We start from the raw sequence: 54,352 nt of genomic DNA on the forward strand, positions 1-54,352 counted from the left end.
TCAAGATGAGGGATGAGAGTCCGAAAGCGCTTACGATATTAATTCCTGAAAATGGTTCGCTAACTAGTGATTGACAACGCCCGTAGTGAACCGAAAAAATGTTCTCCACAAAGTCTTGACTGACTCTGCAGACCGTGCGCCAGTTGCGTGCCGTGCCTGGCACGCCGAGCGCCTTCTCGATGCTCGCAAAGAGCCTGGATCTCCCCACACCGTTGGGGGCGTGGAGGTAGAAGGTCTTCCCTCTGAGGGGAAATGCTCGCCAGCCCGTCGGAGGCGTTCGAGCTTGATCAAGTCCGGGTGCTCGGGGACGGAGCTCAGGAAGGTCAGGTGTAGCGTCGTGGGTGCTGTCTCGGCCTCGGGATATGGGTTGGAGGCCACCGCTTCCCTGAGCTCTGCTGGTGTCAGGATGATCACCCGGGGCGCAAAGCCGTATCGCTCGTTGATGGCGCTGCTCATCTCCTCGGCGATCTCACCGGTGGGGGCTCTATCGCTCCGGAAGATGGCGTTGCCGCTCTGGATGTGGGTCCTTCGTCCCGCAGCCCCAGCTCCAGCATGATCTCTACCAACCCCTGCATCGGTAGGGTGTACTTCCCACCGAGCCCTCTCAGAAGTGCGATGTACGTGTGCGTGGGTTGATGCTCCTTATTCTCCATCGACCGTCTTGGTGTGTGGGTCCACCTGTAACCGCATGACATGGCGACGTGTACCAGCGCGTCCCACCTCTTGGAATCCCGCCGCCTTGAATACCGACACGAATCCCATGAAGCGGTAGCTTGGGGAGTCAGGGTCCACAGGATAAGCCTCCACGATCGAGGCCCCGTGTGCACGAGCGTGCTCGACGGCTGCCTCGATCATCCGGTGCGTGATGCCTCGGCCGCGCAATCGCCTGACAGCGAAGAAGCAAGTGATGGACCATATACCCTCGTCCGGGTCGCCATCGCCAACCAGTCCGCGGAAGGTTGATCTGGGGGCTACCGAGCACCAAGCCACTGGTTCACCATCCAGGTAACCCAACAAGCCCACAGGCACGCCAGATGCCACTAGTTGGGCCATCGCCGCCTTGCGGCTCGGGCCCTCGATGCGCCGGGCTTGGCTGCGATTCGCCCTCCAGACCATGCACCAGCAGTATTTGGGGCCTCCAAGGCTCTCGAACAAGCGCTCGAAGTCACCCCACCGGCTGGCATCCACCTCATAAAACTCGATGCTGGCTATTTCATCTCTGTCGCTCATCGCTCTCCACAGGGCTTAGCGGACCCGCCTCGTTATATGGGTGAAATTATACTCTCCAGGACTGTAAATGCATAGCCTCCCAGGCCTGCCAGCATGGTCACCGCGAAGCTGTCTTCCGGCTCCATCCCCAACGCTCTCTTGGTTGTAGTGCGCTGGCGCGTGGGTGGACATCCCGTAGGGCTGTGCACGCACGCCGAACTTGTCTGTCACCATTCCGTACAGTGGCACCTCCGCCTTACCGCCCTCCTGCAGCTTCCCGAATACCTCCCTGGCTGTCTGGGCATCGCTCACGCTGATGACTACGGTTACCTGTGATCCGAGCTGGTACGGCATACCTGGGAAGTTATCGGAGAGCATGAGATCCGAGTTGCCGACTCTCAGGTGGGCGTGCAGCAGGCGGTCTTTCGCGTCCTCAGGCTCTCGATACGCTGGGTTTTCAGGTTCAGGCATATCTCCGAAGTTTGAAACGCTAACGACCTTCGCCCCAGCGCGTCTTTGTAGAATTCCACAGCCTCGTGTCCGTTACCGTTCAGAAACCAGATAGGGGTTGATGTAATGGATCACGGCAGATGCCCCCTGTGCGTTTTTTGACCCCTGATCACACCTGATAGGTGAGAACGACCACTCCTGAGCTAAAGCTCTTGACGTCCTTGAGCTTCAGGGTCTTAGTACCGCTTCCGCCCTGGAAGAGCTGTTCCCCGCTTCCTATGACGATCGGAAAGACCATCAGCCGGTACTCATCGATGAGGTCATGCTGCATCAGCGTGCGCACGAGCTCGCCACTGCCGTAGATCAGCACATCCTGCCCAGGCTGCTGCTTCAGCTTCTGCACCTCTTCCAATATGTTCTCCCTGATCAGCCTGGAGTTGTTCCACTCGAGTGGTTCCTCCAGGGTCGTCGAGACGACGTACTTGGGCAGGCTGTTCATCCTATCAGCGAAGCCAGCCTCATCGGTCATAGATGGCCAGGCGGCCGCGAATCCCTGATAGGTCACCCTGCCCAGCAGGAGGGCATCGCTCGAGAACAGCTCATCCAGCTTGAATTTTGCCGACTCCTCGCTCCAGAACTGGAAGGACCATTTATCTGGGGATTCCATGACTCCATCCAGCGTCAGGTACATCGATGCTATCACTCTTCTCATCATTACCTCCAGTTTTTTGAGCCTTGGTCAAGCGACACCCAACGAGTTATCCCCGCTATATGGTCTTCCCATCGCCGCGCTCATACCATCTAGCGTCGCTAACAGAAGCTCTTTTGTTCGAGCGCTTTGATCTTGCCACTCATGAGCGGTCAAGTGGATCTATCCTAGCATGTCGATGTGTCGGTATGCCGGATATCTCCATGGCTGGCTGTTTGGGATGTGCACGCCGAGGAGTGATCCGTTCCCCTACCTATCTCAGCCCATCATCCAGCATCTGATGAGAGATAGGGGGCGCGCTGCACAGCAGGGGATAACCTTAGTGGTCCTCAGGTGATCCCTGCTCTGTGCTTCGAGACTGGGTCGCAGGGTCGAGTTCGGAGCAGCTTGTTGGCCACCGAGCGGCTTCTCAGCTGCTGGGAGGCGCTAGCCGATGGATGTCATCAAGTTAGCCATTTCCAGGGCTGACACCGCTGCCTCGTAGCCTTTGTTCCCTGCCTTGCCGCCGGCCCTATCCAGTGCCTGCTCAAGGGTGTCCGTGGTGAGCACGCCGAATATGACCGGTAAGCCAGAGTCCAGCGCCGCCCTCGACACACCTGCGGTCACGGCTGACACCACTGCGTCATAGTGGCCCGTCTCGCCGCGTATGACCGCCCCAAGGCATATCACCGCCGCGAACTCCCCCGTGCGCGCGAGCCTGTTCGCGACGAGCGGGATCTCGAAGGAGCCCGGCACCCAGGCCACGCTTATCCTCTTGTCCTCCACGCCGTGCTGGCGAAGGGCGTCCAGGGCGCCCTCCAGCAGCCTCCGGGTCACCAGCTCGTTGAATCTGGAGACGACTATGGCGAACCTGTGGCCCTTGTCGACCCTGTGCGACTTGTAGCTGTGGATCATCTTTGTTCTCCTGTGGGGGTATGTATCTGCAGCCAGTGTCCGAGCTTCAGCTTCTTCGTCTGCAGGTACCTCAGGTTGTGCTTGCGAGGTGGTATCTCCAAGGGTACCCTCTCAAGCACCTCGATGCCATTGGCGCGCAGGCCCTCTATCTTGCGAGGGTTGTTCGTTAGCAACCTAACGGTGCTTACTCCTAGGTCTCGGAGGATCTCAGCCGCCACGGCGTAGTCTCGCTCGTCGGGCTGGAATCCCAGGTGCTCGTTGGCCTCCACCGTATCCAGTCCCTCGTCCTGTAGAGCGTAGGCCCTCAGCTTGTTCAGCAGCCCTATGCCCCGCCCTTCCTGTCGCAGGTAGATCAGGATGCCTCCCTGGGAGGCTATCATCTGCAGTGCTCGCTCGAGCTGTGGGCCGCAGTCGCACCTCTCGGAACCCAGCACATCGCCCGTGAAGCACTCGGAGTGCAGGCGCACCAGGGGGGCGCTTCCGAGCTCGCCGTGGATGAGCGCCAGGTGGGGCTCCCTTGAATCCGGCGCGGTGTAGGCCACGAGCGTGAACTCACCATTAGCCGTGGGCAGCCTCACCGGCCGTGCTTTTCCCATCCTACACTCGCTCTCGACCGCACGAGCATCGACCACCTCCTGCATCGTCACGACATGCAGGAGGTGCCGACGGGCAAACTCCTCCAGCTCTTCTCCCCAGGCCATCCTGCCGCTAGGGGACATGATCTCGCAGATCACTGCCACCGGCTGCAGCCCTGCCATAACCATAAGGTCCACGGCAGCCTCGGTGTGTCCCCGTCGCTCCAGCACTCCATCCTCCCTCGCTCTCAGGGGGAACACATGCCCCGGCATGATGAAGTCGCTGGGGGTGGAGCTGGGATCGGCCAGGAGCCTAATGGTGCGTGCCCGGTCGTAGGCCGAGATGCCGGTGGTGATGCCGCTGGCGGCGTCCACGGGCACGCCGAAGGCGGTGCCGTGTGCCGAGGTGTTGCGCTCTGTCGAGACCATCGGGGGGATGCCCAGCCGGTCCATGCGCTGGCCGCGCATGGCCACGCATATCAGTCCGCACGCCTCACGGGCCATGAAGTTTATTGCCTCGGGAGTTGCGTGCTCCGCCGCGAGCACCAGGTCGGCCTCGCGCTCGCGCGACTCATCGTCCACCACTATCACGAACCTGCCGGCCCGCAGGTCCTCCAATGCTTGCTGGATCCTGCTTGCCGTCATGCCCCCACCTCCGTCTGATGGAACCGCAGCAGGCGCTCGACGTACTTGCCGAGCATGTCCACCTCGAGGTTGACCAGCTCGCCCACCTGCTTGCGGGCGAGCGTGACCTTATGCTGGGTGTGATACACGAGCGAGACCGTGAAGGCATCTTCCAGCGCGTCTACCACCGTTAGGCTGATGCCGTCTACTGCTATGCACCCCTTGGGTACCACATAGCGGGCCAGCTCCCTCGGCAGACCTATCTTCAGCCAGAGTGCGCCCTCCTCTGGCCAGCGCTCCAAAATTGTGCCGGTGGCGTCGATGTGTCCCTGGACGAAGTGGCCTCCCACCCTGCTGTCGAAGCGGAGCGAGCGCTCTAGGTTGACCTCGTCGCCCGCTCGCAAGCTGCCTAGGTTGGTGCGCCGCAGCGTCTCGGGCATGATCCCCACCGTGAAGGAGTGCTCATCCAGGGCGTCGACGGTTAGGCAGACGCCGTTGACCGCGATGCTGTCCCCCAGCTGGGTCCCCTCCAGCACTCGCCGACATGATATACGCATCCAGCGAGGCTCATCTAGGTAGAGTTCCTCGACCTTACCGGTTTCCTCCACTATGCCTGAGAACATCTTTGCCTCCTAGTGTTTGGCCTGTGGGCATAGGGAATCATAAAAAGATGTCCCGAGAACCCGATGGCTCCCGGGGCATGGATATGCGACTCAGACCCTTGCGGGATGATAAGTCGGACCTTCTCCCATCCGGACTCTTACCGTCGGCCCTGGAATCTCACCAGGTCCACCCCTGTTGCAGGGGGTCGCGGGCTCTACCGCCGGTCGGGAATTGCACCCTGCCCCGAAGGCCTTATTTTTTCTGTATTATAGATGAAAGTTATTGTGGATGCCTAATCGCTGCACCTAATGCTAGTGATTAGGAGTGATGTTGTATCTTTCGCTTGGTCCCCCTAATGAGGGAATATGTTCCCAGCGCTAGCTTAGAGCTGAATAGCTTAGACGCTGAACTGCCAAAGTCTTAGAGGATACCTTTAGCACCAGTAGGATTGGGTGCTTCAAGCCGAAGCTGGACGGTGCTGGGCAGAGCCTGGTGGGGCTAATTGTATAGCTCCAAAGCTCGGAGAGTTACCCTTTCTAAGATACATTTACACGCTCCTGCAGGTGTGGTGTCCTCTGGCTACGTCTAACGTAGAGCCCAAATCCTGCCAAAACTTATGATTGTGTTCATTTCCTGTACGGCTCAGAATGAGTCATAGGTCCGGGACCAAGTGTAGTCCCGGGCCCATGTTCTGCATGGATGTGACTTAATAAGCTTTCATAATAAGTCCATGCAAATTAATCTTCCTGTTATCTGGAGCTTCTATAATGAACTCACTAAACATAAGGAGGACGCGTTTATGTCAGGTCGAGTGTACATGTGGCTTAGGGGGTTGGTGATAACCTTTTTGCTTCTGGCGCCTCTGTTCGGAGCTGGTCACGCTCACGCGGTGGATTCGGATCCCGACCATGATGGGCTGACGACGGCGCAGGAGAAGCTCACCCGGACCAATCCTTATCGGAGGGATACGGACGGGGACGGCGTGCCCGATGGCAGGGAGGATCCCGACCATGATGGGCTGGTTAATTGGCAGGAGTTCAGGGCTAGGACCAACCCGCTGGATCCAGACTCGAACGACAACGGCATCAAGGACGGACAGGAGGACTACGATCACGACGGGGTGGACAATGGTGATGAAGCTCGGATGCGCACCCGCATAGACGATGCCGACACCGATGATGACGGCATCAAGGACGGGGACGAGGACTACGATCACGACGGGGTAGATAACGAGGACGAGGACGACGGCGAGCTCAAAGCGGATGCCTCGGATAGGGACTACGATCAGGATGGATTGGATAACGAGGACGAGGACGAGCACGGCACCTCTCCACGAGATGCCGATAGCGACGACGACGGCATCAAGGACGGGGACGAGGATTCGGACCACGATGGTGTGGATGATGGGGATGAGGACGACCAGGGGGAGGACTCCAGTCAGCTGGAGGTGGTAGCTGTGAAGACCCCTTCTGGCATAAAGTACGTGGCTTTCCCCTCTCCATCCAGCGCGCGGAGGGCCTAAGGATCAACAGTGGTAACTGGAGAGTCAGCACCACCTATGATGCTGACTCTCCAGTCGATTGAGAAATGCACTCTGCCCCTTTCCTACAAGCTCAACTACCTGCCTACCATGCCTCCCGTCTGCGGCATATTGGGCAGCTGCTCGCCGTTGGGTGATCCGAAGCTGTAACACGCGCTGAACAGGGGGTTGTCGCCAGGCAGTCGCTTGCCCTTGTAGAAGAACTGGGCATTGCCCGGAGGCTTTATGCGCGCGAACCCAAAGCTGACCGGGGTGTCGGCCTCCAGCTTGTGCCTGGCCACGTAGACTGTGCCGTTGCCCTTACAAGGCTGCGCAGACCCTCCGCTCCCCCACAGCCCGGAGCCCCCTCTGGGCTCTACTTTGCCGCAGAGCAGGATTTCCAGCGACTCGCCGAAGCCAAACCCGTAGCTCACGTAGAAAGCCTCACCCGGGGGCACTCTGTCGTACAGCGTCAGCTTGAACGTCATGGGCACCAGGGAGAACTCGTACTCAGCCCCTATGGTGACGTCATTGTTGATGGTTTGGGCGCCGGTGTGAAAGGTGTAGATCCCCCCACCGGGCAATATGCGCTGGAAGCTGAAGCCAATCCTTGAGCCGGCTGGGACCGTAAGGCCGACCCGGTAGCTAGCACCACCCTCGCACGTATCGGCCCTCCTCCGGTTGTAGCTGCCCAGAGCATCAGCGTGCGGGTTATCTGGGGGCGTGATCCCCTTACGAGCACGGGAAAGCCTCGTGCTCCCGGTCCATAAACCTGCCATGTATGGTGAGTTGGAAGGTGACTTCGGCTTCCCCCTGGGTCTGGGCGCGTGTCGTGATCCGGGGAGCGAGCAACGTCCCCAGCACTATGGCCATCAGGCAGATCGTTGCCAGCATGAATTTAGACATAAGCTCCTCCTAATGATCTTTATGGAGAAAACGTCTTATGGCCACGATGGTTACAGCTGACGATGCGTGCCAGCTCTTGGAAGTGCTCCGCCTGCTCTGGCCCTATGAGCACTCCACCTATCGGGGGCGTGACGAAGGCCGGGAGCGCCTGGGGCTTCTCAGGTAGATGAGGGGGAATGTCCGCCTCCCGGGAGCTTGGGCGGCAAGCATGGCTGGATTGTGCCGGTGGACTCTTGCCGGAGATGAAGGGCAGCTCTAGACCTGCTAGGGGCCGGATGAGGTCTGGTGGGCGGGAGTTGGGAGGCTCCCGCCCGGGTACGAGGGGATGTGGGGTAAAGGGAGGTTGGTATTCTTGGTTAGAACCTTCCGGACTGGACGAACGGGATGATGCCGCCGGCGCGCACGATCTCTAGCACGAACTCCGGCAGCGGCTCCACCTGGAAGGTGCGTCCGTCCGCAAGGGTGATCTGTCCGGTGGCGAGGTCTACATCTATCTCGTCACCGTCCTCCACGGCCCCATGTAGCTCGTCGCACACGAGTATGGGGAGGCCGATGTTGATAGCGTTGCGGAAGAAGATGCGGGCAAAGGACCGCGCGATCACCGCCTTGGCACCGGATGCCTGGATGGCGATGGGGGCGTGCTCGCGAGAGGATCCCATCCCGAAGTTTTTGCCGGCGACTATCACGTCGCCGGGACGAACGTTCTCCGCGTAGTCCGGCCTGTACTCGATGAACGCGGCCTTCGCCAGCTGCTGGCGGTCGGTCGTCACGTTGTACCTGCCGGGGATGATCTCATCTGTGGATACGTTGTCGCCTACTTTCCATACTCTGCTCATCAGTCCAGGCTCCTTGGGTCGGTGATGTAGCCGGTGATGGCGGATGCCGCCGCTGTCGCGGGGCTCGCCAGGTAGATCTCGGCGGTGGGGTCGCCCATCCTGCCGGGGAAGTTGCGGTTCTGAGTCGTGATGGCTCGCTCGCCCGCGGCCAGCACCCCTTGGTGGCGGCCTATGCAGGGTCCACAGCCGGTGTTGGTGACCACGGCCCCGGCCTCGATCAGCGTCTGGATGTAGCCCTTGGCCATGGCCTCCAGGGCCACTCTGGTGGAGGCGGGAGTGACAACCATGCGGGTGCTCGGGTGGATCTTCCTGCCCTTGAGGATGCGAGCGGCTATCTCGATGTCGTCCAGCCTGCCGTTGGTGCAGGTACCTATGAACACCTGGTCGATCTTCACCCTGCGCATCTCGGCTGCAGGCGCAAGGTGCTCCGGATCTGGTGGCACGGCCACCATCGGCTCTATGGAGGAGGCATCTATCTCCACCACGCGGCTGTATACGGGGTCGCGTGGGGTGATGCGCTCGTAAGGATCTCGCGCGCGATCTCGCAGGTATTCATCCACCGTGTCATCGGGCTCGACGAGGCCGGTCTTGCCACCCATCTCCACCGCCATGTTGGCCAGCGTCATGCGCTCGGAGATGCTCATCCGGCGCACCGCAGGGCCGCCGTACTCCACGGCCATGTAGGTGGCACCGTCCACGCCTATTGTGCCCACCATAGCGAGCGCCAGGTCCTTGGCGTAGACGTGGTGACCTAGCTCGCCTTTGACCTCGAAGCGGATCGTTTCGGGTACTCGCAGCCAGGTCTTGCCGGTCGCCAGGGCCACGGCGATATCGGTGGAGCCCATGCCGGTGCCGAAAGCGCCCAACGCTCCGTAGGTGCAGGTATGGGAGTCGGCGCCCACGATCACAGCTCCAGGAGTGACGAACCCGCGCTCGACCATCACCTGGTGGCAGATGCCCTCCTGCAGGAAGTTGGTGATGCCCTGCTCGCGCACCCACTCGCGGATCATCTTCTGGAGGGTGGCGGCCTGCACGGTGGCCGCTGGGATGATGTGGTCGAACACGATCACTGTACGGTTGGGATCGAATAGCGGCCGGCCGATCTTGCGGAAGCTCTCGATTGCCAGTGGGGCCGTCTGGTCGTGCGCCAGCACGTAGTCCACCGGCACGATGACTATCTCGCCGGCGCGCACCTGCCTACCGACCTTGCGGCTGAGGATCTCTTCGCTTAGAGTGCCCATGCACGTACACCTCCCTGGTTAGTTGCACAGGAGCGCGAGCGCTCTGCCCACTCGCGCAGTATCTGGTCCACTTGCTCGGTCGTCAGCGGGGCTTCGTCCGCCAGCCTCTTGATCTCCCTCGTGGCGGCCCTCAGCTCTGCTTCGGAGAGGGACAATCCCAGGGTGCGAGCTCTGTGCGCTATGGCGTTCCAGCCTGTGAGCCTGTGCCCCAGCTCCACACGGCGGGTGAGGCCGAAGTCCTCGGGGTTGATCGCCTCGTAGGATGAGGGGTTGGAGAGGACGGCCTTGGTGTGTATGCCCGCCTTGTGAGCGAAAGCCGTCTCGCCTGTCAGGTAGTTGTTGAACGGGATCTGTACACCCGTGTACTGGGAGATGAGGCTGTCTAGCTGAGGCAGCATGCGCAGGTTGTACCTGCTGACCAGGCCGCGATCGGTGGCGTACAGCCTGGCTATGAAGCCTCCCAGCGGGGTGATGCCGTTGCGCTCGCCTATACCCAGCACGGTAGTGTCTATGTGTGTAGCGCCTGCTTGGAGAGCTGCGTAGGCGTTGGCGATCGCGCAGCCGGAGTCGTTGTGCCCATGAAACTCGATGTCCGCGCTCACGACGCTGCGCACTCTGCTTACCAACTCGTGCACGCCCAGCGGATCCGCCACCCCGACGGTGTCGGCGATGCCCACACGATCGACGCCCATGGCGTCCACAGCGGCGTACACCCTCAGTAGGATGTCGATGGGGGTGCGGAAGGCATCCTCGCAGGAGAAGCGTACCTCCAGGCCGTGATCTTGCAGGAAGGAGATCACGTCTCTTGCCGACTCGATGATCTCCTCGATGGACTTGCCATGGGAGTAGGTCCTGAGCTGCTCGGAGGTCGCAAACAGCAGGTTGACCCCGTCCACTCCGGTCTCGACGGCCTGCTGAACGTCTGACATGGTGCAGCGGCAATGGACCAATATGCGGGCCCGCAAGCCCAGGCTGGCGATCCTGCGAGCGTCCTCGAAGGACGCTGGCGAGGCCGCGGGGTTGGTGAGCTCTATGTACTCCACGCCGAAGGCGTCGAGAGCGCGTGCTATCTCGATCTTCTGCTCGGTGGTGAAGTGGGCGTGCACGAACTGCTCGCCCTCGCGTAGCGTCGAATCTACTATGTAGAAGTTGTCCAACGGCATCTGTCTGCCTCCTTCCTCAGTACCTGACTCGTACGCGGGGACGAGGCCTATAAAAAATCTCCCGTCCCCGACGTATCTGCCGGGGACGGGAGATCATTGCTTCCCGTGGTACCACCCCTGTTCGTCGCCACCTCACGATGACGACCTCACGAAGTACTCTGCCCGCTCGGTGCTGCCGATGAAGGCTTCATACTCCCAGCCTGGTAACGGTGGCTGACACCGGCTCGGCCTACTGACGCCTGGGCTGTGAGCCCATCGAGGTTCAGCCTGCAGCTCCGGGGGCTTTTTCACCGAGGTTCGAGCACCGCATCCCAGCAACGCGGCTCTCTGTAGCCCTACATCTCGGCTACTCGTCCCCATCGACGCTTTTAGGGTCGATGCGTTTGTTGACTTGAATATATCAAGACTTGGAGAAGAAGTCAAGCCCCAAAACGCAAATTCGTGAAGAAAAATCCTTAATTGCTTGCGGTTTTGGGCCGACAGCTGCGGCTTTGCGAGCGCCTAGCGAGCTCTGTGCTTTTGGTCTATATTGTAAGCATGAGTATGCGTAATCCAGTTGATGATGGCCGACCTGGTAGGCCTCGCCCTCCGCTTGCTAGGATATGGGAGGACTGGACCTGCCTAATGTGGATGGTGTTCTTCAGCTTGCTAATAATCATCATCCTGACGATCAACGATTACTGCACGCGCAGGGAGTTGGATAACCTGTTGCCTGCGCCACAGACGCCTACGAGCCAGGGAGCTTCTTGGATGCCCGCAGTGCTTGATTACTCATAACCTGTTTGGAGGAAGACATGGATAGAACTTGCGAGCGTTGTCAGACCAATCTACACAAGGTGCTGCTCAGAGTTGGGGGTATCTATCCGTTCGTGGAAGCTCCAACGCAGGGAGACCTCAAGCCTGGTGCTAGGTCGGATTTGTCTGCCTACCTCTGTACTAGTTGTGGCCAAATATACCTGTACGCGGAAGATCCTGGGGTGTTCGTGCAGGAGAGCTGATGTCTGTGTTTTGACATAATATTTCAGTGCGAGGTGCGCTATGTGGGGGGACCCGGATGCCTATGAGCTGTACATGGGCAGGTGGAGCAGGCAGCTGGCTAGGGAGTTCGTGTGCTGGCTGGGTGCTCCCCATGGCTCTAGCTGGTTGGATGTGGGCTGCGGGACCGGGGCGCTGTGCGATGCCATCTTAAAGCTAGCTGCACCCGCTCATGTAACTGGGGTCGACCCATCTAAGAAGTTTTTGGAGTATGCTCGGGCCAGCATCCCGAGTGTGGATTTCATGCTGGGCTCTGCTGATGCTCTCCCTTTTCCTGATGCAAGCTTTGATGTGGTGGTATCCGGTTTGGTGATCAACCTGTTGCCCGATCCCTTGCGAGGTGTGCAGGAGATGGCTCGGGTGGCTAAACCTGGAGGGGCAGTAGGGCTTTATGTGTGGGACTACGCCGATGGCATGCAGTTTCTACGGTACTTCTGGGATGCGGCCAAGGCGATTGATCCTGCTGCAGAGGAGCAGGATGAGGGCGCGCGTTTCCCGGTTTGCAGTCCTCTTGTCCTTCGGAGCCTGATGACCGAGGCAAGCCTAAAGGATGTGGGGGTTGATTCATTAGAGATAGAAACCATCTTCTCGAGCTTTGATGACTACTGGCAACCGCTTCTAGGAGGGCAGGGTCCAGCTCCGAGTTACTTGTGCTCCCTGCAGAACGAGTCCAGGGAGGCGTTGAGGTCGCAGCTGCTGAAGACACTGCCGATAGCTGCTGATGGCTCCATCCCGCTGCGTGCCAGAGCTTGGTGCGCTCGTGGTATGGCTCAGACTTCGTAGCTTGGGGTATGGGGCAGATCATTCTGCCGGAGGTTTTGGTGCGATAATATCAGCTGCTCCCTTATCCCGGGGTGTTGGATTATTAAGGGGCAGGGACAACGACCTGCCCCTTTCCTACAAGCTCAACTACCTGCCTGCCATCCCCCCGGCACCTGTTTGGGGCATCTTGGGCATGGAATCCTCATGTGCCTCGGGGAACCTGTACCAGGCCCTAAAGGTTGTGTCGCCAGTGATGACTTGTTGGCAATCGCCTATGCATGCATGCACGATCTCCATGTTAGGGTATATATTTGGTAGGTAGCCCAGTCCCCCTAGATCTTTGTTATCATAATTAGGTTGGCTTGACTGGGAGTTGCGACCAAAGATGTACTGTACCTTATTCCACCTCTCGAGCGCGCTAGCGAACACCAAGCTGCTATCTCGGTACACCGTGCCGTGGCCACGGCATTCTATGCCACTATCCCCTCCACAGAACACAAATGGCCAGGGACGAGTACCAGGTCTACCAGGATAATCCTGAGCGTAGAAGAAGGTCTCGCCCTGAGGCACATCGCCGTAGAGGGTGAGCTCTATGGTGATCTTATAGCGCTCCTCTTGTTGGGCTGTGGCGGGAGCGAAAGCCACCAGAGCTATCACTAGTGCCAACATTAGCCTTACGAACCTCATCTTGTTACCTCCTTATCTGCTGTGCTCTGCATCTGCATAGTGTGCCAGTCGACCCATAATCCCAAGGTATCTGCCAACCTGAGGGAGACCAGATCCACCATATCCAGCTCCTCAGGTGTCAGGTAGAGGGCTGTGGTGACCTCGCCGCATCTGCCCTCATAGCAGTAGAGCTCTTGAGGGGTTCTCCAGAAGGTTGTACCATTGGGCAGCAGGAGCCTCTCGCTAGATACAACGAACACGAAGGTCCTATAGTTACTGGGAGTTTCTACTAGTGCTGAAGATTCCGGAGCCATACCGTCCTCCCAATCAAAGCCTGGCATGCCGGCTCTTGCCGGTCCTGGACAACCTATATCTACTACTGGGGCCTGCGCTCCCAGTCCCGACCTTTCGAAGTCTGGATGAGTTTGCACGAGATTCAAGGCCTTACCTACTGTGGATCTAAGCTGCTCGTTGGTGACCTGGGGGTGGTAGGACTGCACGCATATACGGAGCGTGTCCCTGTTGGATGTAATCAGGATGGAGTTGGTTCTAGCCACCTCGTCGTGCCCGCTGGTTATTCTGTGGACAGCCAATGTCCACACGACCGCAGCGATGGCAGCTAGTGTGATAGTCATCCAGATACCAGATCTCTTGTAAGAAGCTACAGCCCGCATCTTCTTCTCCTAGGGTTTGTTGATCAGCGTCCATACGGTATCCCTGTCCCAGTCGGTGGGGTACCTATAGGCATAGTTCCCTGAGCAGTAGGGGTAGGGGGTGTGCATCACGCTGCGGTCATAACAGGGTGGGGGATCCGCTAGTCCCATGGCGTGGCCGGTCTCGTGGCTCACCATGTGTCTTCTGTACCATTCTGTGCCGTCGTTGTCGTAGATGGTGCTTCTGGAGTGGATGATTCTATATGCTCGACTATCGGTGTGATTACCGATGTAAACTGGACCAAGGTCTATAGCGCATTCTGTAGCATACTCGTAGCCATAAGATGCGCAAACGCTTTGGGCGTCGGCATCGGTCTTGACTCTATATCTGAGCTCGATATCTTGGATCTCGGTGGAGGTAAGCTGATCACAATATCTGTCCTCCATCTGGAAGTGCAGGTGGTTGGTACCAGTTCTCTGATGCCAATCCAGTTGGGGGTTGTCGTAGCGCAGGGTGTTGATTATTCTGGCCTGCACGTAGTTGTGGGTGACTATGCCGTCGCCCACATCGCTTTGGGCACACGCATGCTCACCCCCCCCCGACTCCATCATAGTGGATGGACCATAGATGGAAATTGCCACCAGGGTATGAGTGGTCGGCATTGGCTTTACCTATAGCAAGCAGCGATAGTCCTAAGACAATAGCTACCCCCAAGACGGCATTCAAGATAGATAACCATGATCTGGGTAAGTATTTGCTCATAGCCCCCTCCTCTGTAAGGAATTATTTTAAGGATAGAAAGAGATATATCTTAGATTATATATAGATCAATCCTATATTGCAATAGTTGTTTACAAGCAGTACGACAAGCTTTATGGTCACTAGGGAGAGATATTGTAGACAAGGCATCATGTCCTCCAAAAAAGCCTGTGGCTCACCATCTAACATAGTACTGGTTTTTACCTCGATGCGTCTTAGATGACCCTAATATCGCATTAGATCTCCGATAACCCATGCTTAATGCATTATTAATATATCTTTATTACCCTGATGGCGACGGATCATCCAAGGAGGGAATAGTAATGGAGCGTTACCTACTATATGATTCCGGCTGTGGCCTTTGCTCGGCACTGGCTGCAAGCTTGGAGCAGACGAGCGGCGGCAAGCTGCAGGTGCGTAGTCTGTCTGTGGGATCCGGAGATGGTGGCCCTGCTAGATAAGGTCAAGCCTCTGCGCCGATGGGAGCCCGCTCTACTGGAGACCGATGGTCAGGCTACGAGAGTGTTGACCGGAGCGAGGATGCGTCTGCGTCTGTTGCAGGTGCTCGGCCCTTATAGGTCCTTGCTCGTTGTGAGCTCCCTTTGGTCTCTTGGTGGCCGGGTCAGTGGTAGGTCCAGGCGAGAGTTCCTAGTTCAGAGCTCGAAGCTAGCTGTTGGTCTGCTGGGGTTAGCGGGCATGCCTGGTGCTGCTTTCGCCCGGAACAACAGGCAGATACCGGATCTGGAGCCCCTCAGGGGCGAAGATGCAAGGAGCATCATACATGCCGCGGCGGCCAGCTCCGATGTGGGCGAGCTCTCCAAGGAGCTGGATAGGAAGCTGGGTTGGGCTTGGAGGGTTTCCAAGGCCTTCTCCATACGCTTTGGGAAGCAGCATGTCAGGTGCGCGGTCCTGTCGGATCCTAAGACTCGGGCCATCATAGTGTACCCAGCAGGTAAGAAGCCTCTGGCGATGTATTGGCGCGCCGATGGTGAGAGGGTGGTCCTGGTGTTCAAGGACGGTAGGGTACAGCAGGTGCCGGACAGCCACCTCAGAAGCACCCACGCGGACTACTCCGCGCTCTGGAAGGGGCATTGGCAGTCGAACTCGCAGTCGCTGCAGCCCATGGACTGTTGCATCTCATGCAGGCAATGCCTCGCTGGCGACCTGCTGTGCGTGCTGTTTGCTGCCTGTTGCTTCGGCGGATTTGCCTTCTGTTGTCCCGTGGGGCTTGGACAGTGCGCATCGGCAGCGGCGATCTGTTCCGGGGCTTCCGGGTGCGATTGCGCTAGCTGCTTCTGATGGACTGTACGATCGAGGTCTGTGTGCCGGCATCGATGATCAAACAGCTTGGGGGTGTCGTGTGACCAGCGGCGATATGCTGTTCGTGCTTCCGATCGTGCTGCTGATAGCGCTGGCGGCCTTTCTGTTGCTCGTGCGTGTCATGAGGCGGTGATCGGGCCTAGATAGTTATGATTGCCTCTTCTTGCTGTACACCAGCTCCGCGGCGGTCACGTCCTCCACGGCCATCCCGAGCGACTTGAACAGGGTGATCTCATCCCGGGACTGTCTGCCGGGCTTGGTGCCAGCGATCACCTCCCCGAGCTCGGCAAAGAAATGGCCGGCGGCGATGACGTCGCCCGATTCCCTCATGGCGGCCTCGGAGGAGTCCACGTAGATGCGCGCCCTGCGGAGCACCTCGTCATCTAGCTCCCGCCAATCTGGCCTGGGAGCTCCCACGGCGTTGATGTGGGCTCCAGGGGAGAGCCATTCGCCTTGGAGCACGGGCGTGCGGGAGGTTGTGGCTGTGACTATCACGTCGGCCCCGCGCACGGCCTCCTCCGCGGATGCCGCGGCGGTCACCCCGTGCCGACGAGCGAACTCGGGGGCGGTGCGCGGACTCCACACCCGTACCTCCCGGAAGTGGCGTACCAGCCTGAGCGCTTCCAGATGGCTGCGGGCCTGCACCCCCGCACCGATTATCGCCAGTACGGAGGCATCTTCTCGTGCCAGGTACTGCGTGGCAACGGCCGAGACCGCTGCCGTTCGGGTCTCGGTGATGTACGTGCCGTCCATGGTGAGAAGTGGCTCGCCGGTCTCGGGGCGGAACAGTATAACTACCGCGTGGTGGGTAGGTATATCCTTGTTCTGAGGATAGAGGGTGACCAGCTTGATGCCCAGGGCCGAGCCCGTATAGGCGGGCATAGCCCACATGTAGGCCTCGTGGTCGGTGATCGGCACCGCCACCCGCGTGGGCTGCACCACCTTGCCGGTGGAGAACGCGGCCAGCGCCCGCTCCAGGACGGGGATGAGCTCTTCCATGCTCAACAGCTGCCTAACCTCGCTCTCGGTGACGTCCAGCTGCATCCCGCTCCTCCTTCCCTGCTAGCTACCGGAGTATGCCCTCCGCAGCTCCTCGATCTCCAGCTTGGACATGCCAAGGAACGCTTGGGTGACCCTTGCCACCCGCTCCTCGTCGGGATCCTCCAGCATCTCAAAGAGCTCGGCCGGCACCACTTGCCAGCACAGGCCGTACTTGTCCGTGAGCCACCCGCAGGGACCCTGCTTGCCTCCATCTGCTGAGAGCCCCTCCCAGTAGTGGTCAACCTCCTGCTGGGATTGGCACTCCACGACGAACGACAGGGCTTCGTTGAAGCCGAAGCCGTGGTTGTAGAAGCTATCCATGGCCGCAAACCAAGTATCTCCCAGGCGAAAATCCGAGAACATCACCGTGCCCTCATGCTCCGTGCCCGCTGGCTGGCGTACTAGCTGCCCCTCCTCCGAACTCGGGAACACCTCCCTGTAGAAGGCTCCAGCCTCTTCCGCCTTGCCCGCCACCTGGCCGGTGAACAACAGGCAGGGCGCTATATAAGGCCTAGGATCACCCTCCGGATTGGAGAGTATCAGTTGCCAGGATACTCCGTAGCGATCCTGTACCCAACCGTAGCGCTTGCTGAAAGGGTACTCATCCAGGGGCATCAGCACCTGACCACCGTCTGCCAGCGCTTCCCAGATGGCATCCAGGTGCTCCCGAGCTTGTGGGTCTCTGGAGGGATCGAAGTTTACCATGAAGGATACCGAGGGGTTGAACTTGAACAAGGGACCTGCGCTGATTGCCTGGAACGTCTGCCCGGCGAGCTCGAACACGACGATCTCGGTATCCCCCGAGGGCGTATCATGGATGGTGCCTACGTGCAGCGTGCGCGACTGCGGGAATAGAGAAGTGTAGAACTCCGCCGCCTCCAAAGCCTCTTTGTCGAACCATAGATGAGGAATGATCCTAGGTCTTGCCTGCATATTCCTACTCCCAACTCCCGATACGGGACATATTTGGTCCCATATTACCAGGAGGCGAGTAGGATGTACAGCTCTCTAGTCCAGGGCTCACACACCCTTGGGGGCTGTGCCGATGATCTTCACTGCCGACCTCTCGTTGGCGGAGATCTCCACCGGCAGCACCACGTACCTGAACTGGCGATTTTCCTGGGGCTCCCTAAGCCTTTCTATGAGGATCTCTGCCGCCGAGATGCCCATCTCCCTGGAGGGCAGGATAGCGTTGGTTGACATAATAGGCATGGGGGTATAGGGCCCAACTTGGTCCATGCCGGCTATCTCCACCTCCTCGCCCACGTGGACGCCGATCGTGGCCAGGTCGGTGGCCACCATGGTGGCCACGTAGCCGTTGACGCCCACGAACACCGAGGGTCTGTATGGGGCATTGAGCCATGTGCGCAGCAGGTCGTAGCGCTCCTCGGGTCGCAGGCGCTCGTAGCAGAAGAGGCGGGAGATCTCTGGTACGATCGGTACGTTGTGGCGCAGCAGGGCATCCTTGTACCCCGCCATGCGGTCGCGGACACTGGTACAGTTCGTCTCACCCCAGATGGTGGCGATATATTTGTGACCGCGATCTATCAGGTGCTTTGTCAGGCGGTAGCCTATGCCGAAGTTGTCGGGGACCACGATGTCGGTGGCCACCGCCGGGTAGTATCTGTCGACCATGACGACTGGGAACCCCTGGCGGACGTACTCCTCTACGATCCCCTGGTTCTGATCACCGTCGGTTGGGAACAGGATAATGCCTCCAGCGCCTGCCTCCCTGGCCCTCCGGAGGTTCATCGCCTCCCTCTCGGATGAGCCGGAGGAGTCGAAGAGGATCATGTGGTAGTCGGAGCGATGGCACACGGCCTCAACGCCTCGGATGACCTCCACGACGTGACCGCCCCCGATCTGCGAGAAGACGCAGGCGATGAGCCTGCCGTTGGGCGTGACCTGTGGGAGGGGTGCGGGCTCGGCTTTGGGCACCTGCCTCTCGGCGACGAAGGTGCCCTTGCCTTGTTTGCGCACCAGGTAGCCCTCGCGCTCGAGGTCGTTGAGGACCCTGACGGCGGTGGTGGCGCTGACCTTGAAGCGCTCCCTCAGCTCCTTCTCCGTTAGAAACCTATCGCCGGGCTTGAAGCGCCCACTCTCTAGCTCTTCTTGGAGGATCCGCTTTATCTTGTAGTATCTTGGGGTGCCATCTTCCATATTAATATAAGCTCCATCCGAACACTTTGTTAACACAGATTATACTATCCCAGTTAGCAACTTATTAGTGTTAACCTATTACCCTCCCTAATACACGTGTTAATACTATCAAGGCCTGAGTATTATATGCTTATGCTTCATATAAATTAATATATTGACACTGGAAATAATCTGCTCTAATATAATGCCACATCGCTAAAACGATGTCTTAGATCTCAGATGAGTAGGAGAGGTGTGGCTTATGTCCAAGGCAGACGAAGTCCGAAGTCCCAATGACCCGACGCTGACGCGCAGGCAGCTGATAGAGGCGTTGTTGGCATCCGGGGGGTTGTTGGCCGCTGGTCCGTTATTGAGCGCCTGTGGAGGTGGTGCCCAGAACACTCCAACGCCGGCAAGCTCACAGGCTCCGGCCGCAAGCACCCCGCCAGCCTCAGCCAGTAGTCCAAGCCCGAGCTCGACGGCGTGCACCACTTGTCCTTCGCCAGGGGCCACTCCGGGAGTTACACCTACGGCTGGGGGTAAGCAGGCTGAGGAGGCGCCGCCTCAGCAACCTCAACGAGGTGGTACGATTCCGACTCCTAGAGAGCAGACGGTGGTTGTAGATCAAGCGATATTCACGATCTTCGATAGCTTCAACCCGTTCATTCCCAACGGTTGGCAGTACAACGGGGGTGCACAGCAGATATTAGTGGAGAACCTCTTCTACTGGCTGCCGACAGGGGAGATCAAGCCCTGGCTGGGCAAGGAGTGGAAGTACAACTCCGACTACTCTGAGTTAACGCTCACCCTCAACCCCAAGGTGAGGTGGAACGACGGTCAGCCCTTCACTTCCGAGGATGTCAAGTACAGCCTAGAGATCCAGCAGGATCCGGCGCTGTTTGGCAGCGGCATCAAGGAGTTTGACAGCGTTGAGACTCCTGACGAGCATACAGTGGTGATCAAGCTCACCAAGCCGAATCCTCGCTACCATCAGCGTTTCATCTGCGGCATCATCGGCTCCTTCATAGTGGTGCCCAAGCATATATGGTCCAAGCACAACCCCAAGACCTTCAAGAACAATCCTCCAGTGTTCACTGGCCCCTACGTTCTAGACAGGGCTATACCCTCGCAGCTGATGTTCGTGTGGAAGAAGAACCCCAACTACTGGAACAAGGACGAGTTTGACCCGGCTCCGCAGTACGTGGTGTACCGCACGGCGCCCGTGCCGGACTCGGAGGTTCAGGAGTTCAAGAGGGGCACGGTAGATGTGGCTTCGTTCGACTACACGCATGCGATGGCGGTCAAGAACGGTGGGTACCAGAACATCATAATCACTACCAAGTTCCGCGACCCATGCCCACGCGGTATACACGTCAACTGCGACCCAACTAAGCCGCTGCTGTCGGACCCGCGGGCACGTTGGGCGATCTCCTACCTTATAGATAGGCAGAAGATAGGCACGGCCGTGTGGTTCGTGCCCACCCCGCCGGCACAGTATCCTTGGGCGGACTACGAGTCCAACAAGAAGTGGTCCAACGACTCCATAGCCTCCAAGTACCAGCTGACGTACGATCCTAAGAAGGCTGAGCAACTCTTCGATGAGTTGGGCGCCAAGAAGGAGTCCAGCGGCAAGCGCATGTACCAGGGTAAGCAGGTGGAGATAAACATCATAACGCCCTCGCCTGTGGGACAACCGGAGTATGTGATAGGTCAGCTGCTCTCACAGGAGCTGCAGAAGATCGGGATCAAGTCGAGCGTGCGCTCCCTCTCTGGTAGCGTCTTCAGCGACAAGCAGAGCAAGGGACAGTACGACCTGTTGTCGCTGTGGATATGCGGCGAGCTGTTCGATCCCGCACAGTTCTATTCTCAGTTCGACAACCGACAGTACAAGCCGATCGGCAAGGACGCCTCTTCGGATCAGGTGAGGATCAAGGACCAGAAGTTCCAGGAGCTGATCCTCAAGCTCAACAACGCCAATCCCGACGATCCGAAGAACAAGCCGCTATATGATCAGGCGCTTGAGAGGTTCTACCAACTGCTGCCGGTCATCCCGATTATCCAGACTACCTATCCTAAGATCTATAACACCACCTACTGGACGGGATGGCCGACCGATGACAACGTGTACACCGTGCCCCTAGAGTGGTGGGGTCAGTTTATGTTCGTGATAGGCAACCTCAAGCCGGCTAGCAAGTCCTAAGTCGATCATGGGAGCGAGGACTACCTCGCTCCCAGCTATGTCTAGAAGGAGTAGTGTCTATGGCGCAGGCAGCCACGACCAGAGAACTAGGGCTTATCTCAGCATATCGCAAGTTCGTGATCAACCATCCTCTGGCAGCATACGCTATAAGGCGTTTTGGAGTATACCTGCTGACGCTGTGGGGAGCTATAACGATCACCTTCTTCTTCTTCAGGATGATTCCAGGGAACCCAATAGATGCCTACATACAGAACCTACAGACCGCTCAGCAGAACTACAGCGTGCACGCTAGCGAGGCCACCGTGCAGTACTATAAAGAAGCCTTCGGTCTCAACGGCAGCCTCCTAGAGCAGTACGTACGCTACATGGACCAGCTGGTGCTGCACCAGAACTTCGGTCCATCGCTGATCAACTACCCCAACCCCGCTCAGGTGGTGATAGCCCGAGCGCTGCCCTGGACCATAGGGCTGCTGGGGGTCTCGACCGTGATCATGTGGATCATAGGGGTGGTGCTGGGGGCGATCCTTGGCTGGAGGCGCGACAAGCCGGTCTCGGGCTTCGTGACCTACCTGGCGATCGCCTTCTCGCACATCCCGTACTACTTCGTCGCGCTGATCCTGGTGTTCCTGCTTTCCTACAGACTGGGCTGGCTGCCGTCCACCGCAGCCTACGACCCAGGCTATAGGATAGGTCTCACGCCGGAGTTCATCACCAGCGTGATCAAGCACGCCATACTCCCCTCGCTCTCCATCATCGTGATAGGTGTGGCCAACTGGATGGTTAGCACGCGCATGCTCATCGTGCCGATGCTGGGAGAGGACTTCCTGACGTTCGCCGAGGCCAAGGGGCTCAGGCCGGGATACATTCTGACAAGGTACGCGCTGCGCAACTGCTGGCTCCCACAGGTGATCGGCCTCGGCATCGGCCTGGGTAGTATCTTCAACGGGAACGTGCTCGTTGAGCAGCTGTTCAACTACCCTGGTGTGGGCAACCTATTTGTCCAGGCCACTGCCCAGCTCGACTACAACACGATGATGGGGATAGTGATCCTGGCTATATTTGGGGTGCTCACCGCCAACCTCATACTGGACCTGCTGCTGCCGGCGATAGACCCCAGAGTGAAGTACTGGAGGTAGAGAGATGCGCGGTGTGAGGGCGATATGGAACAGCAGCAACAAGCTCAAGATAGGGCTGCTGATCATCCTGTTCTTCGTGGTCGTGGCATTGCTCAACGAGCCCATCGTGCGCATGATAGGCCGAGGTAAGGACCCAATAGAGACCGCGGCCTACATGCCCTGGCAGCTGCCCAACAGGACCAATTGGTTGGGCACAGATCGCTACGGCCGCGACATCTTGGCGCTGGCGGTCAAGGGGCTATCGGCCTCCCTGCAGGTGGGCGCGGTGGCTGGTTTGATCTCAACGTTCATAGGCGTGTTCGTCGCCTTCCTTGCGGGATACAAGGGTGGGAGGGTGGACAGCATCCTCTCTGGTGTGGCGGACATGTTCCTGGTGGTGCCCAGCCTCCCCATCCTGATAGTGCTCTCGGCGTACGCGACCAACCTCAACCTCTTCACGATCGGCCTGATCCTGGCGATATTCAGCTGGGCGCTGGCGGCGCGCGTCATCCGCTCGCAGGTGCTCAGCCTGCGCACCAGGCCCTACGTGGAGCTGGCGAAGGTCAACAACATGGGTGATCTGGAGATCATCTTCCAGGAGCTCGTGCCCAACCTGTTGCCGTTCATCGCTGTGGGCTTTGCCAACGCGGTGCTGGGCTCGATCTTCGCCTTGGTAGGCCTCGAGGTTATAGGATTAGGCCCCAGCAACGTTATAGACCTGGGCTTGATGCTCAACTGGGCGATAGGCTGGGGCACGCTGAGCCTGGGGATGTGGCCACTGTTCGTCACCCCCATCTTCATCCTCGGCATGCTGTTCTTCGCGGTGAACTTGATCAACATAGGACTTGAGGAGACGTACAACCCGCGCCTGCGTAAGGTGGCGGGAGCTTAGAGGGAGAGGTAGTTTGTATGACGCAGGAATCCATAGCTAGAGAACGGATCAGCAGCACGGGGGGCAAGCCGCTGCTGGAGGTGCGTGACCTGAGGGTCTATTACCGCACCGTCGCAGGGATCTCCAGAGCGGTGGACGGCGTGGACCTGGAGGTGCGCAGGGGGGAGATCCTGGGGATAGCTGGCGAGTCGGGCTCGGGCAAGAGCACGCTCACCACCGCCCTGCTGAGGCTCACCAAGCCCCCTGGATTCATAGCTGGCGGCAGCGTCGTCTTTCACCCTCGGGAGGGATCTCCTGTGGACCTCATGCAGCTGAGTGACTCACAGGTGAGGGAATATCGTTGGCGGAACCTATCGTACCTTCCTCAGGGCTCGATGAACTCGCTCAACCCGGTGATGAAGATCGAGGACCAGTTCGTAGACGTCATCACCCAGCATAGTGACATTCCCGATAGGAAGGCCAGGGAGATGGTGCCAAGCCTGCTGGAGCAGGTGGGATTGGATCCCCACGTGGCGCGCATGTATCCCCACGAGCTCTCGGGCGGCATGAAGCAGAGGGTGATCATTGCTATGTCCGTGGCGCTCAACTCCGACCTCGTGGTCGCCGATGAGCCCACGACTGCGCTCGATGTGCACATCCAGCGCGTGGTGATCCAGACGCTGGCATCGTTGCGCGATGAGTTCGGCATGACGGTGATCCTGGTGACGCACGACATGGCTGTGCACGCCGAGCTAGCCGATAGGGTCGCTGTCATGTACGCGGGTAAGATCGTGGAGGTGAGCGACGTTCACCAGATATTCAAGGACCCCAAGCATCCTTACACCCAAGGGCTCATCGCCTCGATTCCCAAGATCGGTGGTGAGAGAAAGAGGCTCACGGGCATAGGAGGTAACGCCCCCAGCCCTCTGGCCTGGCCCAGCGGCTGCCGCTTTCATCCTAGATGTCCCTACGTTATGGACGTATGCCGACACCAGGAGCCGCCGTTGTTGCCCCTGGTGAACGGCCACAAGGTGCCGCCGGTAGTGGCCTGCCACTTGTACAACGAGCAGCAAGTGACTGGAGGTAAGCATGAGGCAAGAGCATGAACACAAGATCGAGGTGCAGCACGTGACCCAGGAGTTCCGTGGGGCGGCCTTTCGCTCCACGGGCGGCAAGCTCGTTGCGGTCAACGATGTGACCTTCTCGCTCACAGATAACCCTCCACAGATCATCAACCTTGTGGGGCAGAGCGGCAGCGGCAAGAGCACTCTGGCTCGCATCATCTTAGGTCTTCAGAAACCCACTAGCGGGACAGTGCTGTTCAACGGCAAGGACGTGTACGGCATGGGACGTAAAGATCGAGCGGAGTTCCTGCGCATGGTCCAGCCCGTGTTCCAGGACCCTTACGGAATATTCAATCCTTTCTACAGAGTGGATAGGGTTCTATGGAAGCCCATCAAGAAGTTCGGGCTTGCCAAGAACAGGTCGCAGGGACTGGAGATCATAGAGAGGTCGCTGCGAGCGGTGGATCTGCGTCCGGAGGATGTTCTTGGGCGTTATCCCCACCAGCTGTCGGGGGGGCAGCGTCAGAGGGTGATGCTTGCACGCGTGCATATGCTGCAGCCGCGCTTCATCATCGCCGACGAACCTGTGTCGATGCTCGACGCGGCGGTGCGGGTGTCCTTCCTCAACCTGCTGATAGATTTCCGGGATAAGTACGGGATGACCACACTGTTCATCACCCATGACTTGTCGACCTCTTACTACGTCGGTGGCGAGATCATGGTGATGCACAAGGGCAGCATAGTCGAGAGCGGCAGGGTGGACGACGTGCTGCTACGCCCCCAGCACCCGTACACTCGTACGCTGCTGGCCTCTGTGCCGGTACCCGATCCCGATGCTCGCTGGCGGGACAAGGCAGCGGTGGCGATCGAAGAGGAGGAGGTGGTGGTCGAATCTCCCAATATTGAGGCACCGAACCCGTGACAAGCACGGGGCACCACAGGGTTGGTGCACAAAAATATGAAGGAGATGAGTTATGCCTTATGAAATGACGCGCCGAAGGTTCTTGCAGGTAGGTGGAGCAGCGGGGGCTGGGCTCCTGGCGCTCTCCGTGGGAGGTCAAGGCCCGGTTATGGCCCATGACCGACACCATGGTCCTTGGGTTAGGTCCAGGGAACTACCAAGCTTCAAGCGGCCGCATCATCTTGACTATATCGATGCTACCGATCTTGATCCCGACGTGCAGCTGGTGCTCACCACTCTACAGGGTGCGGTGGCTCAGGAAAGGCCGGCGATCTACGTATGGTTTCCCACAAACGAGCCCAACCATGCCTGGATCGATACGCTGGGTGTGCCCTACACGGAGTACACCGATCCCTGGGAGATAATCCACAGGCACAGCTCAAAGGCCCGAGGGGTAATAGTATACGATCCGGATATGATGGATACCATCAACGTGGCGACTACGCTGGCCGGGTTGCGCCGTGCCGTGGTTGCCTCTCCTCAGCTGGCGCAGGTGCTCTCTGGAGAGCCCTACAACCTACCGATCATCGACGATCTGAGAGGGAGGTTTGCCAGCAGGATAGAAGCCTATGAGTGGCAGTACGAGCACCTCTGGCCGCACTGCAACCACGACGTGCTAACAGGTATAAGTCCTTCTCAGAAGAAGAGCCTGCCGCCTGGCATTCCTCCCTACTACACGACCCTGGCGCAGGTAGGTGGGCACGTGCACGACTCATCCAACCGGGGTGTGTACGAGTTTGACCTCACGCCCTTCCTGGGAGGTGAAGCAGTATACCTACGCTTCGACGATGCCTTCACGGACGATGGCTGGGGGCCCTCGGTCCAGCACGTCACGGTCGTTGCCGACGGGCAAACGATCGCCGACTTCGAACCCTTCACCGACGCCGAGGCCGAGTACCTGTACGACTCCGATGGCTCCTCACGCGATGGTAGCCACCGCTTTGCGGACGGTACCCGCTACTTCGTGTACCGATTCGTACCGCCACAAGGCACCACATCGCTCACTGCGCGCGTGGAGATGTGGAACGAGTACAAGGTGTCTGCCACGAGCACCACTCCACCCACTTCGGATGAGCTACTGCCTTTCCCGCGGTTCAGGGACTACATAGTAGCTGCGCGCACGATGGTGTTCTGGCTCGACCCGAACGTCGAGGCTGAAAGAGAGCTGTTCGTGAGGATCATGAACGACGTCAAACCCTACACGCCCTATATGGGGTGGTTTGCGCAGGACGTTGCTGGTGAGTTCAGCGGCACGCAGCTTTGCTCTGAGCACAGCGTGTATGTGCTGGCCGCGGACTTCTTCGACAACGGCACGGTGTTTGGTGGCGTGCAGGCCCCTATGCCTCCTCGTCGTGCTCCTGCCAGACCTAAGCTTGCAAACAAGATCTACGTCGCGCTCGTGATGTCTGAGGGAGATAACATCCAGTACGACCAGCACAGGATGCGACAGCTCTGGGATGACCCCAACAGGGGCAAGATCCCCATCAACTGGACGGTCAACCCTATACTGTTCGAGGCCGCGCCGACGATCATTGGCTATTACCTGCGCACGGCCACCGATAACGATCTCCTCATGGCTGGGCCCTCTGGTGCGGGCTACATCAACCCCACTCCCTGGCCTGATGATACCTTTCATATATATACGCACGCCACTTATAGATACATGCATCGTCTGGGGATGAACACCGTGTACGTGCTCAACAGGGTGAACGGGGCGTCGGTGGAGCTGTCAGCATCCGAACGACGAGCATACATCGAGGATGTGAGGCCCGAGGGTATCATGCTCAACTGGGAACCACACACGGCGATGCGGCTACTCGATGGCACCACACCCCAGGGCACGGTCCGCGGCACGGGGAATGCTGCAGATGTGCTGCAAGCTATTCGGGAGGAATCCGCAGGGTGGGATGGTACATCCCCGCTGTTCCTCTCGATCGGGGTGCTAGCCTGGAACGTCACCCCGACGGATCTGGTCAACACCCTCTCGGCGCTTGGACCCGAGTACGAGATCGTGCGGGCGGATCACTTCTTCGAGCTCGCCAGGCAGTACTACAAGCGTAGATAACACTATCCCCTCCTGCATCTTTCTTGGTGCGAGGGCCGGGGCATATCGCCCCGGCCCTATCTACTTAATGTCCTCTTAATCTTTGGGGCCTATAAAGGCGCTGTGTGTTTAGCAAATTCAGATGCTGTTTATCACTGCTTCAGGTTATCTTAATCTCCCCATTAATATTGGCCTGTAAATTGGGTGTGGGTAAAGGGAGGCGAATCTCCCAAGCAGAAATTACGTATGGAGGTAATATGTTAGCTGGTTTGTATAGACGTCTTTCTCTAATCGGTGTGGTGTTGAGCTTCATTGTTCTTTTCACTGCGGCTTGTGGTTCCCAGAACAGTACTCCAACGCAAGGAACCAGTAGTCCAAGTCCCTCGGCGAGTGCGGGAGCAAGCAGCCCAAGCCCTTCCGCTGCAAGCCCTTCTCCCAGCGCCTCGGCTAGTAGTCCTAGCCCTAGCCCCACGCAAGCGGCTGCTAGTCCGTCCGCCTCTCCCACCGCGGCTGCTAGTCCTTCGGCCTCTCCTGCTGCCAGCCCGACCCCGGAGATGATGCCGACTCCAACGGAGTCTTCGGGTTCTGGCGGGGTCAGCGGGAACGTGTCGCTCACCGGTGCGGGCTCGACCTTCGTCGCTCCGTTCTTCTCCAACGCCTTCCAGGAGTACTCCAAGCAGCATCCCAACATCAAGGTGAACTACCAAGCGATCGGTAGCGGTGGCGGCATCGAGCAGTTCACCGCGCAGACCGTCGATTTCGCGGCCAGCGACGTGCCCATGAACGAGGACGAGCTTGCCGCTGCCAAGCAGGCCAACGGTGAGGTGGTGGAGTTTCCTGTGGCCCTGGGTGCCATCGCGATCGCGTACAACGTCCCAGGAGTGGACAAAGGCCTCAAGCTCACGCAGGACGCTCTTGCGGGCATATTCCTAGGCAAGATCACCAAGTGGAACGATCCCGAGATAGCCAAGGCCAACCCAGGCGTCAAGCTCCCCGACAGGGACATCGTGGTGGTGCATCGATCCGATAGTAGCGGTTCGACCTATATATTCACCGACTATCTCTCGCACATCAGCAAGGAGTGGAAGGATGGCCCCGGCACCAGCAAGGAGGTCGATTGGCCTGTAGGTTTGGGTGCCCAGGGCAACTCAGGTGTGGCCTCGCAGATCCGCAACACTCCGGGCTCTATTGGCTACGTTGAGCTGGCGTACGTGCTGGAGAGCAAGATGGACTACGCTTACCTGCAGAACAAGGCAGGCAAGTTCGTGGAGCCCACGCTAGCTGCCGCCACTGCCGCTGCCGGCCAGTTCCCGAAGGTTAGCCCAGAGAACTTCTCGATCGTCAACGCTCCGGGCGCCAAGAGCTACCCGATAGCTGGTTACACCTGGGCAATAGTATGGAAGCAGTACTCGGACTCCAACAAGGCCGGTGCCATCAAGGAGCTGATGAACTGGATCGTGACCGATGCTCAGGAGTCTGTGGCCAAGAAGCTCAACTATGCGCCGCTGCCACAGAGCGCACAGCAGCTGGCACAACAGAACCTAGGGCAGGTCAAGTAGAGTACATGAAGTGCTCCAGCGGGAAGTACGTCCTAGGACGTACTTCCCGTGCTGCATTTGAGGAGGTAATGGAGTGGCTGTAGGGATACGTGAAGATGTGAGGGGTATCACTAGGTCTAGGAACCTTAGGTTATCAGGGGATTTCATCTTCAGCGCGATCGTCTTCTTAGCAGCGCTGACCATCTTGATAATTACCTTGTTGTTCATCCTAGAGCTGGCTCGGCAGGCCTACCCCGCATTTGCACGTTACGGGTGGGGGTTCCTTCTGGGTACAGAATGGAGCCGTACTCGCAAGGAGTTCGGGGCTCTGCCCTTCATCTACGGCACGGTGGTGAGCTCAGCAATAGCCCTCATAATAGGGGGCATAGTTGGTATAGGTATGGCGGTGTTTCTAACGGAGCTGGCTCCCAAGTGGCTGAGAACACCTCTGGCCTACATAGCTGAGCTTCTAGCAGCTATCCCCAGCGTCGTGTACGGCTTCTGGGGGCTGCAGGTGGTGGTACCGTGGATGGCACACACGGTGCAGCCCAAACTAGGGGATGCGCTTGGATTCCTCCCGCTCTTCGATGGAGCTCCTTATGGGGTGGGCATGCTGACGGCCGGCATTGTGCTGGGCGTGATGATCCTCCCCACGGTGGCTGCGGTCTCCAAGGATGTCATCTCTGCGGTGCCACAAGCCCAGCGTGAGGGTATGCTAGCTTTGGGTGCGACCAGATGGGAGACCATATATAGGGTAGTGTTGCCCTACGCAAGGTCGGGCATAGTGGGAGCGTTGATCCTAGGGCTGGGGCGTGCCTTCGGCGAGACGATAGCTACCACCATGCTGATCGGGAACAACCCCCAGATCAAGGCCTCGTTGTTTGCGCCTGCTTCCACGATGGCCTCCATCATAGCCAGCCAGTTCAATGAATCGACTGGGGCGCTGCGGGCCTCGCTCGTGGCCATAGCTCTCTTGCTGTTCATGATCACTCTGCTGGTGAACATGGGTGCACAGGTGCTGATCCACAGCATGAACAGGTCAAGGGGGATGTAGATGGTGTTCAAGTTATCTTTCAGGCGCAGGCTAACAGATTCGATGGCCAGGGGCTTGATCTGCCTGTCTGCAATGTTGGCTATACTCCCCCTGGTGTTGATATTGCTCTACCTCGGGATCAGGGGTATCCCAGCTTTGAGCTGGGAGTTCTTTACTCAGAACCCACAACCCTTGGGGTCTCCAGGGGGCGGTATGTTGAACGGCATAGTCGGCACGCTCATCATCGTGGGGATGGCCTCTTTGATGGCGGTGCCCTTAGGAGTGCTCACGGGTATTTACTTGGGGGAGTACGGCACGGGAGCTTTTGCACGTGCCGTGCGCTTTCTGAGCGACAGCCTGGCTGGCATACCATCCATCGCGGCTGGTATCTTTGCCTACTCCTTGATCGTAACCGCCATGGGGCATTTCTCAGCCTTTGCGGGCAGCGTGGCCCTGTCGATCCTGATCCTCCCGGTCGTAGTCAGGACCACCGAGGATGCGCTGAGGATGGTGCCGATGGATATCAGGGAGGCTGCGTATGCCCTAGGCATCACTAGATGGCGAAGCGTGCTGCGAGTGGTGCTGCCGGCAGCAAGGGCGCCTATAGTTACTGGGGCCCTGCTAGGCATAGCTAGGGCCAGTGGCGAAACGGCTCCATTGCTCTTCACGGCCTTCGGCACACCCTTCCTGACGTTCGATCCTTCGCAGCCTATGAGCGCACTGCCGTTACAGATCTACGTGTATGCGACTTCGCCCTACGAGGTCAACTGGAACCTAGCCTGGGCAGCAGCCCTTACACTCGTAGCTATCGTGCTGCTGCTCAACGTCCTGGCTAGGGTAATATCTGCTAAGTCAAGATAGGGGGAAGGCATTGGAAGGTAACGCTAACAACAGAACCGTAAGCGTATGGCACAAAGGTGTATCTTCTCAGGAAGCACCCACCCAGGCAGCGATGGTAGCTGATAAGGTCTCCGCTTGGTACGGCTCCCGGCTGGCCATCAAAGATGTGACGCTCACTATATGGAAGCAACGGGTGACGGCCTTCATAGGTCCAAGTGGCTGCGGGAAGAGCACCTTCCTGCGCACCCTCAACAGGATGCACGAGCTGGTGCCCGGAGGGCGCGTCGAGGGCAGGGTGCTGTTTGGCGAGCAGGACATATACTCACCAGAGGTTGATCCCGTGGCTCTCAGGCGCCGTGTGGGTATGGTGTTTCAGCGACCCAACCCGTTTCCTACGATGTCCATCTTCGATAACGTCGCCGCGGGCCTCAGGCTGACGGGAGTGCGGAGTAAAACCCTCCTACAGGAGAGGGTGGAGAGCAGCCTGCGGCAGGCTGCCTTGTGGGAGGAGGTGAAGGACAGCCTACACAAGCCTGCCACTGCCCTATCTGGTGGACAACAACAGAGGCTCTGCATCGCTCGGGCGCTGGCGGTCGAGCCCGACGTCATCCTGATGGATGAGCCCACGAGCTCCCTGGACCCCATATCCACACAGAAGATAGAGGACACCATAACCGAGCTCAAGCAGAAGTACACCATCGTGATAGTGACACACAACCTCCAGCAGGCAGCTCGCATCTCCGACTACACTGGGCTGTTCTTGATCCGCAGGCAAGGGGATCCTGGGGAGTTGTGGGAAATGGACGCCACGGATAAGCTTTTCTCGATGCCCTCGCGCCCTGAGACCGAGAGCTACATAACCGGCCGTTTCGGGTGATGCTCCAGGGACATCTGGGCTACTTATGGACTTTCGAGAAAGTTAGATACATCCATTTGGCCTCCTCAGTTCGTATGCAAGGGTGAAGAATTAGGGAGGAGGTTATCCTATGTTACGGTCTTTAGCGGTGCTGCTTGGTCTATGCTTGGTGCTGATTTTCTCGACGTACGCTGGGGCGCAATCTGGGGTCACAGTGAAGGTCATGCATAATGAGGAGTATGGGAATATACTGACGGACTCCAAGGGTATGACGCTCTATATGTTCGTGCCTGACAAGCCCAACGAGAGTACATGCTATGGGTCTTGTGCGCAGGCCTGGCCGCCGTTGATCCTGGAGTCAGGCCAGCCTACGGCTGGTGCAGGAGTGAACGCCAAGTTGGGCTTGACCACTCGCAAGGACGGCAGCAAGCAGGTGACTGTCAATGGTATGCCTTTGTACTACTTTGCCGGCGACAAGAAGCCCGGCGATGTCAATGGCCAAGGTCTGAACAAAGTTTGGTGGGTGCTATCTGCTTCGGGTCAGCCTATTAGGTCGGAGGAGCAGACTCCCGAGAAGCCTCCAACCACCGGGGGTGGCGGCATGGCTACTCACGGACCGTTACCCAAGGCTCCGATCGTGGCCCTGATGCTGTTGGGAATTGCGGCTGCTGGAGTAGGGTACGGCGTACGCCGCTGGGCAAGGTGAGCTAGAGTTGGGGCCCGGGGAAAACAGCTCCCGGGCCCCAAATAGCGACCTTGGTCCACTTCTTGCTTCTTCCAGTGCGATCGCATGGAGCAAGCAGCTGAAAGGAGTGGGGCATGTTTACTGTCGGCTTGGTTGTGGCTGCTCTCTTGACGGTGCTGGGAGACGTGGCGGTTATCATAGCTATCTATTTCCTGCTGACTCGTCTGCCCGGCATGCATCGCTACGCTAGGGGAGTGGCCGTGATCTATGGAGCGTTCTGGGTCTTCTCCGAGCTCGTCCATTTCGTGACCTCGCGACTCGACTGGGTTTCCCAGCAACAGATGCACAACCAGCCCACGCCCTACTGGGGGAGGGACGGTTTTGTGATATATTGGCTGAGCCAATCCTACGAGAACTACAAGAGTGAGTGGATGCAGTTGTTGTTCCAGGTGTTGGTGTTGGCCGCTGCCTACTACGTAGGTTCCTCTCAGTCAAGGGATTCCGACGACAGGCTAGAGGCCAAGGTGGACTACCTCCTGAAGCTGGCGCACAAGGATCCATCCGATTTCAATACCTATGGTGAGGATCAAGGGAAAACGGTCAAGTAATTCGGGTTGCCGGCTAAACTGTGCTGTGGCCTCTTGGTTTTCGTAGGCAGGTCCACAGAGGCTTTGGTCAAGAGTAGAGCACCTTGTCCTGGCCTCGTGCGTGGTGTATCCTTTAGCCTAACCTTGATTTGTGGAGGTAGGCCAATGCATGACATACAAGCCTCTTCTGGCACACAAGATACCGAGGTGGTATACGACAAGAAGGAACAGGTCGAGAAGATATCTCGCTTCATACGTCCCTACGAGCAGCTGCGGGCGGTGTTCGATATGAAGGGTGGAGGCACGGGCTTCGTGGCAATCACCGACAAGCGCTTGGTGTTCTACGACAAGGCTTTCTTGGGTCGGCGCAAGGCCATAGTTAGCATCCCGTTCTCCAAGATCACGCGGGTGGCCTCCGAGGATGACAGTGGGACGTTCTTCTCACCCAAGCTGTTCACCACTAGCAGGTTGATAGTGTGCGCTGGCAGTGAGTGTTATGAATTCGAGTTCCGGGGCGCGGATAAAGCCCACCTGGCGTACGAGCTGATCATCGATGGTCTGCTGTAGGCCAGCTTTGACCGGAATCTCCTACGACTACCGCAATTCTTCCCTGCTAGGAGGTGGCAGTTGACCGAAGAGCGCAGAGGTCTACAGACACGTCTGATACACGCCGATGAGGAGCTGAACAGCAGCCCTGCTATCTCTCCGCCTATCTACCAAACTAGTACCTACCGGCTCTCCTCGCCGGAGGAAGGCGCTAGGCTGGCCGGGGAAGTAGCACCTGCTACCTTCTATACCCGCTATGGCTCGCCCAACACCAAGCAGGTGGAGAGGGTGCTGGCGGAGATAGAGGGTGCGGAGGCTGCGTTGGTGACTGGTAGTGGCATGGCGGCGATCACCGTGGCCCTGATGTCCAACTTGCGGGCTGGTGATCATATTGTTGCCCAGCGCACGCACTACACGGCGACGATCACGCTGCTGTCGGAGGTGCTGCCTCGGTACGGAGTGGAGGTCACACAGGTGGACCAGCGTGATACCGAGGCTTTCAAGCGTGCGATGCGTCCCAATACTCGCATCGTGTACACCGAGACGCCAACTAACCCGACCTTAGATATAACGGACCTCGAGACCACAGCACAGATAGCTCACGAACACGGGGCGATAGCGATCACTGACAATACGTTCGCATCTTCCTATAACCAGCGCCCGGTAGCCTTGGGCTACGACCTGGTGGTACATTCAGCAACGAAGTATCTTGGGGGCCACTCTGATGTTACCGCCGGGGTAGTGGTCGGTAAGCGGGAGTTAGTAGAGAGGGCCTGGGAGTACCTGAGGGTGTATGGGCCGGTGCTGCACCCGTTTGAAGCCTGGCTGTTGCTCAGGGGACTGCGCACATACGGCCTACGCATGCGCGAGCACAACCACAACGCCATGGAGGTGGCTCGCTTCCTCGAGAGTCATCCAGCGGTTGATAGAGTCTACTACCCAGGGCTGGCCTCGCATCCTCAGCACCAGCTAGCCCGCAGGCAGATGTCCGGTGGCTTTGGTGGGATGCTATCCTTCGAGCTCAAAGGGGGCTACGACGCCGCTTACAGGGTTATCGGGCGTACTAAGGTGTGTGCATTGGGAGTCAGCTTGGGCGGCGTGGAGACCTTGATTACCCACCCAGCCTCTATGGTCTACACCCATAACTCCGAGGAGGAGATCAAGGCTGCCGGCATCTCGCCTGGCCTCGTACGCCTCTCGGTGGGGCTGGAGGATGTGGAGGACATTATAGAGGATCTAGAGCAGGCCATGGCTGGCTTATAGCCCTGAGAGTATCTCCACGGCTCTATCGAGCACAAGGTCCCTATCAAGGTACAGCCCTTGGCGGGTGGGTTCTACTCTCACGTCGGGCTCGACCCCTCTGCCCTCGATCTGAGAGCCATCGGGCATGTAGTCACGCTTGGTGCCGATGAACAGGGTTATGCCGTCCCCAAAGTCCTGCATGTAGGGCTGGCCAGTGGAGCCCCAAGTGGGCTCTCCAATTATGAGCGCTCGCCCGTTGTCCTTGAAGGGGATCACGAAGTCCTCCGCGGCCGATCCCGTGAGGTGATCAACCAGGATAAGGAGATTGCCTTGGTACGCGCCGGGTTCGGGCTGTACGTTCTTGGGGCGCCACAGCAGCTGGAGATCCTCGAAGTCTTCGTAATCGGTGCTGTGTAGTGCCAGGTACTCCAGGAGTCCTACGTGGGCTGGGGTGCTGTATCGGGAGGGGCGCCAGGGCACGTGCATCAGCTTGCGGATGAGTCCCAAAGGCGTTGATCCTCCAGTGTTGCCTCGCACGTCGATGATCATGTGGCTGGCGTGGGCGTGAAGCTCCACGAGCTCAAGGGCTCTCTGCTCGAATCGGGGTTGGCCGAAGCTGGGAATGCGCAGGTAGTAGATGTCATCGCTCAGCCATTTGCCCTCCGTCTGTGTGCTTACGGAAGATGCGACCTGTGATGGAGGCCGAGACAGGTTGGCAGATCTTTCCACCTGGCTCTTGTCCAGCCATCTTACCTCCAACGGTTGATCCTCCAGCGTGAGTGCTAGCCACATCATGACCAAATGTCTTCTGGAGCGCTCTTGCCTGGCGCACACGTACCTGCGCAGGTCTGCGTACCACTCATCCAAAGATCTCCCCTGTACGGTAAGGATGGCATCTCCGGGCCGCAGATCTTGTACTGAACTCGAGGTGACCACCCATTCACCGTCGAGCAAGCGTGCTCTAAAACCTAGATCCGGTGTGTTCTCCAGGAGCTCCCTATCCATGTACATCGTATGTGAGTTGTTCAAGGGAGAAATGAATTCCGACATTGCCTTGGCCAGCCCTAGGCGCGAGCTCGCCGAAGACACGCGTGGCAGGAACTCCCTGAACCTGTCGTCCAGCTCCTTAGGGGTGATGTCGGCGTCCTGCCAATGGGCAAAGAAGATGGATATCAGCTGATAGGCCTTGGCGAGCATGAAGATACGATCTTGCTCCGATGGTAGTTCCAGCGGCATCAACGTCCTCCTAAGCGCGTTTCTGGTTTGTCACCATGCCAGTGCTGAAAGTCTGTAGTAGCCCTGACCGTCCGGGGTCCAGGATGCTGGACGGTCGGTATCGCCGTTGCAGGTCTTAGGGGACCATAATCCCACGTCGTGGGTGCGAGCGTACCGCTCGGCGGCGCGGAACTCATCCCTGTATTTGTAGGGCTCGTCGTAGGTGTACTCGTGGGCGTACCCTTGGCGGATCATCCAGAGGTTGAAGAGGGTGTGGTCGACCCACACGTAGGCCAGCAGCCTGCCGTAGCGATCGCGCTTGCCCTGCGTGGGGTCTTCTTCTAGGTACACCTGCTTGCCCTCGAGCATCCTCTTGGCAGCAGCCGATGCCTCTCGACCGAAGCACTCCACTGGTTTCCTGGGGTCCACCGTCTCCGGCGTATCGATACCGATCAGGCGGACGGTCTCCTCCTCCCCGTTGATGATTACCCGGATGGTGTCGCCGTCCACGACCCTAGCGACCTTATATGGGCCTTCCAGATTCTTGAATGGTGTGCTAGTTTGCATGGGGGAAAACGAGGGTGTTGAGTGCGTTGCTACGCCAACGACCGCTGTCCTGCTTGTGACCTGTTTAGCCTGTTCAGATGTCGGTGTCAGCATTAAGCCTATCACAATGCCTACCAGTAGGCAGAGGCATGAGAACAGGAGGATAGCGCCGCCGGCGAGCAAGAAGCGTCTGTCCATGGCCCTCCTTCCTTATGGGAACTTATCGCATAGCAATGTGGTCAGTCTACATAAAATGTGTCTGTTGGCGCTTTGTGCGTGTACAATAGCAACAACAGTAGAAGTGTAGCATGAACTTAGATCGACGCCAACAACCGTATCACACTGTTCACAGTGATCGTGGATGCGCCCCCGGCAAGTGCTGGTGGGTGTGGTGGCTGTGCCTCTCGATCCTACTGGTGGCCTGCTCCATAGGCCGTGGGGAGCAGGCTTCAAGGGATCGACCTCAGAGGGCTGCCACAGCGAGTGCTGGCCTGATCGAGGCCTCTGCGCTTGCCACGCAGACGCCAGCACCCAGCGGGAAGTACTATCCAGTGGTCGATGTGCTGAAGGGAGATGCCCTCCGTGTGCGGGTTGATGGCCGGGTGGAAGTGGTGCATCTGATAGGGGTGCAGGCGCCATCTCCCGACCAGTGCTATGGCGACAAGGCGCAGGAGGCCCTCCGGAGCGCAGCAGGCGAGGAGGTCAAGCTTGAGACCGACCCGTCCCTGGGAGTGCGCGACAGCTTAGGAGAGATGATGGCCTACGTGTGGAACTCTAGGGGGGAGATGGTGAACGTGTGGATGCTCAGCCATGGCTACGCGCGTGTCAAGGATGAGGGCAGCAGCATGCTGACCTTTGGTCAGGAGCTGCAAGCCGCCATGGATGGGGCGCGCGAGAACAGGGTGGGTATATGGGACAAAGGAGCCTGTCCCACTCCAGGAGCACGCCTGCCGTACGACTACTCTGGAGAGAACGTGCAGAGCAGGCCCGTGCCAGCGACTATGATGTACGTGGACGGGACCTCTGGGGGCTACGTGGGAGCGAACCTCAGGCTGGAGCCTACGACCAGGTCCAAGCTGCTGATGCTGATCCCCAACGGTGAGGCGGTCTCGGTACTCAGCAACAAGATCCCTGGCCCCGATGGCGATAGGTGGTACAAGGTGCGCTACGGCAATCTGAAGGGCTGGATAAGGAGCGACCTGTTGGTGCGGGACGTCCCAGGAGGGCCCCCCTCCAGGCGGATGCTGGTGGATGCCTCTCCGCAGGGGTACGCTGGGGCCAATCTGCGGGCGAAGCCCTCGATGCAGGCGCCGGTGATCACCCTGATACCGAACAGGAAGCTCGTGTTGGCCTCGCCGAGAACTGTGCTGGGCATAGACGGCTACTACTGGTACGGCGTGCGCTATGGGCGATTTACTGGATGGATAAGGTCCGACCTCCTGCTTCCGCCCCCTAACTAGATCCGATGGCCACCCTGGTATGCTCACGCCTGCCGTGTACCTCTAGCATGGCCTGGAGAGAGTCGTAGATGCTCAGCCCCTTGGGATGCTCCTCCCACTCGATGACCACCCTGCCGGAGGGCAGCACTACCCCCAAAGCCACTATGGTCTCCTCTCCTTCCGGTTGCTGGCGTACTAGTGCGATGGGCGTAATCCCTTCTACCCTGATCTCAGCCACTGGCAGAGCCTCGCCTGCGGCCTGGACCAGCTCCACCCTGGTGCCTCCACCTAGGGTTCTGCGGATGGAGCTCATGTGGTTGTAGACGGTATGGGTACTTATCCCTAAGCGCTTGGCGATCTCTTTATCCGTCAGCCCTTGGGCCACCAGGCTCAGCACTTGTCTCTGTCTGCGTGTTAGGGCCATCAGGAAGCCCTACACCGCACTAGGCGGTGCGGCCCCTCTTGTGGTAGCGATATGTTCAGTCATGGCTCTTACTCCTCGTGTCGCACCCCACGACACGGCCACAGCGTACCACTCCTGTGTGTGTTTGAGGATATGAGAAGATGTAGAAATGTTTGAGGATCCTGCAGCAGGTGACCCACCCTTGGGTGTCGCAGGGCAGGGATTCCCTGCAAGCATCACCTACCTGTGGGCCATGCCTCCGGCACCTGTCTGGGGCATCTCGGGCATGGAATCCCCATGCGTCTCGGGGAACCTGTACCAGGCCCTGATCACTACGTCCCTTACTGTCTTAAACTCCCCATGTAGCCAGTAGTCTTGATCTGCACGGCTAGTACCCAATCGGCCATAGGAATAAGCAAATTCCCTGCCTTTTGGCACCTCCACACTCTCTCGATACACCTTGCCATGGCCTTCGCAGGGAGGTTTGTGTGCATAGAGCCCTGGCTCGGGGCCACAGAAGCGTAAGGGCATGAAAGCCTCGCTGCCGTTAGGGGGCGGGGCGTAGATCCACGATATCTGGAAAAATTGACCTTCCGGTACATCGCCGTAGATGGTGAGCTCGAAGGTGATGTTTATGCGGTTGTCTTTATGCTCTTTGGCCTGTGCTGGCACTGCCATGACTAGCACCAGTAGCAATGCTGTCCATATTCTAAGCGCCTTCATGACTATACCTCCTACTTGAAAGGATTGGGTGTGCTGGGATCAGGATCCAAGTGCTGCACCCTGCAAGCTCAACTACCTGCCTGCCATGCCTCCGGCGCCTGTTTGGGGCATCTTGGGCATGAACTCTTCATGCGCCTCGGGGAACCTGTACCAGGCCCTGACCCTGGTATCATGCGTTAATCGCATCGTCTTGCTGAAGAAAGCTCCAAAGCTATCGTTCAAATTACCTTTTCGAGCCCTCCAGAAGCCGAAAATTATCGTTCTGCCCCTTGGGATTTCGGTCTTGTATCGATAGGTGGTCCCATGTCCCTTACAGGGTCGGACTGGGAAAGATTGTACATTATCGCCACACAGGCCGTAGGGCCAGGGAGTAATACCTAGTGGGCGCACGTAGTCCCATCCTATCCAGAAGGCTGAATCTTTCTGGGCATCGCCGTAGATGGTAAGCTCGAAGGTGATGTTTACGTAGTTGTCTTTATGCTCTTTGGCCTGTGCTGGCACTGCCATGACTAGCACCAGTAGCAATGCTGTCCAGATTCTAAGCGCCTTCATGACTATACCTCCTACTTGAAAGGATTGGGCGTGCTGGGATCAGGATCCAACCCCACAGCTAGAGTCAACAATCTCTCCAGACGCGCTGGCAAGGTAAGATCCTCCGGTGTCAGGTATAGAGCTGTAGTGACCTCCCCACAGGCATCGCCTCCCTGTGGGCACCACGTCTCCTGTGGATATTCTCGATATCCATTGGCCTTTGCTACCACCTCCTTTTCAACCAGGAACACGAACACCCTATATTGACTGGGATCTGTCACCACATCGGACTGACCTGGTATCATGCCGGTCTCCAGGTCGAAGTTGGGATCAAGCATTCTGGCCGGCCCCGGGCAGCTGATATCGATTCTGGGTTCGGCTACTGCCAATCCAGCGCTAACGAAGTGTGGATGGTCCTTCAACTGCATCATGGCATCCTGGATGTCGCGCCTAAGGTCATCATCGCTTATAGCCGCGGTCTTTGAATCTACACATATCGCTAGACCCGACCGATTAGAGCTCAAGAGCAACGAATCCACGCTCGTGGGAGAAGCCCCCTGACTTATCCTATGGACTGCAAGACCCCAAGAAGCTGCGGCCAGCACGCCCAGTACCAGGGCTATCAGCGATCTCATCTTGAAGCTACTTATGGAGCGCATCACCTATCTCCTTTACGGCGTGCTGTCGTTGATCGATATCCAGTTGACCTTCCTGCGGTCGGCCTCCTGGGGCTGGCGAAACCATGAATTGTTGGGGCAATACGGGGCCGGGAAGTGCATGATGCTATCGTTTGAACAGGGAGCGTAGCTACCGTCAGGCTGCCTGAGCGGGTCGGCGAGGCCAAGGGCGTGACCGGTCTCGTGGTTAACGAATGCTCTGCGGACGGTTACGCCGTCTGGGCTGCCGTAGTATGGAGCATCATTGGCATCGTCCAGGAGCTCGCTCCACATCCAGATATCGAAGTAGCGGTAGTCGGTGTGGGCGGTGCCGGGCGTCTGGTTGTTGTAGACCCAGACCGGATCTCTCCACAAAGCACATGCGTAGACTGATCCAACAGAACGACATGCGTCCCTAACATCATCCAGGCTGCGGCTGCGATATCTAAAGGGGGTATTTTCGTAAGCAATAGGATCGTTGGTAGCTAACCAACTGCAGCTCTGCGGCCACATGTAAAACGAGATCAAATCGTTGCCTTGGGGAAACCATGTATCGTCCTTAGGGAGATGCCAATCTAGGTCTGGATTGTCGTACTTGAGAGCGTTGATTATCCTTCTGCGCACGGCGGTGTCATCTAGTTCGGTCGTATCTCCGGCACAAGCGTATTCCAGGACACCAACTGGTCTGTGAATGGACTCCACGTGTTTCCAGGGATCAAAAGCATGGTTGGCTTGGGCTGGGCGGTCTAGTGCTATCCAAAGTCCTGCGCACGCTAGCAATATAAGCCCTAAGTATACCCCCCCCCATAATCCAGGCAAGTGCTCGCTCATACTCCCCCCTTAGGAAGCGATTGATATATGAGCTTATTATACACATCGCGTCCTACGATTACAATAGCTATGTGTGCATTGAATATGGCTAGCATTGTGTTCGGGATAGCGAGCGTTGGGAATGAGCGGTAGGAGTTTGCAGGTTGCCGCTATGGGAAGGGGTCCTTAGTCCCTGCAGGCGGATACCACTTGGGACGCCGCCCTGGTTATACCCTCCCAATCGCCCTCGGAGACCTTCCTAGGGTTCACTAGGTTGCTACCGAGCGCGACGGTGTAAGCGCCGGCCTCCAGGTACTGCCGGCAGTTGTGGGCGTCTACGCCGCCCGTGGGCACGAGCCGCAGCATTGGCAGTGGGGCGAGCACATCCTTAATGTAGGCGGGGCCGAAGGTGCGTGCCGGGAAGACCTTGATGAAGTCCGCTCCCGCCTGCCAGGCTGAGAGGATCTCGGTAGGAGTGAGCGCGCCGCACATCACCGGCACTCCGTACCTGCGACCGCAGGCTATCACGTCGGGGGCGATTACTGGGGTCACGAGGAACTGCGCGCCTGCAAGTATAGCGCTGCGGGCGCTCTCGGCGTCGAGCACGGTGCCGGCACCCACGGTCATGTGGTCGCCTAGGTGCTCCCGCACATTCTCCACGGCATCGAGCGCCTTGCGGTTGGTGAGGGTGAACTCGACGATCCCAACGCCTCCCGCGAGCAGCGCCCTGCTCAGCTCGACGCTCGCGGAGAGGTCGTCCAGCCTGACGATCGCTATGGGCTCCCTGGGAGGTATGAGCGTCACGAGGCCTCCTCGGCCTGAGGTAGGCGCTCCCTGATGCGCCTGCAGAGCAGGACTGGGTTATCGCTGATGATGCCATCCACCTCGCGGCTCACCATGCGGGACATCTCGCGCTCGGAGTTGACGGTGTAGGTGGTGACTGCTAGCCCCAGCGAGTGGGCGATAGCTACTATCCTCCGGCTTACGGTGACGTGGTGCATGCAGATACCTCCAGCGTACTCCGCGACCTCCTCGAACCTGCGCCTCCAGAGGGGAGCTCGGGGTCCCCACAGCTGGAAGCAGCGCTGCCTGCCCACCAGGGAGGCCATGCGGCGCACGCAGCCGACGTCGAAGGACTGAAAGATCGCATCTTCGGGCGCCACCTTGGCCACCTGCTCCTCTATGCCCGGGTAGAGCTCGGGGTTCTTGAGTTCGATGATCAGCCTGCATCTTTCGCGGGTGATCTCGATCGCCTCCTCCAGGGTGGGCACCTCGAAGTAGTACCTAGGCCAGGTTGGGCGCACCTCCGGTGAGTAGAACCATGAACCGGCGTCCAACAGCTTGATCTGCCTGAGAGTACGGTCGCCCACCATGCCTTCGCCATCTGTGGTCCTCTCCAAATGGGCGTCGTGGATGCATACCAGCTGGCCGTCCTTCGTGCGCTGCACGTCCAGCTCGATGGCATCCACACCGATCTCGACGGCGGTGATGAAGGCCGCCAACGTGTTCTCCGGGGCCAGCGCCGACGCACCCCTGTGGGCGATGGCCATCGTGCTGGAGAGGGTGAGCTCCTGCTCCTGCCCTACTACAAAGCCCCTCTCCCACCAGCTGCCGGGATTCCATAGGTACATCGTGATCTCTCCAGCTCGTACTACCTTTATTATGGATGCTGCGGGGAAAATAAGCTAGCCCCTTTTGATAAGCACCTCCGTGTGTCGTGCCTCGGGATAAAGGTCCTGCAGTAGCCGCCAGGCCTCGGCTTCGAGCTCGAGATGCGTCCCTTCGGGCACAGGGGCAAACAGGGTGACCTCGAGGCGAACGCGCTTGCTGCTGGCTGTGATCTGCCACGTGCCCGCGACGAAGCCATCCACCAGCACGCTGGGCATAATCCTGCCCACGGTCCGCACTATCGCCTTCCTGTAGCTCTCAGGCAGTATCCTGCTCCGGTCGACATGCCCTAGCAGGGCGCTGTCCCACTCCGGTAGCAGCCGCAACGGGGCAGGGACGTCGCCAGGCAAGATCTCCGCCTCCTCAAGATCCATCAGCTTTTTGCCTGATTTGTCCACGTACTCAACCAGTTCGGGCCGAAGCTTCTCCAGCACCCCCCTCATACCTGTCATGCCCGTCCAGTACTCGAGATCCTGCCGTGAGGCCGGTCCGTACGCCTGCAGGTAGCGCCTCGCTAGGGAGGCCAAGGCCCCGTCATCTTCCTGGGGGGACCTGCCCAACCACTCGGAGGCCAATACGTACTTGGGGTTATTGGAATAGCCCCAGAGCTTGTCCTCGGGGATCTGCACCAGTGGTAGGTGAGTGCGGGCTGCGTAGGTAGCAGCTTCGGGTGAGCAGGAGAGGGGGTGTTGGCCGAAGTGGGCCTTGAGCTCGGCGAAGGTGTGTGGGACAGCCATGAACTCCTCGCCAAGTAGACGGATACTTTCGAGGTCCATCTCCTTCCAGCTACTGCTGAAGAACCCTCGCAGTGCTTTGCTCATGGCGGGCTGGAGGGCGGCCCGAAACCGTAGGTAGTCCTCCGACAGCAGCGTGTGCAGGGTGGCCCTCATCGCCGTGGCCCGGACCACCCTGTGGTCCTTCGCCATGGAGTTGAGACTATCCCGAGTATAGTCCGCGACCCTGCTCCAGAGCGCTAGGTGGGGAGATTGGGGCACCTGCGATTGGAGGGCCACCAACCTCCGGAGAACTCTATCCACCGAGTCGCTCGAGCGTGCGAGCAGGAGCTGCCTGGCGAGCAGCGTGCGGTTGAGTTCGCGGGTCGATAGCTTCCTATTGGCCAACGATGGCTCCTTGGTGCTGTGCTTACAGGATGCCAGAACCAGAGGGCAGCTTTCAACCCTGCTGTTCCTCCTGCTGCACGGCGCTCAGCACCCGCTCCACGAACTGCTTCTCAGGCAGGGCTCCCTCGAACTCCACCTGGTCGTTGATCACTATCTTGGGTACACCGCGAATGTTGTACTTGTTGATGAGCTCTGGGTATTCGCTCACCTCCACGGCATCGGCGGTGATGCGCTCGCTCGCCATCGCCAACCTGTGGGCCAAACTGGCCGCTCTTGGACAGTAGGGTCAAGTGGGGGTGGTGAACACCTGTATGTGCAGGTCTTCCTGCAGCTCCCCCAGCTTCCGCAGGGTGTCCTCGGAGAGCCCTAGCTCGCCGCTGGAGGCGTCCACGATATCCTGCAGGAGGACCGAGAACTCATAGCCGGATGGCGCACCAAAGAACCGCACCCTCCCCTTTACTTTGCCGTCCAGCAGGATCGCCGGGATGCGCTCGATCCCCATGCTCTCGGCCTCCTGCCTGTCGGTCAGGAAGTCCTTGACCTCCAGCGAGATCTTGTCGCTGAGGCTGGCCACCTCTTCTAGGAGCTCACGTGTCTCCCGGCAGGTGGCGCATTCGTGTCCCGGCAGCACGAGAGGCGACTCGTGCTGGGTGAAGAGCTGTATGCTGACTGGCTCCTTGAGCCTCTCCTCGAAGGTCTTGCGCACCTTCTCCTTGTCTCTGTCCGATAGCACTGCCATAGGTACCTCCTAACGATGGTTGTAGAACTCCAGCTGCCAGCGCCATTCCGAACGGTCATCGGCGTGCCACCAACTGACCAGCTTGCCGATCTCTCCCCCAGGAAGGATCACCAGCCTGCCAAGGTCCTCTTCGCTGGGCCATACGTCTTCCCTGCGGACGTCCTGGCCCTGGATCGTGAGGCGCGCCATGGGGGAGTCGTCGGTAGCCGGTAGATCCTGCCCTCGCGCTACGAGCTTACCTGAGTCGGTGAACATCTCGACAGTGAGGACTTCTGGTGGAGAGTGCACTACTATTGCGAGAGTTCCACCGAGGTAGAGGTCTTGAGCCCTGAATCTGCCGCGGGCGAAGTACAGTCCCCTAGCCCCAGCCGATGGGTACCACAAGTTGACCACGTAGTGCTCATCAGAGTGCATCGGTCACCTCCACTCTCTACTGTAAACGTACTGTAGTGTCCTGATCGTGCCAGGGCTGTAGGTCCTTGAGCATGCGCTCATATTCCTCGCGGCTGATCTCCCCGCGAGCGTACCTGAGGCGGAGGATGCGCAGCGCCTCGTCCTCCTGATGCTCGGGCCTGCTGCCCAGCGACCTCCCCAGCCATATCACTAGGAGGAACGCTCCCAAGATCACCAGTACCAAGATCACCGCGTACAGCAACATCACCCAGGGAGAGAACCTGCCCCCGGGGGCAGTCGCGGGCATGCCGGTCCCCCACATCATACCTGCCATAGTGAGCATGGGCAGCAGGAAGAGCAGCACCAACAGGAGCAAACCTATCATGGCGGCTATAAGTACGGCCCTAACGGTCTCGTTCATTCCGCTTCCTCCGAACGTTCCTGGGAGCATCTCCAGCAAAGCTCGGGCCACGACGGCCCGCTAGATCGCCTCCAGCGCCCGCTGCAGTCTCTCCCTCACCTCGCTGGCTATGGCCTCGAGGCTGGGGTTGTGGACCAAGCCCAGGACAGCCTCTGGGTCCATGGCCTCCACCACGCTCCCGCCGTCGCTCTGGTAGACGACGACGTTGCAGGGCAGCAGCAGTCCCAGATCGATCTCGGCCTCGAGCGCCCTCTCCGCCATCTCGGGGTTGCAGGCTCCCAGGATGACGTAGGGTCGGAAGTCCACACCTCGCTTCTCCTTCATCGTCTGTCGCACGTCTATCTCGCTGATCACGCCGAAGCCCTGTTCCTTGAGGGCCTCCCTCGTCCTGGCGACGGCCTCTTCGTAGGGCATATCCAACTTGCGTCCGAAGCCATAGCTCAGTGTCCTCTCCATCTTGCACACCTCCTTACACGGTCGTAGTGCTCTTGGGCTCCTCCACGGGATTGCCCGTGGCCTTCCAGGCATCGAAACCCCCTTTGATGTCCATCACGGGCGCGCGCGTCCTCCCAGCGAGGATGCTGGACGCTATCGCCGAGCGGGTACCGCTGGCACAGTACACGAGGAGGGGTTTGTCCGTGGGTATCTCTTCGAGATGCTCCTCCAGGTAGCCCAGCGGTAAGTGGATGCTGCCCGGCACGTACCCCTTCTCTCGCTCGCTGTCCCAGCGCACGTCGACCACGCACACGCCGTCCCCGAGGAGCTGCCCAGCCTCCTCGGGCGTGAGACGCCTGTAGGTGGCCAACTTCCTACCCTCGCCTGCCCAACGGTCTATCACGGCTGGAGTCCAGTAGCCCCGCAGGTTGTCCAGTCCGATCAGCCTCAGGAGCTGCGTGGCGTGCTCCAGCTTCTCCCTGTCGATCACGAGCGCTATGGGCCGATCGTATGGGAGAAGCCACCCCGCCCAGGTGAGGAAAGATGCCCCCAGGGGGATGTTGATCGTGCCGGGGATGAACCCCTGACTGTAGACGTCTGCCGGCCGGGTGTCCACAACCAATCCCTGACGGAGCATTACCTCGATGTCGCCGTAGGCCAGAGGCGCAGGCGCTGGTAGCTTGCTGGCTATCGCCGGGCCTTCCTTGTTGACCCGCTTCATCTGCGCGAAGTAGCGCGGCGGATCGGGCTGCCCCTCGAGCACCCGGCGGATGAACTCCTCAGGGTCTTGGGTGCTGAAAGCCCAGTTGTACAGCTTCTCGTAGCCCAGCGTGCTCTGGGGCACTCCCCCCAGTGCCCTACCACAGGCGCTGCCCGCACCGTGCGCAGGCCATATCTGCAGGTGGTCGGGCAGGGTCCTGAAGCGCTGGATGGAGTCGAAAAGCTGCCTAGCGCCCTGCTCCATGGTGCCGGTTATGCCGGCTGCCTTCTCCAGCAGGTCGGGCCTGCCGACGTCCCCCACGAATAGGAAGTCCCCAGTGAACGCACCCAGCGGCTCGCTCCCGCGTGCCTTGTCCGTAACGATGAAGCTGATATGCTCGGGGGTGTGCCCCGGCGTATGCATCACCTCGACTCGCACGCTGCCCAGCTCAAAGGCGTCGCCCTCGCGCACCAGCACCGCGCCCGCCTCCGCGGCGTAGGGGTATTTCCACTCGCTGGGCCCCTCATCCGAGAGATACAGACGTGCCCCCGTGACCTCGGCCAGCTCTCGTGAGCCCGACACAAAGTCCGCGTGGATGTGCGTCTCGGTGACGGCGGTGATGCGCAGCCCCAGCCTCTCGGCCAGCTCTAGGTATTGCTCCACGTGCCTGTTGGGGTCCACGATGAGCGCCTCTCCAGACTCGGGGCACCCCACCAGGTAGCTGGCCTGCGCCAGCTGGTCGTTGTATAGCATTCTCAGGATCATGATCTACCTCCTCTTGTCCCCATATCCCCGTCGTTGTGGGTAAATGATACTGCTTTCGTCGGCTCTTGAGAGGGCCACCCTGTTCCCGAGAGGGTGGACAGTACCCTCTCACGGCGGAGCCTCTCCAACAGGATCTCCCGCGTCAGCTTGCAGGCTTCCAGGATCTTGCGGTTCGCCAGCGAGTAGTAGACGCTGTTGCCGCTACGCCGGGCGACCACTAACCCCCGTTCCCGCATGAGCGCCAGGTGCTGGGAGATGTTGCTCTGGCGCAGCCCCGTCAGCTCCACGAGGTCCTTCACGCTGCGCTCACCCTCGCCCAATAGGTAGAGCAGCTCAAGGCGCGTGGGATCGGCCAGCGTCTGACAGATCTGTGCCTGCATCTGCAGCAGGAGCTTTCTAAGCTCTTCTCCTTCTATCTCCATAAGACCTCCTTCCAGGGAATCATATAAATGCTGCGCAGTTTCGGTACAGCAGGTACACAGCCAGCAGTGCTAGCAGCAGCGCAAATCCCCTTGTGGCGAGTCTCGGGGGTATGAGTGCTGCGAGCCTGCCCCCGACCAATCCTCCGGCGATGCTGCCCACAAGGAAAGGTAATGTCACTCCCCAGGCCACCGTACCCAAGCCCAGGTGCCCCACCACGCCCCAAGCAGCCTGCAACGCTATCGCCAGGAGGGATGTCCCCACGGCGAGCTTCATCGGCAGATCCGCGGCGAGCACCATTGCTGGCAGGATCACGAAACCTCCGCCCACCCCAAAGAACCCGGTTAGCACCCCCACAGCCCCACCGGTCACGCCCAGCCTCACAGCTCGATCCTGGCACTTGAATTCGTTCTCTTTGTCTACTGGCAGCCGCTTGCGGGACATGCCGAAGGCGGCCGCCAGCATCAGCAGCGCGAACAGGCACATCAAAGCCTGACCCGATACCAGCCTGTTGAGCCAGGCCCCTAGGAGGGCGCTGGCCCCTCCGATGCCGCCGAAGATCAGCCCCGCACAGGGGCTCGTCCTGCCCATGCGCAACTGCTGGACGGCTGCTACCGCTGCCGTCCATCCCACTACCAGCAGGGAAGTGGTGGTGGCACTGTGCGGGTCCTCCCCAAGCACGTAGACCAACAGCGGTACGGCCAAGATGGAGCCTCCCCCGCCCATAGCGCCAAGCATCAATCCGACGCCGCCTCCCAAAACTATCGCCAGCAGGGTGGTATGCACGATCTACCTCCCTGAGACCACGCTGTGGCCATTCGCTTTCCAAGCCTTGATTCCTCCCCTGATGCTCGCTACTTGCTCATAGCCTGCTCGCTGCAAGATCTCAGCAGCTACCTTGCTCCTGCGGCCGCTGGCGCAAAGGGTGAACACCGGCAGCCTTGGTGAGAGCTCATGAGCTCGGCTGGCAAGCTCGCCCAGCGGGATGTGCCTTGATCCTGGCACATGCTCCTCTAGCCACTCGTGCAATTCCCTCACATCCACGACCTGCACCTCTCCAGCCTTCAGCCTGGTCGCGGCCTCGCTTGCCTCCACCTCGTCTACATTTGATCTCCACCACTGCCAGGGCATAAGCACCTCCTTTAGGTAATGACTATTATCAGTATATACGAATATACGAATATTGCAAACTATTTTAGCGATTATTGGGTTATAAAAAATAGTAAATTATAGTTGTAATTAGTTTAGAATAATGCTAAATTAGTGGTGTGAGATATGATGAGGAGGGAAAGGTTGGCAACTGGGGTTCTGAATAAACTGGGGCTGAGCGGCACCGAGGTTACCCACTCGGGCTACAGTAAGGACTTCGTCCTGAAGGTGGTGCAACCTAGCCTGGTAGGGTTGATGGACGGTGCCGTCTCTACGCTCGCGCCCATCTTCGCCACAGCCTTCGCGACCCGCAGCCCGCACGTCACGTTTCTGGTTGGGGCGGCGGCCGCGGTGGGTGCCGGCATCAGCATGGGCTTTTCAGAGGGGCTATCGGACGACGGTAGCCTCACCGGCAGAGGTCACCCCTTCGTGAGGGGGGTGATAACAGGTGTGGCGACCTTCCTAGGGGGTATCCTACACACTCTGCCGTTCCTCATACCCCACGTATGGGCGGCGCTGTATCTGGCGTTCTTGGTGGTAGGTCTGGAGCTGATCGCTATCGCCTACATCCGCTACCGGTACTTCCAGATGAGCTTTTGGAAGTCCGTCCTGCAGGTGGTGTTGGGTGGAGCACTGGTGTTCGCCTCCGGCGTGCTCATAGGTAGCTCCTAGCGGTTGGGCCTCGCCCAGCGCGGGGCCCAACTTTTCTTTAGCTTCCGTTAATGCGGGCCTAATTGGGACCTTAAACATTGCTGGTATGCTGCCCCTGGAGGCGCGAAGCATGGTGGAGAACGGCAAGACGCTGATCCTGGGGCTGGTGGATGAGGTCCTCAACCGCAGGCGCATAGATAGGCTCGAGCGCTACTTCTCTCCTGACGTCTTGCATAGGGATCTGCCTCCGGGGCAGCCCGAGGGGCTTGAGGGCATAAGGGAGTCTATAGCTCGAGCCTTTAGAGCCTTTCCTGTGCTGAGGGTGGAGGTCTTGGATCTGCTGGAGGACGGAGATACTGTGTCCTACAGGACCCTGATCCGGGCGGTGACGCCAGCTGGCAGGAGGGTGCAGCTGCGGGGCTACGCAGTCGACAGGATAAGCAACAGCAGGATAGTGGAGCACTGGGAGTCGGTGACTCTAGATCCTTAGCAAGGGCGGACAAGCACCGAGGGGAGAGATCCTTAGGTCTCTCCCCTCAGCTGTAGGGAGGGGGTATGTCTCTAGCTCTCCTGCCTACGCTCGGTGAGCTTTTTAGTCGCGATGGCACTGCGGCCGCAGCTGTGCCCACGCCCAGCGCGCTCAGCAGTCCCCTGGAATCCTCGCCTGCCATGCCTCCCGCGCCGGTGCTCGGCATGCCTGCTAGGAGCGGGGACACGACCTTGAGCACCTGCTCCTTCGTGCGGACCCCGCCGTTATCGTAGGTGGCAAAGGCGAACGGCACGGCATATTCATAGGATTCGTTCTCTATGCCCATCTTGAGCTCCACCAGCCTCCAGGCCGTGGCGTGGTAGGCCTCCACGGAGTGGATCTGCACCGCGGCGGTGAGATAAGGACTGCCCTGTAGATTGGTCACCTGGCCGATGTAGGCAGACACCCCCACGTCCTCCACGGTGCGCAGGAAGGATATTGCCTCGGCCTCGCTCTTGAACTTGGGCCAGTTGTAGCTGGGCTGTCTCTTGACCGGCGTGCCGCCAGCGTCCATGATTACCTTCTCGAGCAGCACCACGTGCTGGTGCTCGTGGTAGGCGTATTCCTCGGCGTAGGCCTGAGCCTGTCCGGTGAGGATGCCGGCCTTAACGATATCGTGATAGAGTGCGTCCTCGAGGTGCTCCAAAGTGAGTGCGTAGTTGAGTACGTCTAGATACTTTTCGCTCATCTTCTTCCTCCTAGCTGATGATGGGAGCTATCTGCTTCTTCACAGTGGGCACGTCGTAGGACGGACCCAGGAAGTCCTGATAGCCTCCCGCGGGGTTGGTGTCGTTGAACCAGCGGAATGCGCCGTGGTGGCGAGCCTCCACCTGCTCTATCTGGGCGGCAGCGAACAAGTAGTCAGCGTTCTTGATCAAGTGTGCTGCCCCTGTGTAGGCCCCCACGCCGACTCCCTCGAGGGTCTCGGCGATCTTGAGGATACCGGCCGCGCTGCTCGTATCGCCCACCGCCTCGAACTTGTAGTTGGCCAGTGGTCCCACGGGCTTACCTCCTGCGGCCTTGATCGCCTTGGTGAGGAAGTCCACGTGAGCTATCTCGTGGTCGCGTACAGCTGTGGCCACGACTAGGGAGTCGCCGGACAGCCTAGCGTACTTGCCGCTCACCACCCACTTGTAGAAGGTGGCCTCGAGGTGTTCCAATGTGAGTGCGAAGTTGAGGATATCTAGGTCACTTGCGCCCTGCAGCAGGTTCATCGCGTAGGCTCTGCCGTTGGCGATCGGGCTGCCTCCTGCTGCCATGACGGCCACCAGCCCTGCGGCCACGGCACCACTGGTCTTGAGGAAGTCGCGTCGCGAGAAACCTCTGCGCTCGGTCTCCATGCTACCCATGGTTGTTTCTCCTTTCCCAATGTTGTATAGGTCGCATCAATGAGGGGTCGGGCCCTTTCCCTCCACACTAGCTATACGCATGGGTTGGGAGTGCAGATTTAGCTATTTGCAGATTCTCTCAACTTGCCCCTCAGCGCCTGGGCGAACCTCTCAGGCTCGTCCACACTGAGATGGAGCGTCTCGATCGGGGGAGTCCAGCGCAGGGCTCTCCGGAAGCTGACCGGGGAGGCTAGCCTCAGCCTGACGTCCGCCCTGCCCCCCAGCAGCTGCCAAGCGGAGTGCCTGGATGGATCCACGTAGAATCCCTCTCGCCTCTCCTTGACCTCGAACTTGCCGACCTCTAGGTGCACCACATCGGCATACCATACAGCTCCTTCGAGGAAGATGCCGGACCTGATGAGGAGCCGGTCGTCCTCGAGCACGTGAGGCAGCATCACGAGGGAGGCGTGCCAGCCCAGCACCCATATCAGGCCGTAGATGCTCAGCAACAGGAGCGTCCAGCGCAGCCATTCCCAGGGTATGAATAGCTCAGCTAACACCACCTCCACCGGCAGCTCGAACACGACCAGGAGGAGCAACCATGGGATGAAGGACCTGCGATGGTAGCTGAAGTACTGGGGACCCCGGGGGCGTCGGCCCAAGAGCCAGCCCAGCAGGTGGATCCACATCCTGACCTCCAGTACGACCGCTCTGGCAGCGAGATCCGGCATAACTGTCCCCAGGGTGTCCTCCATGGCTACCCACCAGGGCGTGCCTGCGGCCCTGCTGCTGCGGAACCTGCGTATCCCAGCCCACAGCCCGTACAGAGCCAACAAGCTCGCCGCGAGCTCGACGGCCACCACCACGGCTATGGCCTGCTCGAGCTGCAGCACGTCGAGGCTCACGAGCGCGAGCTCCACGAGGATCAGCGCCGGTAGCAACAGCTTGTGTGCTCGCTTCAAGCTCATCTTCGGATGCAGCAATTATACATCGTCCCTACCTTTGGTCTTGACAGATGTTGAGCGGTTGGCGTACAATGCAGCACTTGCTCTCATGAGAAGATACTTCAGGTTGCACCCTCCATGTCCTTCCGGGGCAGCTTCGCCCTGCGCGTTTCTATCTACCCTAGATCGCTGTCTATAAATACGATGTCTGTATGGAGGGTATCATTGTCTGCTTACAGGTTGTACCTAATCTACAGCGGCGCTCTCGCCCTGCTGATTGCGGGGATCTACTCGCTGTCCAGCGTGTACAGGCTAGAGGTGGCACACCTGAACCCGCTCCAGCTCGTGCTGGTGGGCACCGCCCTGGAGGTCACCTACTTCGTCCTCAACCTCCCCACCGGCGTAATAGCCGACACCTACAGCCGGAAGCTATCGGTCATCCTTGGTACCTGCTTGTTCGGTATGGGCGCGGTCCTGGAGGGGCTGCTGCCCGTGTTCGGATGGATCATGGTCTGCCAGGTGGTACAGGGTGCTGCCTACACTTTCATAGAGGGCGCGCTCGAATCCTGGGTGACGGACGAGGTGGGCGAGGAGAACGCCGGAGGCGCCTTCCTGCACGCCGGCCAGGTGGAGGCTGCTGCGTCCTTCGTGGGCATACTGCTGGGCGTGGGGCTATCGAGCCTGGAACTGCGCCTACCGTTCCTGCTCGGGGGAGCGCTCTTGCTATCGCTGGGGGTGGCCTTGGTCTGGCTGATGCGTGAGAGCTTGCCTCCCCACAGCACCAGGCGGGCCCAGGTGTGGCTCCAGGGGTATCTAGGGGCAGGGCTCCGAGATATGTCGGACACGCTGCGCGGCGGCATGAGGGTGGTGCGCACCCGGGCACTGGCGGGCACGATACTGCTGGTAGCGGTTATGATGGGGGGCTTCAGCGAGGGCTTCGATCGGTTGTGGCAGCCACACTTCATACAGGACATAGGACTGCCCGCGGTGGGTGGCCTCGATAGGCTGGTGTGGCTGGGATTGGCGATGGCCTTCAACCCACTGCTGGCATCCCTGGTGCTCCGCAGCGTGCGCTCGAGCCTCTCGGACACGTCGCCCAGGACCATCATAGGGCTGCTCATGGGCACTGATGCCGTGATCATGCTGGGGGCTCTGGCCTTCGCGCTGGCGCCGAACTTCGCAGTGGGTCTGTTGGCCTACTGGGCTATGACCGTAGCTCGAAGAGTGCATCAGCCCCTGTACATGGCCTGGATCAACCATGGCATCGAGGGCAGGGTAAGGGCCACGGTGATCTCGGTCAGCGGGCAGGCGCACTCTTTGGGGGAGTTCGTGCTGGGCCCTGCCGTGGGCGGGCTGTCAACGCTGCTCTCCCTGCGGATCGGACTGGCTCTGTCGAGCTGTTTTCTCGCTCCGCTGGTAGCGCTGTACGCTCGCTCTTTGGGCAAGGTGAGGAGCGAGGTACCAGGCCTCGTGGACTAGACCGCCGTGACATACTAGCTGTCACAATCCTCTAGTAGGGTGATGAGAGATCGTGGAAAGGAGGTGGCTGTGAAGGCCGTCCTGACCGTCAGGGTACCGGCCAAGCTGGATCCCGCACAGCGGTCTGAGCTGATAGCGCGGCTCCGTGCCCTGCTAGGGAGCTTGCAGTGCCGTTTGGAGGTGCAGTGCGACCCCGATAGCTGGCGAGTGGAGGCGGAAGGGTTGGGGGCGCCAGAACTGGAGCGTCCTGATATATTGGCCAGGGTGGAGATAGAAGTGCGTAGGTATCTGAGGGCGTTGGGAGCGTACCCGGTGTGCAGGGGCGATCCTGAGGCTCTACCAGATCCAGGGTCTTCCTATCTATTGTTGCTGCGTGCTCAAGGTATAACCGGGGATCGCTACGCGGAGTATTGTGTGACCACAGGGGTGCTGCATATTTACAGACCGCTTGCTCGCCGGGAAGCCTCAAGGCTCAGGGAGGTGCTCGCGAGCACCTATAACAGGCAGCGCGTGCTCGAGGTCGTTCATGAGATCCATGCCCGGCAGTATGGCGATATTCCCCCCTCGGCTCGGGAGCTGGAGGGCATCCTGGCCGAGGTC

The 54,352-nt window shown here is 59.2% G+C and carries 64 protein-coding genes, 1 pseudogene, 1 riboswitch and 1 other annotated feature (1 of these 67 cut by a window edge); of the genes and pseudogenes, 25 read left to right on the forward strand and 40 right to left on the reverse strand.

What is annotated here, in order from left to right:
• Positions 1 to 63: 63 nt before the first annotated feature.
• The 8 genes and pseudogenes from N2245_RS00005 to N2245_RS00040 all read right to left on the reverse strand — a co-directional run bounded on the left by N2245_RS00005 (position 64) and on the right by N2245_RS00040 (position 5,084).
• The gene (locus N2245_RS00005; protein ID WP_494534772.1) at positions 64 to 519 is read right to left on the reverse strand and encodes a DUF1697 domain-containing protein; all 456 of its coding nucleotides are present in this window, start codon (positions 517 to 519) and stop codon (positions 64 to 66) included.
• A complete protein-coding gene (locus N2245_RS00010; protein WP_494534686.1) occupies positions 453 to 653 on the reverse strand; it encodes a hypothetical protein in 201 nt (66 codons plus the stop codon). Before N2245_RS00010 ends, N2245_RS00005 begins: the two co-directional genes overlap by 67 nt.
• Positions 643 to 1,230 (reverse strand): GNAT family N-acetyltransferase, encoded by a 588-nt coding sequence (locus N2245_RS00015; protein WP_494534687.1) that lies wholly within the window; start codon positions 1,228 to 1,230, stop codon positions 643 to 645. The genes N2245_RS00010 and N2245_RS00015 overlap by 11 nt, the downstream gene beginning before the upstream one ends.
• 156 nt (positions 1,231 to 1,386) lie before the next feature.
• Positions 1,387 to 1,794 (reverse strand): annotated as a pseudogene (locus tag N2245_RS00020) (VOC family protein); the annotation flags it as partial.
• A gap of 34 nt (positions 1,795 to 1,828) precedes the next feature.
• Positions 1,829 to 2,371 carry a dihydrofolate reductase family protein gene (locus N2245_RS00025; RefSeq protein WP_494534688.1) on the reverse strand — a complete coding sequence of 181 codons (543 nt, stop codon included), beginning with the start codon at positions 2,369 to 2,371 and terminating at the stop codon, positions 1,829 to 1,831.
• 423 nt (positions 2,372 to 2,794) lie between these two features.
• On the reverse strand, positions 2,795 to 3,259 hold the full coding sequence (ribH, locus tag N2245_RS00030) for a 6,7-dimethyl-8-ribityllumazine synthase (RefSeq protein ID WP_494534773.1): 465 nt from the start codon (positions 3,257 to 3,259) through the stop codon (positions 2,795 to 2,797).
• Positions 3,259 to 4,482, reverse strand: a complete 1,224-nt coding sequence (gene ribA / locus N2245_RS00035) for a GTP cyclohydrolase II (RefSeq protein ID WP_494534689.1) — start codon at positions 4,480 to 4,482, stop codon at positions 3,259 to 3,261. The genes ribH and ribA overlap by 1 nt, the downstream gene beginning before the upstream one ends.
• A complete protein-coding gene (locus N2245_RS00040) occupies positions 4,479 to 5,084 on the reverse strand; it encodes a riboflavin synthase (RefSeq protein WP_494534690.1) in 606 nt (201 codons plus the stop codon). The genes ribA and N2245_RS00040 overlap by 4 nt, the downstream gene beginning before the upstream one ends.
• A 113-nt stretch (positions 5,085 to 5,197) precedes the next feature.
• Positions 5,198 to 5,319: riboswitch (FMN riboswitch) on the reverse strand.
• 544 nt (positions 5,320 to 5,863) lie between these two features.
• On the opposite strand from N2245_RS00040, the gene N2245_RS00045 reads away from it, so the two are divergent.
• Positions 5,864 to 6,586: a hypothetical protein gene (locus N2245_RS00045; RefSeq protein WP_494534691.1), complete on the forward strand. Its 723-nt coding sequence runs from the start codon at positions 5,864 to 5,866 to the stop codon at positions 6,584 to 6,586.
• A 95-nt stretch (positions 6,587 to 6,681) separates the two neighbouring features.
• Here the strand turns inward: N2245_RS00045 and N2245_RS00050 are convergent, their stop codons facing one another.
• Entirely contained in the window at positions 6,682 to 7,362 is a 681-nt protein-coding gene (locus N2245_RS00050) for a hypothetical protein (protein ID WP_494534692.1), read from the reverse strand.
• Between the two features lie 164 nt (positions 7,363 to 7,526).
• Between N2245_RS00050 and N2245_RS00055 the strand changes: the two genes are divergently transcribed.
• Positions 7,527 to 7,655 carry a hypothetical protein gene (locus N2245_RS00055; RefSeq protein WP_494534693.1) on the forward strand — a complete coding sequence of 43 codons (129 nt, stop codon included), beginning with the start codon at positions 7,527 to 7,529 and terminating at the stop codon, positions 7,653 to 7,655.
• A gap of 190 nt (positions 7,656 to 7,845) precedes the next feature.
• On the opposite strand, the gene N2245_RS00060 is transcribed toward N2245_RS00055, so the two are convergent.
• Genes N2245_RS00060 through lysS form a run of 3 tightly spaced genes read right to left on the reverse strand, consistent with a single transcriptional unit; the run spans position 7,846 to position 10,729 of the window.
• Positions 7,846 to 8,325: a 3-isopropylmalate dehydratase small subunit gene (locus tag N2245_RS00060; RefSeq protein WP_012876680.1), complete on the reverse strand. Its 480-nt coding sequence runs from the start codon at positions 8,323 to 8,325 to the stop codon at positions 7,846 to 7,848.
• A complete protein-coding gene (locus N2245_RS00065; protein WP_494534694.1) occupies positions 8,325 to 9,566 on the reverse strand; it encodes a 3-isopropylmalate dehydratase large subunit in 1,242 nt (413 codons plus the stop codon). The genes N2245_RS00060 and N2245_RS00065 overlap by 1 nt, the downstream gene beginning before the upstream one ends.
• A complete protein-coding gene (lysS, locus tag N2245_RS00070; protein ID WP_494534695.1) occupies positions 9,554 to 10,729 on the reverse strand; it encodes a homocitrate synthase in 1,176 nt (391 codons plus the stop codon). The genes N2245_RS00065 and lysS overlap by 13 nt, the downstream gene beginning before the upstream one ends.
• A 78-nt stretch (positions 10,730 to 10,807) precedes the next feature.
• Positions 10,808 to 11,101 (reverse strand) — a binding site (T-box leader).
• 171 nt (positions 11,102 to 11,272) lie between these two features.
• Here lysS and N2245_RS00075 point away from each other — a divergent pair.
• From N2245_RS00075 to N2245_RS00085, 3 genes are read left to right on the forward strand one after another with little or no spacing between them, the layout of a single operon-like run.
• Positions 11,273 to 11,506, forward strand: a complete 234-nt coding sequence (locus tag N2245_RS00075) for a hypothetical protein (protein ID WP_494534696.1) — start codon at positions 11,273 to 11,275, stop codon at positions 11,504 to 11,506.
• 17 nt (positions 11,507 to 11,523) lie between these two features.
• A complete protein-coding gene (locus tag N2245_RS00080) occupies positions 11,524 to 11,727 on the forward strand; it encodes a hypothetical protein (protein ID WP_494534697.1) in 204 nt (67 codons plus the stop codon).
• 40 nt (positions 11,728 to 11,767) lie between these two features.
• On the forward strand, positions 11,768 to 12,547 hold the full coding sequence (locus N2245_RS00085) for a class I SAM-dependent methyltransferase (protein ID WP_494534698.1): 780 nt from the start codon (positions 11,768 to 11,770) through the stop codon (positions 12,545 to 12,547).
• A 126-nt stretch (positions 12,548 to 12,673) separates the two neighbouring features.
• Here the strand turns inward: N2245_RS00085 and N2245_RS00090 are convergent, their stop codons facing one another.
• The 3 genes from N2245_RS00090 to N2245_RS00100 are packed head-to-tail and all read right to left on the reverse strand — an operon-like array spanning position 12,674 to position 14,508.
• Entirely contained in the window at positions 12,674 to 13,213 is a 540-nt protein-coding gene (locus N2245_RS00090; protein WP_494534699.1) for a hypothetical protein, read from the reverse strand.
• On the reverse strand, positions 13,210 to 13,866 hold the full coding sequence (locus N2245_RS00095; RefSeq protein ID WP_494534700.1) for a hypothetical protein: 657 nt from the start codon (positions 13,864 to 13,866) through the stop codon (positions 13,210 to 13,212). The genes N2245_RS00090 and N2245_RS00095 overlap by 4 nt, the downstream gene beginning before the upstream one ends.
• Positions 13,867 to 13,875: 9 nt before the next feature.
• Positions 13,876 to 14,508 (reverse strand): hypothetical protein, encoded by a 633-nt coding sequence (locus N2245_RS00100; protein ID WP_494534701.1) that lies wholly within the window; start codon positions 14,506 to 14,508, stop codon positions 13,876 to 13,878.
• A gap of 439 nt (positions 14,509 to 14,947) precedes the next feature.
• On the opposite strand from N2245_RS00100, the gene N2245_RS00105 reads away from it, so the two are divergent.
• On the forward strand, positions 14,948 to 15,904 hold the full coding sequence (locus tag N2245_RS00105) for a hypothetical protein (RefSeq protein WP_494534702.1): 957 nt from the start codon (positions 14,948 to 14,950) through the stop codon (positions 15,902 to 15,904).
• 168 nt (positions 15,905 to 16,072) lie between these two features.
• Here N2245_RS00105 and N2245_RS00110 read toward each other — a convergent pair whose 3' ends face one another.
• The 3 genes from N2245_RS00110 to N2245_RS00120 all read right to left on the reverse strand — a co-directional run bounded on the left by N2245_RS00110 (position 16,073) and on the right by N2245_RS00120 (position 19,162).
• Entirely contained in the window at positions 16,073 to 16,969 is an 897-nt protein-coding gene (locus tag N2245_RS00110; protein WP_494534703.1) for an ornithine cyclodeaminase family protein, read from the reverse strand.
• Positions 16,970 to 16,987: 18 nt separating this feature from the next.
• Positions 16,988 to 17,899, reverse strand: coding sequence for a VOC family protein (locus N2245_RS00115; RefSeq protein WP_494534704.1), 912 nt, complete (start codon positions 17,897 to 17,899; stop codon positions 16,988 to 16,990).
• Between the two features lie 87 nt (positions 17,900 to 17,986).
• On the reverse strand, positions 17,987 to 19,162 hold the full coding sequence (locus N2245_RS00120) for a GntR family transcriptional regulator (protein WP_494534705.1): 1,176 nt from the start codon (positions 19,160 to 19,162) through the stop codon (positions 17,987 to 17,989).
• 205 nt (positions 19,163 to 19,367) lie between these two features.
• Between N2245_RS00120 and N2245_RS00125 the strand changes: the two genes are divergently transcribed.
• From N2245_RS00125 to N2245_RS00150, 6 genes are read left to right on the forward strand one after another with little or no spacing between them, the layout of a single operon-like run.
• Complete coding sequence (locus tag N2245_RS00125; RefSeq protein ID WP_494534706.1) at positions 19,368 to 21,305, forward strand: ABC transporter substrate-binding protein; 1,938 nt, start codon at positions 19,368 to 19,370, stop codon at positions 21,303 to 21,305.
• Between the two features lie 59 nt (positions 21,306 to 21,364).
• Entirely contained in the window at positions 21,365 to 22,441 is a 1,077-nt protein-coding gene (locus N2245_RS00130) for an ABC transporter permease (protein WP_494534707.1), read from the forward strand.
• Between the two features lie 4 nt (positions 22,442 to 22,445).
• Positions 22,446 to 23,312 carry an ABC transporter permease gene (locus tag N2245_RS00135; RefSeq protein ID WP_494534708.1) on the forward strand — a complete coding sequence of 289 codons (867 nt, stop codon included), beginning with the start codon at positions 22,446 to 22,448 and terminating at the stop codon, positions 23,310 to 23,312.
• A gap of 17 nt (positions 23,313 to 23,329) precedes the next feature.
• Positions 23,330 to 24,397, forward strand: coding sequence for an ABC transporter ATP-binding protein (locus N2245_RS00140; RefSeq protein WP_494534709.1), 1,068 nt, complete (start codon positions 23,330 to 23,332; stop codon positions 24,395 to 24,397).
• Entirely contained in the window at positions 24,381 to 25,277 is an 897-nt protein-coding gene (locus tag N2245_RS00145) for an ABC transporter ATP-binding protein (RefSeq protein ID WP_494534710.1), read from the forward strand. The genes N2245_RS00140 and N2245_RS00145 overlap by 17 nt, the downstream gene beginning before the upstream one ends.
• A gap of 52 nt (positions 25,278 to 25,329) precedes the next feature.
• On the forward strand, positions 25,330 to 27,381 hold the full coding sequence (locus tag N2245_RS00150; protein ID WP_494534711.1) for a GxGYxYP domain-containing protein: 2,052 nt from the start codon (positions 25,330 to 25,332) through the stop codon (positions 27,379 to 27,381).
• A gap of 139 nt (positions 27,382 to 27,520) precedes the next feature.
• Here N2245_RS00150 and N2245_RS00155 read toward each other — a convergent pair whose 3' ends face one another.
• A complete protein-coding gene (locus tag N2245_RS00155) occupies positions 27,521 to 27,976 on the reverse strand; it encodes a hypothetical protein (protein ID WP_494534712.1) in 456 nt (151 codons plus the stop codon).
• Here N2245_RS00155 and pstS point away from each other — a divergent pair.
• The 8 genes from pstS to N2245_RS00195 all read left to right on the forward strand — a co-directional run bounded on the left by pstS (position 27,966) and on the right by N2245_RS00195 (position 34,708).
• Positions 27,966 to 28,919, forward strand: a complete 954-nt coding sequence (pstS, locus tag N2245_RS00160; RefSeq protein WP_494534713.1) for a phosphate ABC transporter substrate-binding protein PstS — start codon at positions 27,966 to 27,968, stop codon at positions 28,917 to 28,919. The genes N2245_RS00155 and pstS overlap by 11 nt on opposite strands.
• Before the next feature lie 73 nt (positions 28,920 to 28,992).
• The gene (gene pstC / locus N2245_RS00165) at positions 28,993 to 29,952 is read left to right on the forward strand and encodes a phosphate ABC transporter permease subunit PstC (RefSeq protein ID WP_494534714.1); all 960 of its coding nucleotides are present in this window, start codon (positions 28,993 to 28,995) and stop codon (positions 29,950 to 29,952) included.
• Entirely contained in the window at positions 29,953 to 30,792 is an 840-nt protein-coding gene (gene pstA, locus N2245_RS00170; protein ID WP_494534715.1) for a phosphate ABC transporter permease PstA, read from the forward strand.
• 91 nt (positions 30,793 to 30,883) lie between these two features.
• The gene (gene pstB / locus N2245_RS00175; RefSeq protein WP_494534774.1) at positions 30,884 to 31,648 is read left to right on the forward strand and encodes a phosphate ABC transporter ATP-binding protein PstB; all 765 of its coding nucleotides are present in this window, start codon (positions 30,884 to 30,886) and stop codon (positions 31,646 to 31,648) included.
• Positions 31,649 to 31,757: 109 nt separating this feature from the next.
• Positions 31,758 to 32,333 carry a COG4315 family predicted lipoprotein gene (locus N2245_RS00180; RefSeq protein WP_494534716.1) on the forward strand — a complete coding sequence of 192 codons (576 nt, stop codon included), beginning with the start codon at positions 31,758 to 31,760 and terminating at the stop codon, positions 32,331 to 32,333.
• 113 nt (positions 32,334 to 32,446) lie between these two features.
• The gene (locus N2245_RS00185; RefSeq protein WP_494534717.1) at positions 32,447 to 32,920 is read left to right on the forward strand and encodes a hypothetical protein; all 474 of its coding nucleotides are present in this window, start codon (positions 32,447 to 32,449) and stop codon (positions 32,918 to 32,920) included.
• A gap of 144 nt (positions 32,921 to 33,064) precedes the next feature.
• Positions 33,065 to 33,466, forward strand: a complete 402-nt coding sequence (locus N2245_RS00190) for a PH domain-containing protein (RefSeq protein WP_494534718.1) — start codon at positions 33,065 to 33,067, stop codon at positions 33,464 to 33,466.
• Between the two features lie 60 nt (positions 33,467 to 33,526).
• Positions 33,527 to 34,708 (forward strand): trans-sulfuration enzyme family protein, encoded by a 1,182-nt coding sequence (locus N2245_RS00195; protein WP_494534719.1) that lies wholly within the window; start codon positions 33,527 to 33,529, stop codon positions 34,706 to 34,708.
• Here the strand turns inward: N2245_RS00195 and N2245_RS00200 are convergent.
• Together N2245_RS00200 and N2245_RS00205 are read right to left on the reverse strand one after the other, a co-directional pair.
• On the reverse strand, positions 34,703 to 35,923 hold the full coding sequence (locus N2245_RS00200; protein ID WP_494534720.1) for a S41 family peptidase: 1,221 nt from the start codon (positions 35,921 to 35,923) through the stop codon (positions 34,703 to 34,705). The genes N2245_RS00195 and N2245_RS00200 overlap by 6 nt on opposite strands.
• Positions 35,924 to 35,953: 30 nt before the next feature.
• The gene (locus N2245_RS00205; RefSeq protein WP_494534721.1) at positions 35,954 to 36,574 is read right to left on the reverse strand and encodes a thermonuclease family protein; all 621 of its coding nucleotides are present in this window, start codon (positions 36,572 to 36,574) and stop codon (positions 35,954 to 35,956) included.
• A 182-nt stretch (positions 36,575 to 36,756) separates the two neighbouring features.
• On the opposite strand from N2245_RS00205, the gene N2245_RS00210 reads away from it, so the two are divergent.
• The gene (locus N2245_RS00210; RefSeq protein WP_494534722.1) at positions 36,757 to 37,908 is read left to right on the forward strand and encodes an SH3 domain-containing protein; all 1,152 of its coding nucleotides are present in this window, start codon (positions 36,757 to 36,759) and stop codon (positions 37,906 to 37,908) included.
• Here N2245_RS00210 and N2245_RS00215 read toward each other — a convergent pair.
• The 16 genes from N2245_RS00215 to N2245_RS00290 all read right to left on the reverse strand — a co-directional run bounded on the left by N2245_RS00215 (position 37,901) and on the right by N2245_RS00290 (position 48,803).
• Positions 37,901 to 38,311 (reverse strand): helix-turn-helix domain-containing protein, encoded by a 411-nt coding sequence (locus tag N2245_RS00215; RefSeq protein ID WP_494534723.1) that lies wholly within the window; start codon positions 38,309 to 38,311, stop codon positions 37,901 to 37,903. The two genes, N2245_RS00210 and N2245_RS00215, sit on opposite strands and share 8 nt — an antisense overlap.
• Positions 38,312 to 38,530: 219 nt before the next feature.
• Positions 38,531 to 39,013, reverse strand: coding sequence for a hypothetical protein (locus N2245_RS00220; RefSeq protein WP_494534724.1), 483 nt, complete (start codon positions 39,011 to 39,013; stop codon positions 38,531 to 38,533).
• A gap of 72 nt (positions 39,014 to 39,085) precedes the next feature.
• Positions 39,086 to 39,565, reverse strand: coding sequence for a hypothetical protein (locus tag N2245_RS00225; protein ID WP_012876651.1), 480 nt, complete (start codon positions 39,563 to 39,565; stop codon positions 39,086 to 39,088).
• A gap of 11 nt (positions 39,566 to 39,576) precedes the next feature.
• Positions 39,577 to 40,203 carry a hypothetical protein gene (locus tag N2245_RS00230; RefSeq protein ID WP_494534725.1) on the reverse strand — a complete coding sequence of 209 codons (627 nt, stop codon included), beginning with the start codon at positions 40,201 to 40,203 and terminating at the stop codon, positions 39,577 to 39,579.
• A gap of 12 nt (positions 40,204 to 40,215) precedes the next feature.
• Positions 40,216 to 41,031, reverse strand: a complete 816-nt coding sequence (locus tag N2245_RS00235) for a hypothetical protein (RefSeq protein WP_012876649.1) — start codon at positions 41,029 to 41,031, stop codon at positions 40,216 to 40,218.
• A gap of 165 nt (positions 41,032 to 41,196) precedes the next feature.
• Positions 41,197 to 41,814, reverse strand: a complete 618-nt coding sequence (locus N2245_RS00240) for a bifunctional 4-hydroxy-2-oxoglutarate aldolase/2-dehydro-3-deoxy-phosphogluconate aldolase (protein WP_494534726.1) — start codon at positions 41,812 to 41,814, stop codon at positions 41,197 to 41,199.
• Positions 41,811 to 42,641 (reverse strand): glycerophosphodiester phosphodiesterase, encoded by an 831-nt coding sequence (locus N2245_RS00245; protein WP_494534727.1) that lies wholly within the window; start codon positions 42,639 to 42,641, stop codon positions 41,811 to 41,813. The genes N2245_RS00240 and N2245_RS00245 overlap by 4 nt, the downstream gene beginning before the upstream one ends.
• 54 nt (positions 42,642 to 42,695) lie before the next feature.
• Complete coding sequence (locus N2245_RS00250; protein ID WP_494534728.1) at positions 42,696 to 43,799, reverse strand: winged helix DNA-binding domain-containing protein; 1,104 nt, start codon at positions 43,797 to 43,799, stop codon at positions 42,696 to 42,698.
• A 52-nt stretch (positions 43,800 to 43,851) separates the two neighbouring features.
• The gene (gene pdo / locus N2245_RS00255; RefSeq protein WP_012876786.1) at positions 43,852 to 44,538 is read right to left on the reverse strand and encodes a protein disulfide oxidoreductase; all 687 of its coding nucleotides are present in this window, start codon (positions 44,536 to 44,538) and stop codon (positions 43,852 to 43,854) included.
• 9 nt (positions 44,539 to 44,547) lie between these two features.
• Positions 44,548 to 44,952 (reverse strand): DUF7712 family protein, encoded by a 405-nt coding sequence (locus N2245_RS00260; RefSeq protein ID WP_012876645.1) that lies wholly within the window; start codon positions 44,950 to 44,952, stop codon positions 44,548 to 44,550.
• Between the two features lie 16 nt (positions 44,953 to 44,968).
• A complete protein-coding gene (locus tag N2245_RS00265; protein WP_012876644.1) occupies positions 44,969 to 45,352 on the reverse strand; it encodes an SHOCT domain-containing protein in 384 nt (127 codons plus the stop codon).
• Positions 45,353 to 45,412: 60 nt separating this feature from the next.
• A complete protein-coding gene (locus N2245_RS00270) occupies positions 45,413 to 45,808 on the reverse strand; it encodes a DUF302 domain-containing protein (protein WP_012876643.1) in 396 nt (131 codons plus the stop codon).
• A 13-nt stretch (positions 45,809 to 45,821) separates the two neighbouring features.
• A complete protein-coding gene (locus N2245_RS00275; protein ID WP_012876642.1) occupies positions 45,822 to 47,252 on the reverse strand; it encodes an MBL fold metallo-hydrolase in 1,431 nt (476 codons plus the stop codon).
• Positions 47,249 to 47,674 (reverse strand): ArsR/SmtB family transcription factor, encoded by a 426-nt coding sequence (locus N2245_RS00280; protein WP_012876641.1) that lies wholly within the window; start codon positions 47,672 to 47,674, stop codon positions 47,249 to 47,251. Before N2245_RS00280 ends, N2245_RS00275 begins: the two co-directional genes overlap by 4 nt.
• A 19-nt stretch (positions 47,675 to 47,693) precedes the next feature.
• Entirely contained in the window at positions 47,694 to 48,458 is a 765-nt protein-coding gene (locus N2245_RS00285; RefSeq protein WP_012876640.1) for a sulfite exporter TauE/SafE family protein, read from the reverse strand.
• Between the two features lie 3 nt (positions 48,459 to 48,461).
• Positions 48,462 to 48,803 (reverse strand): rhodanese-like domain-containing protein, encoded by a 342-nt coding sequence (locus tag N2245_RS00290; RefSeq protein WP_494534729.1) that lies wholly within the window; start codon positions 48,801 to 48,803, stop codon positions 48,462 to 48,464.
• Positions 48,804 to 48,965: 162 nt separating this feature from the next.
• Between N2245_RS00290 and N2245_RS00295 the strand changes: the two genes are divergently transcribed.
• Complete coding sequence (locus N2245_RS00295; RefSeq protein WP_494534730.1) at positions 48,966 to 49,493, forward strand: VIT1/CCC1 transporter family protein; 528 nt, start codon at positions 48,966 to 48,968, stop codon at positions 49,491 to 49,493.
• A 109-nt stretch (positions 49,494 to 49,602) separates the two neighbouring features.
• Entirely contained in the window at positions 49,603 to 49,962 is a 360-nt protein-coding gene (locus tag N2245_RS00300) for an ester cyclase (protein ID WP_494534731.1), read from the forward strand.
• A 46-nt stretch (positions 49,963 to 50,008) separates the two neighbouring features.
• Here N2245_RS00300 and N2245_RS00305 read toward each other — a convergent pair whose 3' ends face one another.
• The 3 genes from N2245_RS00305 to N2245_RS00315 all read right to left on the reverse strand — a co-directional run bounded on the left by N2245_RS00305 (position 50,009) and on the right by N2245_RS00315 (position 52,297).
• The gene (locus tag N2245_RS00305) at positions 50,009 to 50,689 is read right to left on the reverse strand and encodes a ferritin-like domain-containing protein (RefSeq protein ID WP_494534732.1); all 681 of its coding nucleotides are present in this window, start codon (positions 50,687 to 50,689) and stop codon (positions 50,009 to 50,011) included.
• A 10-nt stretch (positions 50,690 to 50,699) separates the two neighbouring features.
• Positions 50,700 to 51,350 (reverse strand): ferritin-like domain-containing protein, encoded by a 651-nt coding sequence (locus N2245_RS00310; RefSeq protein WP_494534733.1) that lies wholly within the window; start codon positions 51,348 to 51,350, stop codon positions 50,700 to 50,702.
• A gap of 98 nt (positions 51,351 to 51,448) precedes the next feature.
• Complete coding sequence (locus tag N2245_RS00315) at positions 51,449 to 52,297, reverse strand: hypothetical protein (RefSeq protein ID WP_494534734.1); 849 nt, start codon at positions 52,295 to 52,297, stop codon at positions 51,449 to 51,451.
• 201 nt (positions 52,298 to 52,498) lie between these two features.
• On the opposite strand from N2245_RS00315, the gene N2245_RS00320 reads away from it, so the two are divergent.
• Together N2245_RS00320 and N2245_RS00325 are read left to right on the forward strand one after the other, a co-directional pair.
• A complete protein-coding gene (locus N2245_RS00320) occupies positions 52,499 to 53,752 on the forward strand; it encodes an MFS transporter (RefSeq protein WP_494534735.1) in 1,254 nt (417 codons plus the stop codon).
• Positions 53,753 to 53,821: 69 nt separating this feature from the next.
• On the forward strand, positions 53,822 to 54,352 hold the 5' portion of the coding sequence (locus tag N2245_RS00325) for a hypothetical protein (protein ID WP_494534736.1). It continues 96 nt past the right edge of the window; 531 of the gene's 627 nt are visible here — the first part of the coding sequence; its start codon is at positions 53,822 to 53,824; the stop codon falls past the right edge of the window.

It is taken from the genome of Thermobaculum sp. T2p, from assembly GCF_059335935.1.

Excerpts from the sequence above, each read along its gene's own strand:
- N2245_RS00040 (WP_494534690.1), bottom strand. The coding sequence starts at position 5,084 with ATGTTCTCAGGCATAGTGGAGGAAACCGGTAAGGTCGAGGAACTCTAC.
- N2245_RS00135 (WP_494534708.1), top strand. The coding sequence starts at position 22,446 with ATGCGCGGTGTGAGGGCGATATGGAACAGCAGCAACAAGCTCAAGATA.
- N2245_RS00200 (WP_494534720.1), bottom strand. The coding sequence starts at position 35,923 with ATGCCGCTGGAACTACCATCGGAGCAAGATCGTATCTTCATGCTCGCC.
- N2245_RS00280 (WP_012876641.1), bottom strand. The coding sequence starts at position 47,674 with ATGGAGATAGAAGGAGAAGAGCTTAGAAAGCTCCTGCTGCAGATGCAG.
- N2245_RS00245 (WP_494534727.1), bottom strand. The coding sequence starts at position 42,641 with ATGTACCTATGGAATCCCGGCAGCTGGTGGGAGAGGGGCTTTGTAGTA.
- N2245_RS00305 (WP_494534732.1), bottom strand. The coding sequence starts at position 50,689 with ATGAGCGAAAAGTATCTAGACGTACTCAACTACGCACTCACTTTGGAG.
- N2245_RS00220 (WP_494534724.1), bottom strand. The coding sequence starts at position 39,013 with ATGAAGGCGCTTAGAATATGGACAGCATTGCTACTGGTGCTAGTCATG.
- N2245_RS00050 (WP_494534692.1), bottom strand. The coding sequence starts at position 7,362 with ATGGCAGGTTTATGGACCGGGAGCACGAGGCTTTCCCGTGCTCGTAAG.
- N2245_RS00225 (WP_012876651.1), bottom strand. The coding sequence starts at position 39,565 with ATGAAGGCGCTTAGAATCTGGACAGCATTGCTACTGGTGCTAGTCATG.
- pstA (WP_494534715.1), top strand. The coding sequence starts at position 29,953 with ATGGTGTTCAAGTTATCTTTCAGGCGCAGGCTAACAGATTCGATGGCC.
- N2245_RS00310 (WP_494534733.1), bottom strand. The coding sequence starts at position 51,350 with ATGGGTAGCATGGAGACCGAGCGCAGAGGTTTCTCGCGACGCGACTTC.
- N2245_RS00230 (WP_494534725.1), bottom strand. The coding sequence starts at position 40,203 with ATGCGCTCCATAAGTAGCTTCAAGATGAGATCGCTGATAGCCCTGGTA.
- N2245_RS00190 (WP_494534718.1), top strand. The coding sequence starts at position 33,065 with ATGCATGACATACAAGCCTCTTCTGGCACACAAGATACCGAGGTGGTA.
- N2245_RS00210 (WP_494534722.1), top strand. The coding sequence starts at position 36,757 with ATGAACTTAGATCGACGCCAACAACCGTATCACACTGTTCACAGTGAT.
- N2245_RS00215 (WP_494534723.1), bottom strand. The coding sequence starts at position 38,311 with ATGGCCCTAACACGCAGACAGAGACAAGTGCTGAGCCTGGTGGCCCAA.
- N2245_RS00080 (WP_494534697.1), top strand. The coding sequence starts at position 11,524 with ATGGATAGAACTTGCGAGCGTTGTCAGACCAATCTACACAAGGTGCTG.
- N2245_RS00075 (WP_494534696.1), top strand. The coding sequence starts at position 11,273 with ATGCGTAATCCAGTTGATGATGGCCGACCTGGTAGGCCTCGCCCTCCG.
- N2245_RS00015 (WP_494534687.1), bottom strand. The coding sequence starts at position 1,230 with ATGAGCGACAGAGATGAAATAGCCAGCATCGAGTTTTATGAGGTGGAT.
- N2245_RS00145 (WP_494534710.1), top strand. The coding sequence starts at position 24,381 with ATGAGGCAAGAGCATGAACACAAGATCGAGGTGCAGCACGTGACCCAG.
- N2245_RS00010 (WP_494534686.1), bottom strand. The coding sequence starts at position 653 with ATGGAGAATAAGGAGCATCAACCCACGCACACGTACATCGCACTTCTG.
- N2245_RS00140 (WP_494534709.1), top strand. The coding sequence starts at position 23,330 with ATGACGCAGGAATCCATAGCTAGAGAACGGATCAGCAGCACGGGGGGC.
- N2245_RS00150 (WP_494534711.1), top strand. The coding sequence starts at position 25,330 with ATGCCTTATGAAATGACGCGCCGAAGGTTCTTGCAGGTAGGTGGAGCA.
- N2245_RS00110 (WP_494534703.1), bottom strand. The coding sequence starts at position 16,969 with ATGCAGCTGGACGTCACCGAGAGCGAGGTTAGGCAGCTGTTGAGCATG.
- N2245_RS00025 (WP_494534688.1), bottom strand. The coding sequence starts at position 2,371 with ATGAGAAGAGTGATAGCATCGATGTACCTGACGCTGGATGGAGTCATG.
- ribA (WP_494534689.1), bottom strand. The coding sequence starts at position 4,482 with ATGACGGCAAGCAGGATCCAGCAAGCATTGGAGGACCTGCGGGCCGGC.
- N2245_RS00185 (WP_494534717.1), top strand. The coding sequence starts at position 32,447 with ATGTTTACTGTCGGCTTGGTTGTGGCTGCTCTCTTGACGGTGCTGGGA.
- N2245_RS00235 (WP_012876649.1), bottom strand. The coding sequence starts at position 41,031 with ATGAGCGAGCACTTGCCTGGATTATGGGGGGGGGTATACTTAGGGCTT.
- N2245_RS00105 (WP_494534702.1), top strand. The coding sequence starts at position 14,948 with ATGATTCCGGCTGTGGCCTTTGCTCGGCACTGGCTGCAAGCTTGGAGC.
- N2245_RS00270 (WP_012876643.1), bottom strand. The coding sequence starts at position 45,808 with ATGGAGAGGACACTGAGCTATGGCTTCGGACGCAAGTTGGATATGCCC.
- N2245_RS00055 (WP_494534693.1), top strand. The coding sequence starts at position 7,527 with ATGGCCACGATGGTTACAGCTGACGATGCGTGCCAGCTCTTGGAAGTG.
- N2245_RS00125 (WP_494534706.1), top strand. The coding sequence starts at position 19,368 with ATGTCCAAGGCAGACGAAGTCCGAAGTCCCAATGACCCGACGCTGACG.
- N2245_RS00130 (WP_494534707.1), top strand. The coding sequence starts at position 21,365 with ATGGCGCAGGCAGCCACGACCAGAGAACTAGGGCTTATCTCAGCATAT.
- N2245_RS00100 (WP_494534701.1), bottom strand. The coding sequence starts at position 14,508 with ATGCCGACCACTCATACCCTGGTGGCAATTTCCATCTATGGTCCATCC.
- N2245_RS00045 (WP_494534691.1), top strand. The coding sequence starts at position 5,864 with ATGTCAGGTCGAGTGTACATGTGGCTTAGGGGGTTGGTGATAACCTTT.
- N2245_RS00315 (WP_494534734.1), bottom strand. The coding sequence starts at position 52,297 with ATGAGCTTGAAGCGAGCACACAAGCTGTTGCTACCGGCGCTGATCCTC.
- N2245_RS00265 (WP_012876644.1), bottom strand. The coding sequence starts at position 45,352 with ATGAACGAGACCGTTAGGGCCGTACTTATAGCCGCCATGATAGGTTTG.
- N2245_RS00085 (WP_494534698.1), top strand. The coding sequence starts at position 11,768 with ATGTGGGGGGACCCGGATGCCTATGAGCTGTACATGGGCAGGTGGAGC.
- N2245_RS00095 (WP_494534700.1), bottom strand. The coding sequence starts at position 13,866 with ATGCGGGCTGTAGCTTCTTACAAGAGATCTGGTATCTGGATGACTATC.
- N2245_RS00290 (WP_494534729.1), bottom strand. The coding sequence starts at position 48,803 with ATGCCCTGGCAGTGGTGGAGATCAAATGTAGACGAGGTGGAGGCAAGC.
- N2245_RS00260 (WP_012876645.1), bottom strand. The coding sequence starts at position 44,952 with ATGCACTCTGATGAGCACTACGTGGTCAACTTGTGGTACCCATCGGCT.
- N2245_RS00275 (WP_012876642.1), bottom strand. The coding sequence starts at position 47,252 with ATGATCCTGAGAATGCTATACAACGACCAGCTGGCGCAGGCCAGCTAC.
- lysS (WP_494534695.1), bottom strand. The coding sequence starts at position 10,729 with ATGCCGTTGGACAACTTCTACATAGTAGATTCGACGCTACGCGAGGGC.
- N2245_RS00090 (WP_494534699.1), bottom strand. The coding sequence starts at position 13,213 with ATGAGGTTCGTAAGGCTAATGTTGGCACTAGTGATAGCTCTGGTGGCT.
- N2245_RS00180 (WP_494534716.1), top strand. The coding sequence starts at position 31,758 with ATGTTACGGTCTTTAGCGGTGCTGCTTGGTCTATGCTTGGTGCTGATT.
- N2245_RS00300 (WP_494534731.1), top strand. The coding sequence starts at position 49,603 with ATGGTGGAGAACGGCAAGACGCTGATCCTGGGGCTGGTGGATGAGGTC.
- pstB (WP_494534774.1), top strand. The coding sequence starts at position 30,884 with ATGGTAGCTGATAAGGTCTCCGCTTGGTACGGCTCCCGGCTGGCCATC.
- N2245_RS00060 (WP_012876680.1), bottom strand. The coding sequence starts at position 8,325 with ATGAGCAGAGTATGGAAAGTAGGCGACAACGTATCCACAGATGAGATC.
- N2245_RS00115 (WP_494534704.1), bottom strand. The coding sequence starts at position 17,899 with ATGCAGGCAAGACCTAGGATCATTCCTCATCTATGGTTCGACAAAGAG.
- N2245_RS00065 (WP_494534694.1), bottom strand. The coding sequence starts at position 9,566 with ATGGGCACTCTAAGCGAAGAGATCCTCAGCCGCAAGGTCGGTAGGCAG.